The organism is Cognatundibacterium curvum (genome assembly GCF_014284235.1).
In the GTDB taxonomy this organism is placed as follows: domain Bacteria; phylum Pseudomonadota; class Gammaproteobacteria; order Burkholderiales; family Burkholderiaceae_D; genus Undibacterium; species Undibacterium curvum.
Window position 1 is genome coordinate 288,358 of the sequence record NZ_JACOGD010000005.1, and the last position, 57,671, is coordinate 346,028.

The window sequence follows — 57,671 nt, forward strand, 5'->3', positions numbered from 1 at the left end:
AAATACATGCTGGGCGAAGAGTTCTCTATGCTGGACGTGGCTGTTGCGCCTTTGTTGTGGCGTCTGGATCACTACGGTATTGAATTGTCCAAAACCGCTGCGCCTATCATGAAATATGCTGAACGTATTTTCTCGCGTCCGGCTTACATCGAAGCATTGACGCCATCTGAGAAAGTGATGCGCCGTTAATCAGGGCTGGTCAGGATGTGAAATATGTTAAGGCTGACTTTTTTCTAAAGTCAGCCTTAACTTTTTGTGTCAGACTTTCGATTCTCTATATATCAAATCAAGCAGGACTACAGATGCAGGAAACTTCAACCAAGCCTTATTTTATGCGGGCAATTTACGAATGGTGCACCGACAATGGCTATACGCCGTATATGGCGGTCAAAGTCGCAGCTGGTGTACAAGTGCCTATGGAGTTTGTGCGTAATGGCGAAATCGTGCTGAACATCAGCTTTGGCGCAACCAGTGGTTTGAAAATGGACAATGACGCGGTAAGCTTCAAAGCCCGCTTCGGCGGTGTCTCACGCGAGATTTATGTGCCGGTCGGAAACGTCATTGCAGTTTATGCCAGCGAAAACGGCCAGGGCATGGCATTCGAAGTCTCACTCGATGAAGTGCCTGAGGCCAGTGAGCCTGATGAGCCGGAACAACGGCCGCGTTCAGGACTTGGATTGGCTTCAGTCAATACCGGCGAAAATACGGATTCTGCTGCAGAAACAGAAAAAGAACAAAAAAAACCGGGAAAACCCTCGCTAAAAATCATAAAGTAGCCTATAATACGTGTCTTCGGAACTGCTGCAGTAAAATGTAGCAATAATCGAAACGATTTTCGCCGGCTTAGCTCACTTGGTAGAGCAGTTGACTTGTAATCATCAGGTAGCCAGTTCGATTCCGGCAGCCGGCACCAATAAAAACCCATCGTTAGCAATAACGGTGGGTTTTTTCTTTTGTTCTGCTGCTTTTTATGCCGCATCAAACCGCTGGAAATGGCTTGTCGTCCGGATCAGGGAACGATTATGCTCTGCACTGGTCATATCCGCCATTATCTGCGGGCAACTGCAGCTTAGTCTTTCACTCAACCGAGGTGTCAATTGAAAACAATATGGGCTTGGGCTTGCCTGCCTTTTGCTTGGACTGCTGCGATGAATGTCGCTGCGCAGGATGGAAAACTCAGTCTGGAGATGTTGTATCACCCGACGCAAAAAGTGAAGTTTGAGACCCGTCCGCTGACGCGCCTGTCCTGGGACGCGCAGAACCGGCTGATCGAGACCCAGATCAAAGACGGTGCGGTGCAGTTATTCGTGGTGAATCCGCAAACCTGGGAAAAACAGGCGCTCGCAGTCGATGGCAATATCGTGCAGATCTTGCGCCAGGCCGGCATAGAAGAAAAGCAGCAGGTGGCACTGGCTGAAAAGCTAGGTGCGCAGATCACGCCCGGGCAGACTGCTTATCTGTTCACCTATAAAAATGATTTATGGTTGCTGGATACCCAAAAATCCCAGGCACGCGAGTTGACGCATACCCCGGATCAGGTCGAAGACGAGGCGATTTTATCGCCGGATAATCAATCCGTTGCCTACCTTAAGGGCAATGACATGTATATCACCGATATCGCAAGCGCTAAAGAAACGCGGCTTACGCATGATGGCAGTGAAACCAATTTCAATGGACGGCTGGACTGGGTCTATATGGAAGAGATTTACGGCCGCGGCAAATTGCGTGCGTTCTGGTGGTCGCCGGATTCCAAGCGTCTGGCTTTCCTGAATTTCGATGAGAGTAAGGTGCCGGTGTACACCCTGAGTGGTGATCATGCGCAGCCCATCAAAACTGATCGCACCCGTTATCCCAAAGCAGGTGATCCGAATCCTACGGTGCGTTTAGGCGTGATCGATAAAGAAGGCAAAATCGCCTGGACAGAAAATCCTTATCCCGGCAAGGAAACCCTGATTGTGCAGGTAGGCTGGACACCGGATGGGCGCTTACTGGCTTCCTGGCAGGACAGGGTACAAACCTGGCTGGACTTGCGTTTGTATGATGCCAAGCGCAGTGCGAGTCAGGTCGTGGTGCATGAAAGCAGCCCGGCCTGGACTGAGCGTCTGCCTTTCCCGACTTTTCTGAAAGATGGTGGTTTCGTCTGGGAGTCAGATCGTACCGGTCACCGTCATGTGTATCGCTACGACCAGCAATTCCGCTTGAAGCATGCTGTCACCAAGGGCGACTGGGATGTGCGCACTGTGTATGGTGTGGATGAAGCAAATGGCCGCATACTGTTTTCTGCCAATGAACGTAATCCTATCGGTAATGATGTGTACAGCATAGGGCTGGATGGCAAAGCTCAGCAAAGGCTGACGCAGGATAGCGGCACCCATCAGGTGCGCTGGAACAAGACCTATAGCATGTTCCTTGATAGCTGGAGCAGTCTGAAACAAACCCCGAAACAGGCCTTGCTCAGTGATAGCGGTAAAACATTGCGCGCGATCGATGATGTCGGTATGCCTGAGACTATGAAGGGTGTGCAACTGGCTAAAGTCAGTCAGCAACAGATCAAGGCGCGCGATGGCTTTTTGTTAGAGAGCTTGCTGTATCTGCCACCGGATTTTAATCCTCAGAAAAAATACCCTGTGTATCAGCACTTGTACGCGGGCCCAATGGCACCGCAGGTGAATGATCGCTGGAGCAATGATCTCTACCATCACTTCCTCGCTCAGCAAGGTTACATTGTATGGGTGCTGGATAACCGCAGCGCCAGTAATAAAGGTGTGGCGAGCGCCTGGCCTATTCATAAAAAACTGGGCCAGCTTGAATTGCAGGATCAGCTTGATGGTCTGGAATGGCTGCGTCAGCAAGGATGGGCAGATATGGACCGCGTTGCGCTGAATGGCTGGAGCTATGGCGGTTATATGACCTCGTATGCCATGACGCATAGCAAGGCATGGAAGCTGGGCTTTGTCGGCGCGCCTGTGACTGACTGGCATCTGTACGACAGCGTCTATACCGAGCGCTATATGGGCCTGCCATCAGAGAATAAAGAAGGCTATGACAAGGGCAGTGTGCTCAAAGCCGCTAAAGATCTGCACGGTAAAATCCTGATTATGCATGGCACTATGGATGACAATGTCCATCCACAAAACGCCATCATGCTGATTGATGCGCTGATACAGAACGGCAAAGACTACAACCTGCAACTCTACCCAGGCCAGGGCCACGGCCCACGCGGCGACTGGACGGTCTGGTCTTTGCAAAAAGCGAAGTGGGAATTATTGAAGAATAATCTGTGATTCTTCAATAACCAGAACCTGGAAATGGAAGTAAAAGAAAGGGGTGCCGTGGCATCCCTTTTTCGTTTACTGTCATTCATCTGTCTGCAGCAACGCTGATGTTCCTAAAAAAGAAAACTTGCTGAAAATCAAACAAAATAATTGAATTTTTACAATCCTGGAATATATTGTATTGGCGATAATGCATACTCCTGGGGGGCGCTTTGCATAGCCTGACCGAGCAAGATATTCACCAGATATTTCCTGTTTTGATGGAAGTGCTTCCAATGGGGGTTGCTATTTTAGACAGAAATCTGTATCTGCAATACATTAACTCAAGGCATGCAGAGCTGAATCATTTAAAGCTTGAGCAGCAATTGGGTAAGCATGTGCGCGAATTTTTGCCGCATGCTGCAGACGTGGTTGAACCCAAATTACAGTTTGTGATTGATACCGGACGCCCGCTGATCAATCAGGAAATCCGGGGATCGCTACCCCGTGCTGATGGTAGCTATCTGTATCGACTGGCATCGTATTATCCGGTCATGGCGCAGCAAAAGGTCAGTCATGTGCTTGCGCTTATCCGTGATGCGGCTGTCGATGACTTTCAGTATCAGTTGCATGCTGAGAGTCAGCAACGCCTGTTACAGGTGCTGGATAATCTGTTTGCCTTCGTCGGTGTGCTTGATCTGGACGGTACCCTGATTAACGCCAACCGTGCCCCATTAGAGGCGGCTGGGATAAGTTTATCTGACGTGATCGGTAAAAAATTCTGGGATTGTTACTGGTGGTCTTATTGCCCAGAGACACAACAGCAACTGAAGGACGTGATAGCGGTCTGCCTGCAAGGCGGCATTTCCCGCTTTGATGTTCGCGTACGTATGCTCAATGGTGAGCTGGTCTGGATCGATTTCATGCTGGCCCCACTCAGAAATCAAGCCGGTGAAATTACGCATCTGATACCGTCCGGTATCGACATCATGAAGCGGCACCAAAGTGAAGCTGCGCTATATCAGTCAGAGGAAAGATGGCGCTCTGTGATTGAATCCTCAGACGATGCGATTATCACTAAGTCGCTTGATGGCCTGGTGACCAGCTGGAATCCGGCCGCTGAGCGTTTGCTAGGCTATTCCTGCTCAGAGATGGTCGGCCAGCCGATTACGACAATATTTCCACCCTCGAAAATCAGCGAAGAACAGCAAATAATGAAGCGCATAGCGAGTGGTGAGCGAGTCGCCTCATTTGAAACCGAACGGATTCATCGCAACGGACAAACCGTATATATCTCTATCACGATTTCGCCACTCAGAGACAGGGCAGGACACGTCATTGGTGCGTGTAAGCTGGCCAGGGACATTTCACCGCAAAAGCAGCAATTGCAGATGTTGGAGCGGGCGCTCGAGGAAAAAACGGTATTACTGCATGAAGTGCATCACCGTGTAAAAAATAATTTACAGATCGTCTCCAGCCTGCTTAACCTGCAAGCACGCAAAGCAAGCACAGAAGTTGCCTCGGCGCTCGCTGAAAGTCAGGGCAGGATAAAGGCGATGGCGCTGATCCATCAGTTATTGTACGAGTCCAGTGATATGTCGGAAGTCGGCTTGTCCGATTTTCTGAAAAGCCTGATCAGCTTATCTGTGTCTATGTATGGTATTGAGCGGAAGGGAATACAGCTCAGGCTGGAGGACCATTCGCAAGGTGTCAGTCTGGATATGCAGAGAATGATACCTTGCGGTTTAGCAGTCAATGAGTTGTTACTCAATGCAGTCAAACACGCGTTTTCCCAGACTGAGGAAGGGATCATCGTGATACGCGTCGTACTGGAGCATGACAGTATCTGCATTGTCGTACGTGACAATGGCTGCGGCTTGCCGCCTGGCTTTCAATGGAAGTCCAGCTACGGGCTAGGCAGTCAGCTGATTCCTATGTTTGTACACCAGTTACACGCGGAGTTGCTGACACAGAGCAGCTCACTGGGTACCACTATCTCAATCCGTATCCCGGCAATCGGGCAGGAGTACAACTATGCAGGCTGAATGTATCCTGATTGTGGAAGATGAACCAGTAGTCGCATTAGACTTGCAACAAAGTCTGATGGAAATGGGGCATCAGGTGCTGTCTATCGCGACTAGCTTTACCGAGGCGCTAAACGTGGTGCAACAGAATCAGCCCAGCCTGATTTTGATGGATATACACATCGATGGTGATACCGATGGGATAGACGCCTGCGAGATGATCTCCCGGCGTTGGAAGTTGCCGGTGATTTTTCTGACTGCCTACGCCGATGATCTGACTGTCAGCCGCGCTGCGAATGTTAAACCATTCGGCTATGTGATGAAGCCTTTTGAGTCCAAAGAGTTAATGGCGGTCATACAGGTTGCACGCTCTCGTCATAATGCTGAAGGCATGCTGGCGGCTTCAGAGCAGCGCCTGACGATGGCATTGGATGCAGCTCAATTAGGGAGCTGGCAATGGTCACGTCAGCATGACAAACTGGAAGGGGATGAGCGTTTTTTTGAGATCGTTGGTGGTGGCTTACGACCATTTCAAAGCAGCCTGACGGACCTGCTCCGTCTGGTGACTGAGCGGGACCGGGACAGGCTCAGCCACTGGTTTCAGCAGACAGATTTCTTCAGTGATACCTTTTGCATACCGCGTAGCGGACAGGAGCTCGCCTGGATAGAAATCTATGGAAAACTGACCTGTAATTTGAATGGTGAGCCGGTGTTAATTGGTGCGGTTCGCGACATCAGCTTACGTAAAACGATGGAAGACCAGTTACGCCAGGCCAGCGTTGTTTTCAGTGAGGCGGTCGAGGGTATGCTGATACTGGATGCTGATTGCCGGGTTGTGAGCGCTAATCCTGCATTTTTCCAGATGACCCGGTTTTCAGAGCAACAAATTATGGGCCTGCATCCCGATGATTTTTTGCTGGTCAGACGAGAAAGTGACCCGTCTTATTCTGCGATTGCAGTCAGTGAACCTGGTTTTTGGACCGGGGAGGCACGTTGCAAACGTCAGGATGGCAGTCAGATTTCTATCCTGCAGCACGTATGTGTGGTGCGTAATGAGCAGGGGCAGACGCAGCAGATCGTCGTGTCCATTTCTGATATCAGCTTTATCCGCGAAGCAGAGCGGCAATTGGAGCATCTGGCTTTTCATGATCCGCTGACAGGGATGGGAAACCGCTACCTGCTGGATCAGAGACTGGCGCAGGAAATGTCGCTCAGCCAGGTTAATGGTGGCAATGTGGCGATTATATTTATCGATCTTGATGGTTTTAAGGCGATAAATGACTCCATGGGGCACCACATCGGTGACCGTCTGCTACAGGAAGCCGCGCATCGTATCTCAGGCCAGATACGACGATATGATGAAGCGATACGGCTGGGTGGAGATGAGTTTGTCGTGATCGTCCCTAACCTGACTCAACAAAGCGATGGCAGGCTGGTTGCAGAGAAAATACTGCAAGCTTTATCAGTAACGATACGCATTGATGAACACCAGTTCCGTATCAGTGCCAGCATCGGTATCGCGACCTTTCCACAAGATGGGGCAGGATTAAGTGAAATCCTGAGTGCCGCTGACAGTGCGATGTATGAGGCCAAGCGCCAGGGCAAGGGCAGAATCTGCGTCTACACCAGCGATATGACCGACACGGTGCGGACCCGCCTGAATCTGGAGCAGGGTTTGCACCATGCATTGGAGCGACAGGAGCTGGAACTGTACTACCAACCTGTATTTAGCATGGCAAACGAACGTTTGTCCGGTTTTGAGGCCCTGATACGCTGGAATCATCCTGTATCCGGCGTATTACTGCCGGATCAGTTCATCCGCATCGCCGAAGAGAGTGGACAGATACAGAGCATAGGCAGCTGGGTATTGGATACTGCCCTGCAGCAGCTGAGTCAATGGACCGAGGCAACCGGAACTGCATTGGTGATGGCCGTGAATGTGTCACCAAAACAGTTTTTGCAGGACGATTTTCTGGCATCGGTGGAGCTTGCATTGCGCCGCTGGCAGGTGCCTGCACATCAGCTGGAAATCGAAATTACAGAATCCGTCTTGCAGGATTTTCAGCGCAGCCGTGGCATAGTCAGTGGTTTGCGTGAACTCGGGGTCAGCGTCGCTATCGATGATTTCGGTACCGGTTATTCATCGTTGGCCTTACTCAAGCATCTGCCTGTCTCACGCATCAAAATTGACCGCTCGTTTATCCTCGCCTTACCGGGTAATGCGCGTGATCATGGTCTGGTTAGCGTGATGCTGAAAATGGCTGGCAGCCTGGAATTGGAGGTAACCGCAGAAGGTGTGGAAACCTGGCAACAGGCTGCGGTCTTACAGCAGCTTGGCTGCTCTGCGGCGCAGGGCTTCTATTACGGCCAGCCAGCGCCGACAGCAACGGCATTGCACGATGCGATATGCCGCCACGACCGGGGCTGACGCTAAAAATAAAGTGAGCAGAATAGTTACCGCACCCAGTGTGATACAGGGCGCAATACCAGCGATTCCAAGCACATCCTATGACTGAGTGAATGGGAGCAACATGCATTCGCTGGCGTGTATCTATACAAGAATGCAGATGCATGAACACTGAGCTACCGTGCTGAGGAGTAAACTTAGCTCTTCAATCCTGCCCAGCGCGGTGTGAGTTGGTGGTCGACAGCGAACATATCGAGCACCCGGCCTACCGTATGGTCTACCATTTCTTCTATGCTTTGCGGGCGTTGGTAAAAACCGGGTAGCGGCGGGAAAATGACGCCGCCCATTTCTGTGACTGCGGTCATATTGCGCAGGTGTGCGAGATTAAACGGTGTTTCCCTGACCATCAGGACCAGGCGGCGGCGTTCTTTGAGTACCACATCGGCAGCGCGTGTGATGAGGTTATCCGATAAGCCGTGGGCGACCGCTGCCAGTGTTTTCATGGAGCACGGTGCGATGATCATGCCATCGGACAGGAAAGAGCCGCTGGCTATGCTGGCGCCGACATCGCGCACATTGTGCACCACATCGGCCAGCGCTTCGACATCTTTGCGCTTGAGGTCTAATTCCTGATGGATATTGAGCACACCGGCCTCGGACACCATGACATGGGTTTCGACTTCAGGCAGCGTGCGCAAAATTTGTAGCAGGCGCACGCCATACACCGCCCCTGTCGCGCCAGTGATGGCGATAATCAGACGTTTGCGGGGGATGGCGGCCGACATAGAATCAGTCTTTCAACAGGGATTGCAGTTCGCCGTTCTCGAACATTTCATTCATGATGTCAGAACCACCAATGAATTCACCCTTGATGTATAACTGAGGAATAGTTGGCCAGTTAGAAAAGTCTTTGATGCCCTGACGCACAGCTGCATCTTCCAGCACATTGACGGTTACCAGATTTTGCGCGCCACAGGCTTTCAACAATTGAACAGCACGGCCAGAAAAGCCGCATTGTGGGAACTGCGCAGTTCCCTTCATAAACAGCACAACAGGGTTTTGGGTTACGGTTTCTTTGATCCAGCTTTGTACGTCGCTCATGGCAGTTTCCTTTAAAAACGAATTTCCGCATTATCCCAGATTTTCACGCTGGCCGTCTTGCTGCTGATAAAGCATGGCAAAGACCGGAATACACAGCGGACATCGGAATTTGTGCGGCGCCACAAAGCTGCTTTTCTATGTGCTACGGTTTGGTGTTAGAGTCCCTGAATCAGAGTCCCTGCGTCTTGGTACGGATACGGGATCACCTTGAAAGAGGAGACAAACATGCAACAGCTTGGTGATACGCATGCAGCACGCGCCTGGGGCTTGATGCCGGGAGTGCACGTTCAGCAAGATATAGAACTGGCGCATCAGCGCTCCGCCGCTTTCGGGCTGGGGCGGCAGGATTCGCCGGATTATGCCTGCCTGGGTAAAGCTGATTTGCAACTGGTGCTGGAACAGAACCGCCTGTTGTTCCGTCATGCAGCACCAGTGATGGACTCCCTGTATGAACAGATCGTCAACACCCACCACATGGTGGTGCTGACCGATGCACGCGGCCTGATACTGCATACCCTGGGCGATGCAGATTTCCTGGAAAAAGCCGATCAGGTCGCACTGAACCCCGGTGTGGCCTGGTCTGAGCAGAGTAAGGGAACTAATGCGATAGGCACCGCTATCGCCGCACAGACGCCTACCGTGATTCATGCAGATCAGCATTATCTGTCTGCGAATCAGTTTCTGACCTGTTCTGCTTCGCCGATTTTTGACGCGCAGGGACAGGTAATCGGTGTGCTGGATGTGACTGGCGATCAGCATCACTTTCACCGGCATACCATGGCGCTGGTCAGAATGTCGGCGCAGATGATAGAAAATCAGATGTTCAGCGCGGCATTTCAGAATGCGGTCAAAATCCATTTTCACAGCCGCCCGGAATTTCTGGGGACGCTGATGGAGGGCATCGCCTGCTTTACGTCTGACGGGCGTTTTCAGGCCGCCAGCCGCAGTGCCTTATTCCAGCTGGGCTTGCCGGTCTCAGCCTTACAAACCCATACCTTCAGTTCTTTGTTTGGTATGCCGCTGTCTTCTTGTCTCGATTTGTGCCGGCGCAGTGGCAGTAGTTTGATTACGCTGGCTTTACCGAATGGGATGAAGGTATATGCGCAGTGTCGTGAGCATCCGGGGACGCTGCTGTCAGCCGGCGTCAATCTGGCAGCAGATCACACGGTGACAGAAAGAACTGAGCAGCCTGCCGCACAGGGACTGAGCCTGCAGCAACTGGCTGGCGGTGATGCGCTGGTCGCAGCGTTGATCAACGGTTTGCGTAAAGTGATAGACCGTGGCATCCCCTTGATGATTACCGGAGAAACCGGTACCGGCAAGGACTGGCTGGCGCAGGCCATACACCAGGCGTCCGCACGTCGTCATGGCCCGTTCGTGGCGGTGAATTGTGCTGCGATTCCCGAGTCTCTGATCGAATCAGAATTGTTTGGTTACGAGGAGGGTGCCTTTACCGGAGCCCGTAAAAAAGGTAGTCGCGGCAAGCTGTTGCAGGCCAATGGCGGCACCCTGTTTTTAGATGAGATAGGGGACATGCCTTTGCATTTGCAGGCGCGCCTGTTGCGTGTGTTGCAGGAGCGCAGTGTGACGCCGCTGGGTGGCGCTGGCAGCACGAAAGTCGATATCGACATTATTTGTGCAACCAACCAGCCCCTGAAGCAAATGATCGCAACTAAGCAGTTCCGTGAAGATTTGTATTATCGTCTGAACGGCTATGTGCTGAAGTTGCCAGCACTGCGCGACCGCAGCGATCTGACGCAGATGGTGTCACGCATACTGCAACAGGAGGATGCAGCGCATATGCACATACATCCGGCACTGATGCAGGTATTTGAGCGACATCCCTGGCCCGGCAATATCCGTCAATTAAGTAATTTACTGCGCACGGCCTTGCGACTGGCGGAAGGAGAATCCGAGATTGGTCTGCAACACTGCCCTCAGGATTTTCTGGAAGATGTCGTGCCCACATCCATCGAGCCGGTCGCGCAAGCAGACTTAACACCGCCATTGCCAGCATCTGCGTCAGATACGGGCCTGGCAGCTCAGGAGCTGGGATTGATACAGCAGGCCTTGGCTCAATGTCAGGGCAATGTGACGGCCGCCGCCAGGATGCTGGGTATTTCGCGTAATACGATTTATCGTAAGTTAGGGCGTGGCTGAACTGCGCAGAAATCCATTATTCAATTTCGATCAGAGTGCAGGACGCGCTGGCAGAATCAGTTGTCCGAACTCTTCATCACTGAATAAGCGCGAGCGGGTCAGGAAGCGTTTACCGGTTCCATTATCCAGAGAAAACATCCCACCCATGCCTTCGACTACATCGATGATCAGCTGGGTGTGCTCCCAATAAGCAAATTGTTCCTGCCCCATAAAAAAAGGAACATCGCCTATGCTGCCCAGATAGACATCGCTGTCACTGATTTGAAATTCATTACGTGGATAACACAGCGGTGAGCTGCCATCGCAACATCCGCCTGACTGGAAAAACAGTAACTCTCCATAGCGCAGACGCAGCTGGTGTATCAATTCCAGCGTGGCGGCGGTGGCCACGACGCGTTTCGGACTGGCAGACATAATCAGCTCCTCAGTGCAGCGCAGTACGGACCCGGATGCTTAGCAAGTCCGCTGCAGGAAAATGAAAACCGTAGCTGCTGTAAAGAGCGCAGCTACGGCGTATTTCAATATCTCAGCGCTACTATGCTGAGATACTTAACTCAGCTCAGAAAAATCCCAGCGCATTCGGGTTGTAGCTGACCAGCAGATTTTTAGTTTGCTGATAGTGATCCAGCATCATCTTGTGATTTTCACGACCGATACCGGATTGCTTGTAGCCGCCAAACGCTGCATGGGCCGGATACAGATGGTAGCAGTTGGTCCAGACCCGGCCTGCCTGTATGCCACGTCCCACGCGGAAGGCGCGGCTGCCATCGCGGGTCCAGACACCGGCACCCAGACCATACAGCGTGTCATTGGCTATCGCCAACGCTTCTTCTTCATCTTTGAAGGTAGTCACCGAGACCACCGGTCCAAAGATTTCTTCCTGGAAGATACGCATCTTGTTATGACCTTTAAAAATGGTCGGCTGCACATAGTAGCCACCTGCCAGATCACCATCCAGTTGTTGACGTGCGCCGCCAGCCAGCACCGTTGCGCCTTCCTGTTTGCCGATATCCAGATAGGACAGGATTTTTTCCAGCTGCTCTTGCGAAGCCTGCGCACCTATCATCGTGCTGGCATCCAGCGGGCTGCCCTGTTTGATCGCCGCTACCCGTGCCACCGCGCGTGCGATGAAACGCTCGTAGATGGATTCCTGTATCAGCACGCGTGATGGGCAGGTGCAGACTTCACCCTGGTTCAGCGCAAACATCGCAAAGCCTTCCAGACATTTATCAAAGAAGGCATCATCCTGATCCATCACATCGGCAAAGAAAATATTGGGCGATTTTCCGCCCAATTCCAGCGTGACCGGAATCAGATTCTGTGCCGCATATTGCATGATCAGACGACCGGTACCGGTTTCGCCGGTGAACGCAATTTTGGCGATGCGTTTGCTGGAAGCCAGTGGCTTACCGGCTTCCAGACCAAAGCCATTGACCACATTCACCACGCCCGCTGGCAGCAAATCCTGGATCAGTTCCATCAGCACTAAGATTGAGGACGGTGTTTGCTCCGCTGGTTTCAGCACCACGCAATTGCCTGCTGCCAGCGCCGGAGCCAGCTTCCAGACCGCCATCAGGATAGGGAAATTCCAGGGAATAATCTGACCCACCACACCCAATGGTTCATGGAAGTGATACGCATAGGTTTCTGCATCGATCTGGCAGACTGAGCCTTCTTGCGCACGGATGCAACCGGCGAAATAGCGGAAATGATCAATCGCCAGCGGAATATCCGCGGCCATGGTTTCGCGTATTGGTTTGCCGTTGTCTATGGTTTCTGCGGTAGCCAGCACGCTCAGGTTGGCTTCCATGCGGTCCGCGATTTTATTGAGTATCTGCGCACGTTCAGCCGGTGAGGTTTTGCCCCACGCAGTTTTTGCGGCATGGGCGGCATCCAGTGCCAGTTCTACATCCGCTGCGGTGGAGCGCGCTACTTCGCAAAAGGCCTTGCCGATAATCGGGCTGATGTTTTCAAAATATTCGCCACTGACGGGTGGCACAAAGCGGCCACCGATGAAGTTGTCGTAACGTGTTTTAAACGGATTCTTGATACCCAGTTTGCTCAGGTCTGCCATTGTCATGTTATGTCTCCTTTATTGTGAATTGCCACCATTCACCGGCTAGCTTTGGCTAAGCTAACTTGTGAAGCAGTGTGGTCCTGGAATTTGTGCAAGCACGCATGACTTAGTGCAAAGCCTGTGCCAGTCAGGCTTATTCTTGCAAAGCCAATACAGATAAGGGTTTCAAGGCGATCTGCCTGGCGTATTGGGGCGCTGTGATGCGCTGCGACTGTCACATAATGGAACACTGTCCCAGGTGACACTGTGTCAGCGCTGAGCAGAGTTGACACAGTGTAGGAGGGTGAGGAAAGGGAGAGTCACAGCAGCGCCGGGACTGAAAGAAAAAAGCGACAGACTGCAGGGCAATCTGTCGCTTAGCTTGTTACTTTGTGCTCAGGCATGTGCGCTTCATCTGCGCAACTGGAACCAGTCTGCCGATATTCGCTCTGTATTAGCCGCGTAATTTAGCAAACGCTGCCGCCATCGCATTGTTGGCCGGTGCGGCCGCCTGATTGCGTGACTGATGCTGATTCAAACGCTTCGCATCTTGCCGGTCACCACGCTGTTCCGGTTTGCTGCCGGCTTGCGGTGCGCTGTCAGACAGGCGCATGGTGAGGGCGATACGCTGACGTTTAACATCCACTTCCAGTACTTTCACTTTAACTACCTGACCCGCCTTGACCACGGTGTGCGGGTCTTTGACGAAGGTCGACGACAGCGCAGAAATATGGACCAGTCCATCCTGATGCACACCGATATCGACGAAGGCGCCGAAGGCTGCAACGTTGGTGACCACGCCTTCCAGTATCATGTCCGGGCGCAAATCCTTGATGTCTTCCACGCCATCCTTGAAGGTCGCGGTGGTGAATTCAGGACGCGGATCACGGCCTGGTTTTTCCAGCTCTTTCAGGATGTCGGTGACAGTCGGTACACCGAATTTTTCATCGGCATAGCGCGTAGGATTCAGGCTCTTCAACAGACTGCTGTCACCGATGACGGCCTTCACATCCTTCTGTATATCAGCCAGGATTTTTTCTACCAGCGGATAGGATTCCGGATGGACGGCAGAGGCATCGAGCGGATTGCTGCCATTCATCACGCGCAAGAAACCAGCGGCTTGTTCGAAGGTCTTGTCACCCAGGCGTGGCACGGCGCGCAAATCGGCGCGTGCGCTGAACATGCCTTTGGCATCGCGGTAATTGACTATGCTTTGTGCGACGCTCGCGGACAGGCCGGAAACCCGCGCCAATAAAGGCGCAGAGGCGGTATTGACATCGACACCGACCGCATTCACGCAGTCTTCCACCACTGCATCGAGCGAGCGAGCCAGCTGAGTCTGACTGACGTCATGCTGATACTGACCGACGCCGATGGATTTCGGATCAATCTTAACCAGCTCCGCCAGCGGGTCTTGCAGGCGACGTGCAATCGATACCGCACCACGGATGGATACATCCAGATCCGGCAATTCTTTAGACGCGAATTCCGAAGCGGAATAGACCGACGCACCCGCTTCAGATACCACGATTTTAGTCAGCTTCAGTTCAGGCTTGAGCTTGATCAGATCCTGCGCCAGTTTGTCGGTTTCGCGTGAGGCCGTGCCATTCCCGATAGAGATCAGCGATACCTGATATTTTTCTGCCAGTTTTGCCAGCGTATGTAGCGAGCCATCCCAGTCATTGCGTGGCTGATGCGGGTAAATCGTGGCATGTTCCATCACCTTACCTGTCGCATCGACGATGGCTACTTTGACGCCGGTACGCAAGCCAGGATCCAGACCCATGGTGGCGCGTGGTCCAGCTGGCGCTGCCAATAATAAGTCTTTCAGATTACGGGCAAAAACATTGATCGCTTCGATTTCTGCCTGTTCACGCAGCTTGCCCATGAGCTCGGTTTCCAGATGCATGAACACCTTAACGCGCCAGGCCCAGCGTACGGTATCGGCCAGCCATTTATCCGCCGGGCGGTCTTTCTGGCTGATGCCAAAGCGTGCAGCGATGCGACCTTCGCAAGGATTCAGTGGCGCATCCCATTTTGGTTTTTCTTCTTCACTGTCAAGGCGCAATGTGACCGTCAGCATTTCTTCACGACGACCACGGAACAAGGCCAGCGCACGGTGCGAAGGAATAGTGCCCAGCGTTTCTGAGTAATCGAAATAATCGGCAAACTTTTCGCCTGCATCCTGCTTACCTTCCACCACTTTGGATTCCACGATGCCGTGTTCATTCAGATATTCACGCAGGGTTTGCAGCAGAGTCGCATCTTCGGCAAAACGCTCCATCAGGATCTGACGTGCACCATCCAGCGCTGCTTTGGCATCGGCCACACCGGGATTGTCACCATTGGCGGTGGTGAAGGCGGGCTTCAGATAAGCGGCTGCTTCGGTTTCCGGTTGCAAGCTCGGGTTGGCGAGCAAGGCGTCGGCCAGCGGTTGCAAACCGGCTTCCACCGCGATCTGTGCTTTAGTGCGGCGCTTAGGTTTGTAAGGCAGGTAGAGATCTTCCAGCCGGGTTTTATCTTCCGCCAGGCTGACTGCAGCCAGCAGTTCCGGTGTCATTTTGCCCTGTTCATCAATCGAGGCGATGATGGCTGCACGGCGGTCTTCCAGTTCGCGCAGATAACGCAGGCGTTCTTCCAGCAAACGTAACTGGGTATCGTCCAGGCCACCGGTGACTTCTTTACGGTAACGCGCGATGAACGGCACGGTTGCACCTTCATCCAGCAGGGCGACAGCGGCTGCTACCTGTACTGGTTTGGCAACGAGTTCTACGGCAAGTCTTTGTTCAATTGAAGGCAACATAAATCCAGCATCCAGACATAAAAAAGCAATGAAGGCGCTGATGATACGCAATTTGCGGCTTTGCGCCAGTCTTGACAGCCAGACTGGCAGGGGGTAGAACTCGCTGCGCCGTATGGTGTCGGGCTGCGGTAAAGCACTATGTGCATACCTGCTGCCGAGTTCGCCAGCGATGCTGCGTGCTCATCGCCTGCCTTGCTGGAATTGGAAACACTTGCAAAATACAAACAGGAGAGATCCGCTTTGCACCCTCAGCTTTTCATTTATCTCGCACGTTGCCTGCAAGCTGCTCTGACATGCTGCTGCTTCTTGCTGCTGCCAGCGCAGGCACAGGCAGCAAGCACGGTGCAGAGCTTATCGTTCCGGTTTGCGGATGGCGCTTATGCGAGTTATTTTTATCTGGATAAGGGTGAACACTCGCAGAACAGCTTTGTGCAGGCCGCGGATGCCAGCTTTGAAAACTGGATCTTCGTCGTTGGCGGTTCTGGCTGTGCGAGTATGGGGCGCTATTTACCCGGCTATTTCCGTGGACTGGAAGGCGAGTCTGGCGTCAGCCGTCTCTGGTTATTACAGAAGCGCCATGTCGGCGCGCAGGATGATGGCAGTGATTGCAGCAGTGCGTTTGTACAAGACGATCATTTCAGCCGCTGGCACGCGGATCAGCTGGAGTTCATCCGTTTTCAGCTGGCACAAGCACCGTCCAATAAAACCATACGCGTGGTAATGATGGGTATTTCTGAGGGCGCAGAGCTGGCCCCGGTGCTGGCGCTGGCGCTGCCCGCCGCTACCCACCTGGTGTTGCTGGCGCATAGTGGGGATGGTGCGATGGGCACCTATCAGACGCTGGCCCGTGCTTACGCCCATATGCACTCAGGATGGAAGCAATTGCAGGCAGCGTTGAGTAGCACGCCATCCGATCCGGATCGCAGTCTGATCCATGGCCGCAGCTGGCGCTATTGGTCGGAAATTCGTGCGGTCGATCACCTCAGCAATCTGCGTGCATGGAAGGGGCCAGTGTTATGGGCCTACGGGGACGCGGATGCACTGATTCCAAAAGATGCCCAGGCTAAATTGCAACAAATAGTTAAGCCTGTGCCCGCACAGTGGCGAACCTGTGTCTTTCCAGGTGCAGATCATGGCTTGCGCAGCCCAGATCATGCTTATCTGCCGGATCTGATGTGGCAGCTGGATCGCTGGCTGGCAGCAGCTCCGCCTCTGGACCCATGCCAGGACTAAATGCCATTTTCTGTGACGGGTGTCTGGGCTTAGTTCAAGGGGAAATAAGTAGTGGGTTTGAGGATGGAATTGAGTTGGCTTAAATTTTTTACAAATAATTACAATTCTACGTAATTAATTAGTATCTTGATAATGTAAAAAAACTTGTTTTACATATAATCCTATGCTCATGTGAAATTGTTGTATTTTGACAATCTTGCCTCTCTCAATTGTTTCTCTTTATTTCCCTTTCCTTCCAGAAAACTATGCGCATTTCTAATTTTGCAGTGACTCCGCTGGTAGCGGCACTCGTACTCACGGGTTGCGTGACCACTCCTACCCACGATAGCAAAGTAGCTGCTTCTCTGGCGGTTGCTAAAACCGGTCAGATTGAAGATGCGATTAAGCAGGTTGAGGCGCAGACGCAGGGCAAGAATGAAAATGACTTGCTGCTGAATCTGGAAAAAGGCGAGTTAATGCGCATAGGCAAGCGCTATCAGGACAGCCTGAATGCCCTGAATGTGGCGGATGCCAAGGTTAAAGAGTGGGAAGAGAATGCCAAGAGTAATCCGCAAAAACTGATGGCGCAGATAGGCGCGACCCTGATGGGAGATGCCAGCCGCGATTATGAAGGTCAGGATTACGAAAAAGTGATGTTGACTATCCGTATGGCGATGAACCGTATCAATCTGGGTGACCTGGATACAGCGCGGGTAGACATCAAACGCACGCATGAACGTGAAGCGGTGATTGCAGAATTCCGCTCCAAAGAAACTGTGGCGGCGGAAGAAGAAGCCAAATCCAAAGGCGTCAGCACAGGCAATAAAGAATTGAATGGCTATCCGGTCGAAACCCTGAATGATCCGGAAGTCCTGAAGCTGAAAAACGGTTACCAGAATGCGCTCAGCCATTATCTGTCCGGCTTTGTGTATGAGGCGCTCAACGAGCCTGGCCTGGCTGCTCCCGGTTATCGTAAAGCGATTGAATTGCGTCCGGAATTGCCGGTGCTGGAAGAGGGCTTGAAGGGGCTGGATCAGCGTACCAGTTTCCGTCGCAAGAAAGGTGTGACCGATGTGTTGTTCGTGGTCGAAGCCGGTAATTCACCTGCGCGTCAATCGAAAAAACTGACTTTGCCTATTCCTACCGGACGTGGGCTGATTACGATGTCGCTGGCTTTCCCGGTGATTTATCCAGACAAGGATGCACCGCAGATCAATACCATCCAGGTGGGCAATCAGAATCTGCCGACTGCTTTGATTACTGATTTTAATGTGATGGCACGCCGTGCCTTGAAAGATGAACTGCCAGGCATTTATACCCGCGCTGCGATCCGCGCAGCGGTGAAAGGTGTGGCGCAGGATCAGATCAATAAAAACTTTGGTGCCTTAGCCGGATTGGCTGCCAACATCGCAGTGGCGGCAACCGAGAGCAATGCCGATGACCGCCTGTGGCGCAGTCTGCCTGAGCGCGTCTTCGTGGCGCGCGCCTTTTTGCCACCTGGTGATTACGACGTAAACTTCACCGGTCGTCCCGGCGAAACCAGTAAAATCTCGGTCGATGGTCGCTATATGGTGGTGCCGGTCCGTTTGTATCAAAACAAAACCTATCTGGGTGACTTAGCCAAATTTGGCACGATAACACCAGTCGCTCAGGTCGAAGACAAACCTGCCACTACCGCACAAGATGCGAAACCGGCAGCAAAGAAAAACGTCGTTAAACCTAAACCAGCACAAGGCACCACGAATACTGGCGCAACTGCTGTAAAAACCAATTAATTGTCGTCGCAAAGGATAAGACATGTTGAAAAATGCCCGTTTAATCGCAATCAGCGCTGTACTCGCTGCGTGCTGGATGGCTCCGGTTCAGGCCGCTAATGATATTCCGAATGCCTCTTCGGCTGGTATCGCTGCCAAGCTGATGGTACGTGGCACACTGGAAGGGGTGCAGGTCGTGGATCTGCGCTCGCAGCGTCGTAATGATGTGATGGTGGTACAGGCTGAGATGCTGAATCTGACCGACAAAGATGTGCGTGTGTACTACCGCTTCCGCTGGACCGATGCAGCGGGTATGCAGGTTGGTGATGGTGAAGTCTGGAAACCGCTGACCATACTCGGCCGTCAGAGCCAGCTGATCAAGGGCACAGCCTACGGTCCACAGGCAAGTGACTTCAAAATTGAAATGAGTGCTGAGCCACGCTGAGTTCAGAGCCAGAAATTAATCTAAGGAATATATCCATGAAACAGTTCGTAAAATTGTCCAAAATGATTTGTCTGCTGGCGCTGGCTGGCGTTTCGCTGACTGCGTGCCAGACCAAGTTGTCGCAACCGACGGTCAGCCTTGCGCGTCAGGTTAGCTATGGCGATAACAAAGCGGTAGAAACGGTCACCAATGAATTCGGTTCTACCGACCTGCAAATGATTGCAGAAAAAATGGTGGGCTCTTTGCTGGAAGATCCGGTACTCGCCAATCGTCCAACTTTGACACTGGCCGGCGTGCGTAACAAGACCAGCGAATACATCGATACCAAGTCGATCATGAACAGTATTCAGACTGCACTGGTGAAAAGTAAGAAAGTGAAATTCACCCGCAGTGCCGACGAAATGCAGCAAGGTGTGGATGAGCTGCAGCGCCAGAATCAGAGTGGTCTGTACAAAGCGCAGGGTAAGGCAAAAATCGGCAATATGACTGCAGCGAAATACTCACTGGAAGGTGAAATCGTTTCCATCGTTAAGCAGAACGCGACGACTAAAGATGTGTTCTACAAAATGACTCTGAAACTGTACGACATCGAAGAAGGTTCGATCGAGTGGCAGGATGAAAAAGAAATCCGCAAGACATCCAAAAAATAATTTTCCGGTAAAGGAAGCACGATGTTGAATCTAAAAAAAATGATCGCTGCGCTGGCCTGTGGCCTGGCCAGCATCAGCGCTTATGCCGCTGAGCCTAAGATTGCAGTAACCGATCTGACCTATGAAGAAAAAGTCAGCGAGTATTTCCGCGTAGTGTCAGCCTCCAGCAAAAGTAGCGTCAAAGGCAGCTACAGCGAGCGTGAAACTGACCGCAGCTATTCCCAGCGTGGTCATGTAGACGCTAAAAGCGAAAGCAATTATTTTGAAGCGGAAGGCTATTACACCTATATCGATCGCGGTGAGTTGAAAACCTACACAGCTGATCTGAAAGGTGCCTTACTCAAAGGCGGCGCTGTACATCTGATTCAGGCCCGCCCTTATGTGGGTAAGCCGATGGAGAAAATTTTCGACATCATCGGTCGCATCAAACAGGGTATGTATCCGGGTGCGGATTATGTGCTGTTCGGTACCGTCAGCAATATCCAGTTCCGTCAGGAGAGCAATCAGCTGCAATACGGGAATTCCATGACAGCCAGCCTGTCGTTGGATCTGGTGGCGGATTTCAGCCTGATCAACACCAAGACCTATGAAGTGAAAGCAGCTTTCAGCGCCAGTGGTTCTGGTGTGGATACCAAGATCATCAGCCGTGCCGGTGATCGTGTGGTTTTCAACCGTGGCAAAGTCATGCAGGAAACTTCGCGCAGTCTGGCAGAAGCCGCCTATGGTGAACTGATGGTGCAGTTTGGTCTGCCACGCGGCGCCAACCGCCCGGCCAACGCAGGCACTGCCGCCCAGCCTGTTGTCACACCGGCACCGGAACCAGTGACTGTGTATCGATAAGCTACAACAGAACTTGTTTGTACCTGCGAATAAAAAAGCCAGCTGACGCTGGCTTTTTTTGTGCCTGGACTTATTTGTTTAGTCTGAGTGATTGTGCCATGCTGCGCTTTCTATCCAGACGATCTCTGTCAAAACGCTGTGACTCATCCAGATTTTGATTGAGTTGCGCGACCAGTTGGTTGTAGTTCGACAAGGCCGCCTCGTCAGAAAAAATCAGTTTCTGATTTTCGAATTTGATTTTACCCAGGTTTTCCTGGCAGAGATTCAAAAGCTGTTTACGTAGCTCTATCGACTTTCCAGTCAATTCCATCAATTTCATGGAATTTTCCATGCTCAGCATGGCCTCACGTTCATTTTGTGCACGCATGAGCTGCTTCTCATTGGCAGGCATGGGGATATTATTCAAATCTTCAAAATAATTTTTCAGTAATTTTTCGATGAGCGGAGCACGCTGATCGATAATGCTTTCCGCTGTCAGCAGATTCAGTTGTGCTTGCTCCAGTGCTGTTCGTGATACCAGATTTTGCGGATCGAGGATTTTGCTGAACTCGGTACGATTGAATTCCTGAGAAAACTTAGATTCAATCTGGTTCATTTTTTTGTAAAAATCCAGTGTCAGTGCCATCTCTGTATCTATGGAGCGAATCCCCGTTTTGGGAATCGTGGCAGGCAGAAGTTGCGAGGAGTAAGTATCACCTTCCTGATCTGCCTGTATGCTTTTTTCCAGCACTGCTGCCATGCTTTGACGGGCTTTTTGTATTCTTGCCTGTGACAGTGATGCAGCCCATGCTCTGAGGTCAGTTTGAATTTCAGGTTGCGGATGGAGGATAGCGTTCAGCAGAAGCCGATAGCCATTCCCATTACGGAAATCATTGGTGGCTTTTTTTTCTGCTGCCGACAGTTTATTGAAGGCCGCTGCCGCGGCATTTTTTCCTTGCTCTGTGAACATGCGGTCAAGATACAGCACATTTTTTCCAGCTGGTGTTTCTAAATCCTTCAGTAATTTTTTTGCGTACTCCTTCGGGATTACATTGGCTAAGTGTGGTGCCAGTCGGTCGCTAATCGCATTCAGGGTAAGCGGATTCATGGTTGTTTCAATATCAACATATAGTTCAGGATGAAGACGGTTATTCTGCTCAATGTCTGCCCTGATTACGTTCTGGATAGATTTATCGATCTGAAATATCTGCATCAAGGACTTTACATCTTGCACATCTGCCGGATTAGAGACGTTTGCTGCATAGGTATACGTGGTTAGCAGCGTGCAGACGATCAAAACAGGTATGAACCGTAGTCGGTAGAAATTCATGGTTGTGCTTTCTTTTAGTGTTGAATCAGCGTTTGAATCGATCCAGCTCAATTTGTATGACTGGTCGCAGTAACTGGTCAGGCGCCGCTTTATCGAGTGCTCTTTGCAGATAGACCTTGGCTTTGAGTTTATTATTTTGTGCTGTCTGTAATTGTGCAAAAACGAAGTAAGCTTCAGGCAGAGCAATATCAAGCTCATCGCCAGTCAGCTTATAAAGCTGCTTACTCATTTGTTCTTCTGATTTGCTACCCGTGATGACATCCAGTAAGCCCGAGCGCCAGTCATCAGGATTGCCGGACAATGTGGTGCTTAGTTGAGCGGATTGTGCCGGTATTTGTCTGAGTGATAAAAGTCTCAGCATTTCTGCACGTAGTTTCTCAGTTTGATTTTCACTGACGTTGAGCGCTTTGCTAAACTGTGCTGCGGCTTCCGCCCATTTTGCAGACGAGAAAGCGGCCAATCCTCGCATCGTGAGCAGGGCAGGATTGTCGCTGTCCTTGCTGCCCGCACGCATCCAGTCCGCTTCCGCATTTTTCATGTCCATGCTGTCAAAATAAGCCTGTGCACGGCATAGAAGGATGCCCGGTTCCTGAATTTTCATTTTTTGCAGTACCTGTAAATCGGACTGGGCTAAATTGAACTGACGCTGTCGCGCATACAACGATGCACGCTGGCACAGTAATTCCGGATCGGGATTGCTATTGTCTATACGCTGGTTTAAGGAATTTAAATCCCGGGTCAGCTTATCGCTGATTCTTTGCTTGTACGGTGCATCCAGCAACAGGGCTAATGAGTTTTCCTTGATATCCGTTTTTCGTATCTTTAAGGTATTGTCGATGACCTGAGAGGTTTTTCTGACATAAGCCATAAAATCCGCCACCTGCATAGTGGGAATCTGCTCTTTCAATATGCCCAGCCCCAGTCGCGCAGTGAGGTCTTTGCCTTTAAAGCTGATATTTTCAGTCAGGGTGAATCCGGGGCTGTTGAGTGCCTCGCTACTCGGCCGGTAGTTGGCATCAAACCCCTCAGGTAACTCGACCTCGAATTGATAAGTAAAGCGGTTGGGGTCGGACGGCAGCATCAGGGGGGTGGTGCGTCGAGGATTTTCAGGCAGATAGAAAATGTCCCGGAAATTGCTTGCCTGGTAGCTTACGTACCAGAACTGAGCATCTGATTTAAAGAATTCGGGAATGGCAAAACGCATTTCCAGTGTAAGTTGATTGGATTGCGTATCGTCTTTGAAAACTGGCCCTGATTTCAGTTCAGCCAAGGGGTAGCGCTTCAGTATATTCCCCTGAAATTGCTTTCCAATTTGCTCTTTAGTCTGACGCGCAAAATAGGAGCGCGCGTATTCTGCTTCCAGTCCGGAATAGGTCTGTTTCAGAATAAACTCAACCGGTCGGTTCCACTGCTTAGCGAGGACTTTCTCCATGCGGGAGTTTTCACTTCGCGCGTTTGATTTTCCTATGATGCTCAGATCGCGAGACTCCGGCGAAACAACCAGCACTTCGGCCTCTGCATGGCTTTGCCCCATATTGTCCAGACTCCCGCTTTGCCCATTGCGGGTGGGGTCCAGGAAATAAGTTTTTCCATCGACGATGACACGTACGATCGCATGGTCGAATATTGCCGGGCTGGGGAGCAGCTGGGAAATTCCCTTCTTACGGTAAGTCGCAACTAAGACCGGATGCGCTTCTATACCCATACGGCGTAGTAGCGTTGTCAATAGCAGAGATTTGTCTTTACAGTCACCATAGCGCTTCTCTATGACTTGATCCGGAGCGGCTGGTTTATGCGAACTTTCACCTATAGATACGGACAGATAACGGATTTCATTCTGAGTGTATTCGAGTGCTTTTTGCACTTTCAATTGGGGTGTACTTAATTTGTCGAAGTTGTTGACCAGTTCATTGAGTGCAGGTGAACTACCCTTATAGTCAAAAAGTTGGCTGGCCCAGCGCGCAACTTCGTTCCAACTCTGCATTTGCGAGAATTGAATTTGTTTGAACTGATTTGTTTCCGGCGGCGCATACGGTTCATAATCGACTGCTTTGAGCATATCTTCAGAATAGTGCTCAATCCGGCGCTCTCCAACCCGCTCTTCCGTACTTTGTATGGTGTGTGTTCTGGGACCAGACAGTTTGTGGCTGATTTTTTTATCTGCGGGATAATTCAGGCTGATATGTTTGCGTAGTACAGGGGTGGTGCTGTCCCAGCTGGAAGTATTGAAATAGTTACCTTCAAAAACAGGATTTTGTCCCTGTATGGTGTATGACAAATCCACGGAATCACCCACGCGCAGATCATCGATGACGATAGAGGCGGTTACTGAACCGGTGAGTATGCCTGCTTCCAGATCTTTTTCTTGCTGCAACAAGCGAACTTCCATGCTGGCTGTTTTGTCGATTTTCTGATTTCCGCGCAAAATATGCAGCGCGTGGATTTGCAAGGTCTGAAAAGTGGACAGATAAGGAATTTCTATCTGGGCGATATTGCTTAACAGGGAGGATTCATTGACTTGCATAACTCTGCGTACATATACCGCTGAATTTCGGTCCGCATAAAGCTGCACGTCAGACAGGCGTACCACCACTGGATAGGCCGACGTGGCATCCGGTAATTTGATGAGGTCCGGTTTAACCCATGCAGCTACCGGAGCTGCCCGCATTAAAGTTGCTTCCAGATTGCTAAGCCGTTTAGCATTTCCTTGTTGAACGGGACTGGACTCGGTGAGCGTCTGTGCAATCCCGGTGCCGGATAAGTTGAGTGCCAGTATAGAGGCAAGGCAGTAAGGACGCAGACTGCGCTTCAGGAAATAGTGAAGGCCAGATGTGGCAATGAAATGGGTAAGTTGTAGGTGAGTTTTATCAAGAAATAGTTTCATGCGACGCGCTTTTTATTTATTTATTTTTTCTATACCTGTGATTCTTTCACCAGCTTAACTGGAAGTGACAGTCGGTTCCAGCTGGCTGATCAGCTAATCAAAGATGATTATTTGTATATTTTTTTTGCTGTCTTTCTAATTATTATTTTTAGAATTGTTGAAAAAAGCATCAAATTGACGCAGTCTTGATACTGGAACCTGATACTGTGTTTTTAAGTTTTACATTCCTGAAGCGGGTTTTTTTTACAGATCGTTTCAATACGTCTGGCTACTTTCTGGTTACCATTTTTGAGTGCCTGTTGGTACCAGTTTAAGGCTAGCGCCAGATCTTTGGTATGCCCCAGGCGGCCATGCTCGTAGGCGAGACCCAGCTGTTCCTGACTGAGGGGATGATGCTGGTAGCGCAGGAACCAGTAATTAGCTTTGTCATTGTCACGCTTCAGATTCCACCAGCCCTCCTGAAAGCCCAAACCCAAATAGCTTCCTGCATTGGCATTGCCCTGTTGCGCTGACAGCTCCAGCAGCTCGGTGATGCGCTGATTATCTTTCTTAACCAGCATATTGCTGGCTATCAAAATAGCAAGTCGAAACTGCCCATCGCGATCACCTGCGTTGGCGGCTTTCTCATACCAGTCATACGCAGCCTGCAAATTGGTATTAGTACCTTCACCAAATTGAAAATTCTCACCGACCGTCACCATCGCCGCAATTTTCTTATTTTCTGCAGCTTGCAGCATCCAATAATGGGACTTGGTTTTGTCGACAGGAATTTTTAATCCATCTTTGTAAAATTTGGCCAGCGCATATTGCGCATCAACGGAGCCCATGCGTGCAGATGCTTCCCAGTTTCTGATGGTCATTGCCGTGTCTATGGGCTTGCCATCACGACCAAACAGATAATCTTCGCCCAAATAAAATAATTCGGTCTTGGTGTCTTTGAGCGGACTGACTTTGCTCAGCGCAGACTGAGGTGTCGATGTATTTGATGGTCTTGCAGCTTCATCCGGGGGGGCACTTAACATCCGGAAAATAAAGACAAACAGCATGACCAGCAATGCCGTAGAGAATGAAAAGTGATTTTTCTTCTCGCCACGATTTTGCTCGCGCACATCATGCAGAGATTTTTCTTTTTCTTCGTAAGCACTGTCTATCCATTGGCGTATCAGCGCCATATCGCAGCTCATTGCCGTGACATGGGGGTAGGCTTCGTTTAGTCTGGCTAACAGTTGCAGATTGACTTTCAGGTAGTTCAGGCCGGGTTGCTCCTGATTGCGGCTCTTGCGCATAATTTCCTGATATTTGTGGCGTATCGCCTCCGGACGTTTTGATATTTCATCCAGTTCAATCATGGCTTGCTCAAGGGCGTAGGCATGTGGCCCCAGGTAGCTCAGCCGTGTTTTTGCCTCTCGCCAGCGAAACGCTGTGACCGCGGCATGGAATAATAAATCTTTACCGGATTGCCAGCCCTGCACCAGATAACTGGCGATATACCATTCGAATGCTTGCCTGGTCTCGAGGAACAACATCGTGTCACTATCGAGTATATTTTCCAAAATCGTAGTGACTTGATCCTGTTCGGGCTGTTCCTGGTGTATGTGATTCAGCAAGCTTTGCAAGATATCTGCAGCTTCTTGCGCAGGATCCCTGGCCTGGGGTGGGCTGGCTTCGGAAGCGGCCGCTTCAGTTTCATCAGTGACATCCTGCACGGCCACCTGTGAATGACCAGACATAGGTGCGGGCTGTGCTGCGGTCAGCTGTTCCTGATCTGTTGCTGGCTCACCAGTTGTTTCATCTTCCCGCTCTTGCGCAGTGTCACGCCACGCTATCCAATGCAACGCTTCTTCATAGGATTCCCGTAATGCCTGAAACTCATGTAACTGTGTTTCCTGATCTATGGTCTTCAGTTTTTTTGCATACGCACGTTTCAGACTACGTTCATCTGCATCTGGTGTTAACTGATGCTCTTCTATAAAAGCGGGAAGATAAGACATGTTATTCAGGTTGTGATGTGTCAGTATGCAAGCGGTTATCGTTTTCGATCGCGTCCAGGATATCAATGAATTTACGCTTGGCCTGCGCTATCAGCTTGGTATCTTGTGTTTCCAGCGCTGTTTCAAACTCCGTCGTTTGCAAACCCAGCCATTGACGCACGTCACCGCGTAACTGCTGGAAGATGCGGTCAGCCCTGGCGAGCAGCGTCCGGTTTTCCAAGGCATCACGAGGATGCATCTTTATTTTTTCCAATTCATGAAAGCGTTCTTGTATTTGCTTATCGCTCATGAGTCCGGGATTGCCCTGTATCACCAGTTTGTCCAGTTTTTGTGTCGCGACGTGGGTAGCCTGAACTTCAAGCAAACCGTTCACATCATAGGTAAAACGTACATCGACGCCATTTTCTTCGGTTTTGGCGACGGGCAGACGCATACCTAGTGTGCCAAGGTGAATATTATCTTTGACCAGGCGCGATTCACCCTGATAGACCTCGATGACTAACTCAGTTTGTCCATCTGCGACTGGATAATAGCGCCGGACACGGCTGACCGGAACCGGACTGTTGCGCTCGATAATAGGAGAAAAGTGACCGTTAGCATGCTGATTTTCCGAAATCCGGACAGAGACATCAATCCCCAAAGAGTAGGGCGCGACATCGGTCATGACTACCTCGTCCAATGCAGAGTCTTTCATCTTGAGACCGGCCTGCACGGCGGCGCCGAGTGCGACGACTTCATCCGGGTTGATGTCGCTGGCAGGGAAACGGCCAAACATCAGTGTTACCAGTTTTTTGACCAGGGGCATACGGGTGGCACCGCCAGCCAGCACGATGCTGTCAAGCTGGTTAGTCCGCAGATTGGTATCCCGCAGAGCGCGTTCAACCGGATCCCGCATGCGTTTTAGCAATGGGGCACAGATTTTTTCCAGCGTTGCTTCGTTCAAACTAAGCTGTAAAGTATTTTCGTTTAAAACAATTTCAATTTGTGCATCTTTTCCAGCTGTCAACGCGCGTTTCGCCTGTTCTGCCGAAGCAGCAAGACGTTGCATCAGTCTGGCGTCGTTGCGCAAACCGGATGAGAGCTGATGATGTTCAAAGAATAAATCGACAATGGCATTGGTAATATCTTCGCCACCCAGAAAATTGTCACCGGCAGAGGCTCTGACCTCCATGACGCCTTCAAACAATTCTAAAATAGAAACGTCAAATGTACCTCCACCCAGGTCAAAGACCAAAAAGCGTGATTCATTACCTGTTTCATGTATGCCATAGGCGAGTGCTGCTGCGGTGGGCTCATTGAGCAGCCGGTCAACCCGTAAGCCCGCCAACTGGCCTGCGGCTTTAGTTGCTTTTCTTTGTGCATCGGAAAAGTAAGCTGGAACGGTGATCACCGCTTCATCTACGGCTTCTCCTAAATATGCCTCGGCATCCGCTTTCAGGGACTTCAGTACGAAAGCAGATAATTCTTCTGCGCGGAATTCTTTTTTGCCAAGGCGAACCTTTTTATCACTGCCCATATAGCGTTTGAATACAGAAACACTGGCTTCCGGGTGGGTTTGTAGCCGTTCTTTTGCTGCTTGCCCTACCAGCATAGTGCCGTCCGCATCTAAGCTGACGCAGGATGGAGTCAGGTTACTGCCCAGGCTGTTTGGAATTAATTCTGCTTTGCCATTGCGCCAGACTGCAGTCAGGCTATTGGTTGTTCCGAGGTCTATGCCGATAATCATAAAAAAATCTCGTCGAATCTTGTTTAGCTAATTATATTTATATTTAGCTATTCGTTCTGCAATTCAGTCAGTAATCGGACTAGAAATTTTTATTTTTTGCACATAAAACTGAATGCGGCGACTGGCAAGAACTTGCTATGCAGTGTTTTTAGCCGGCTCGATCGAATGAACGGTATGATTTATCGCCAGGGTCACAGGTATGTTTACTCTTTTGCCATGCAGTGCAAGGCAACGGGGGGAATTTTTATATGAAATCCTGATCAGAGCGAGAAAGGGGAGCAGGCTCCCCTTTTCTGAACAAGTTTATGCCTAAGAAACAGGCGAAGCGCAGCACTAATTTTTTATTTCCAAAGCCCGGTTCAAATGCAATGCGGCGAGTGAGCAGGCCGCGCCTGACAGCAGGTAGAGGCTGACGTAGGCCAGGCCGAAGTTAGCGGACAAACCCAATGCAATCAGTGGTGCGAAGCCAGCGCCGACCAGCCAGGACAGATCCGAAGTCAGTGCAGCACCGGTGTAGCGATACTTGGCGGGGAAGTTAGCGGTTACTGCGCCAGCCGCCTGACCATAAGACAAACCGAGCAAGATAAAGCCGAATAACAGGAAAATGTTTTCGCCACTTTCGCCTGCCTTCATCAGCGTAGGTATGAAGGCACTGAGCGCCGCGATCAGAATAGCGAGTGTTCCCAGCGTATTGCGACGGCCGATTTTATCGGCAATGAGGCCAGAAACAACCACAGATATCGCCATCAGGAAGGCACCGGCGACCTGCAGGTAAAGGAAGTCACTGAGGCTGCGGCCAGAATACAAGGTAATCCAGGATAGAGGAAATACCGTCACCAGGTGGAACAGCGCATAGCTGGCCAGCGCAGCGAGCGCGCCTATCAATACGTTGCGGCCCTGAGAGCTCAGCAATTCTATGATGCCTACCGGCTGTAATTCACGTTCTTCCAGCAAATGGGTGTATTCATCGGTGGCGACCAGACGCAGACGCGCGAACAGGGCGACCACGTTGATGGCAAACGCAACATAGAAAGGATAACGCCAGCCCCATTCAAGAAAATCTTCCGGTGACAGATTAGATAGCATATAGGCAAACATACTGGCCGCGAGGATAAAGCCGGTAGGCGCGCCCAGTTGTCCCAGCATCGCGTACCAGCCACGCTTGTCTTCCGGCGCATTCAATGCCAGCAGGGAAGGCAGGCCATCCCAGGAACCGCCGAGTGCGATGCCCTGACCTATCCGCAGTACCGACAGCATCACAATGGCGGTGACGCCTATGCTGGCATAGGTAGGCAGAAAGGCAATGCCAGCAGTGGAAAATCCAAGCAGCACTAAGGCTATGGTCAGTTTTGCTTCACGTCCTAAATGTTGCTGTACCGCCATAAAAATCATGGTGCCTATCGGGCGTGCTAAAAAAGCAAAGGAAAAGATGACGAAGGCGTACAGTGTTCCTTCCAGTCGATCTTCAAATGGGAAAAATACCGAAGGGAATACCAGTACCGAGGCAATGGCATAGACGAAAAAGTCGAAATACTCGGAAGTGCGTCCTATAATGACCCCGATCGCGATTTCGCCGGGATCGACAGACGTATCTGCATGATCACCACGTTTAGGGGTACTGCCGTTGGCAGAAGGCTGGTTGGCGTACAGTGCGCCATTGTGGCTGCTGATGTTAGGCATAGTCGTCTCCGTCATCGTTGTTATGTCGATGGACGCAGTCGGCAGCTTTTCCCATGCAGGCAGAAAGGGTAGGACAAAACGTCCAATCGCTAATGCTTATCAGTGAGAGTACATTACCACATATTTACGTTCAGACTGGAATTTTCCTGTATGTTTTCTCAATTAGCTCGTCGCGGAATACTGCTGTTGCCCGCAATAATGATGGCTGGATGCAACACAATTGTGATGAATCCATCCGGAGATATTGCCGCTCAACAGAGTAAGCTCATTGTCATTTCGACACTGTTGATGTTATTGATCATCGTACCGGTGATTGCACTGACCTTCTTTTTTGCCTGGCGTTATCGTCAAAGCAACACCGAAGCACAGTACGAACCGGATTGGGATCATTCTACGAAACTCGAACTGGTGATCTGGGGTGCTCCTCTGTTAATCATCATTGCTTTGGGTATGTTGACATGGATTACCACGCATACTCTTGATCCATATCGAAAGTTGTCGCGTTTGGATGAGACACGTGCGATTCCTGCCAATGTCAAACCAATCACGGTTGAAGTCGTTGCGCTGGACTGGAAATGGTTGTTTATTTACCCAGAGCAAGGTATTGCAACTGTGAATGAACTGGCTGCGCCGGTTGATGTGCCGATTCATTTCAAAATTACTGCGTCGACAGTGATGAATTCCTTCTATATCCCGGCACTGGCTGGCCAGATCTATGCGATGCCTGGCATGCAGACAGAACTGAATGCTGTCATCAATAAAGCGGGTGATTACGAAGGCTTCTCTGCGAACTACAGTGGCGCCGGTTTCTCGGATATGCGTTTCAAATTCCGTGGCCTGAGCAATGAAGACTTCGCACAGTGGGTACAGACAGTAAAAACTAATCAGCCTGCGCTCAAGCGTGCTGAATATCTGGAACTGGAAAAGCCGAGTATCAAAGATCCGGTTCGCCGCTACGCAACCGTTGAGGCTGACCTCTATCATGCCATTCTGAATCGCTGCGTCGTTGATGGTCAGGTTTGTATCGACAAGTTGATGAGCACTGATCTGAATGTGAAGAGTGCAGCGAATGGTAAGTTCTCCAATTTACTGGCGCAAAACCAGCAGGCCGGCCGTGGTCCGCTCGCTGAAATCTGCACGACGCCAACCACAACCACCGGAAAATAAAGATGTTAGACCAAATTGATTTGACAAAGCTGGTGCTTGGCCGCCTCAGCTGGGAAGCGATTCCCTTCCATGAGCCAATTCTGATTGCGACATTTATCGGTGTCCTGTTTGGCGGTGCCGCCGTATTGGGTGGTCTGACCTACTTCCGTTTATGGGGTTACCTGTGGCGTGAGTGGATCACCTCTATCGATCACAAACGTATCGGTATCATGTACATGATCTTGGGTCTGGTCATGCTGTTGCGTGGCTTTGCGGATGCGCTGATGATGCGTGCCCAGCAGGCAATGGCATTCGGCGACTCAGCCGGTTTCCTGCCGCCGCATCACTATGATCAGGTATTCACGGCGCATGGCGTGATCATGATTTTCTTCGTTGCGATGCCACTGGTAACAGGTTTGATGAACTACATCGTACCTTTGCAAATCGGTGCACGTGACGTGGCTTTCCCTTTCCTGAATAACTTCAGTTTCTGGATGACTGCATTCGGTGCCGTGTTGGTGATGGTATCGCTGTTCGTGGGTGAATTTGCGCGTACCGGCTGGCTCGCGTATCCGCCGTTGTCTGGCATTCTGGGTAGCCCGGATGTGGGGGTGGATTACTATATCTGGTCCTTGCAAATTGCCGGTGTCGGTACCTTATTGTCCGGCGTTAACCTGATTGTGACTATTATCAAGATGCGTGCGCCTGGCATGAATCTGATGAAGATGCCGGTATTCACCTGGACTGCACTGTGTACTAACGTACTGATCGTTGCTGCTTTCCCGGTACTGACCGCCGTACTCGCGATGTTGTCGCTGGATCGCACGTTTGGCACCAACTTCTTCACAAACGACATGGGCGGCAATGCCATGATGTATGTGAATCTGATCTGGATCTGGGGTCACCCAGAGGTATATATCCTGATCCTGCCTTGCTTCGGTGTGTACTCTGAAATCGTGTCGACTTTCTGCAGCAAGCGTCTGTTCGGTTACACCTCGATGGTGTACGCGACGGTGGTGATTACTATCCTGTCTTACCTGGTATGGCTGCATCACTTCTTCACCATGGGTTCCGGTGCGAGTGTTAACTCCTTCTTCGGTATTACCACCATGATTATCTCGATCCCAACCGGCGCGAAGATATTCAACTGGTTGTTCACGATGTACCGTGGCCGTATCCGTTTTGAAGTGCCTATGCTGTGGACGATAGGCTTTATGGTGACTTTCGTTATCGGCGGTATGACCGGTGTCTTGCTGGCTGTCCCACCTGCTGACTTTGTCTTGCATAACAGTCTGTTCCTGATCGCTCACTTCCACAATGTGATTATCGGTGGTGTAGTGTTTGGTGCGATGGCTGCGATCAACTTCTGGTTCCCGAAAGCCTTCGGTTATAAGCTCGACAGCTTCTGGGGTAAATGCTCGTTCTGGTTCTGGTGTATCGGCTTCTACTTTGCGTTCATGCCGCTTTATGTGCTGGGCCTGATGGGTGTGACACGTCGTCTGAGTCACTTCGATGATCCGTCGCTGCAGATCTGGTTCCAGATCGCTGCTTTCGGTGCGGTACTGATCGCGCTGGGTATCGGTTCCTTCCTGGTACAGCTGGTCGTCAGTTACCTGCGTCGTCATGAAAACCGTGATGTATCCGGTGATCCATGGGGTGGCCGTACGCTGGAGTGGTCGACTTCCTCGCCACCACCAGCTTACAACTTCCCATTCACACCACGCGTGCATGATAACGACGCATGGGATGACATGAAGAAGAATGGCTATCAGCGTCCGACTAAAGGCTTTGTGGATATCCATATGCCTAAGAACACCGGTGCCGGTTTTGTGATCGCTGCGCTCAGCGGTGCATGCGGCTTCGCACTGATCTGGCAAATGTGGATTCCTGCTGTGGCAGCCTTCCTGGTGATGCTGACCGCAATCATAGTTCACACATTTAATTACAACCGCGACTATTACATTCCTGCTGATGAAGTGATCCGCACGGAAGATGAGCGCACACGTTTGTTAGCGAGCCAGGCCTGATATGTCTACAACTACACATAATGCTTTGAACGGAGACGCGGGTTCCCGCTTCTTCGTCCGGGAACATCATCCGGAAAATGGTACTTTGCTGGGTTTCTGGCTGTACCTGATGAGTGACTGTCTGATTTTTGCGTGCCTGTTTGCTTCATATGCAGTACTGGGCCGTAACTATGCAGGCGGTCCGACCGGCGCAGAATTATTTGATCTGCCGCTGGTGGCTTTGAATACTTCTATGCTGTTGCTGTCATCCATCACATATGGCTTTGCGATGCTGGAGTCCCAGAAAAACCGTCTGGGTACCACCATGGTGTGGCTGGCGATTACTGGCCTCTTTGGCGTGGCATTTATCAGCCTGGAATTATATGAATTCATCCACCTGATCCATGAAGGTGCAGGTCCGCAACGCAGTGGTTTCCTGACTTCCTTCTTTGCTCTGGTTGCGACCCACGGTCTGCACGTGACTTTCGGTATCGTCTGGCTGGTGACTTTGCTGTTCCAGCTCAAGCGTCACGGCCTCACGCCTGAAAATCGCCGCCGTCTGATGTGTCTGTCTATGTTCTGGCACTTTTTGGACGTGGTCTGGATCGGTGTATTTACCTTTGTTTATCTGATGGGAGTCTTGCCATGAGCGCACATCACACACATTCCGCACACGGTGATGACCACGCTCACGGTCATCATGGACACGAGGATCACGGCAGCCATGGCAGCCTGAAAGACTACACCCTGGGTTTCATCCTGTCGGTAATACTGACAGCGATCCCTTTCTGGCTGGTGATGGCGAAGGTGATCCCTGATTCAAAAACCATGGGCATCGTATTGCTGGTATTCGCAGCGATACAAATCGTCGTACACATGATTTACTTCCTGCACATGAACTTCAAGTCAGAAGGTGGCTGGTCTATGCTGGCACTGATCTTCACGACCTTGCTGGTGGTAATTATGCTGGCAGGTTCGCTGTGGGTTATGCATCATATGAACCACAACATGATGCCTGGCATGAATCATGAGACCAAGCCAGAGTCTATTAATCTGGCACCAGCGAAGGATGGACAGAACTCACGCAATCTGCCATGAGTCTGTCTCCTGTTGAGACCCCGGCCGGAACTGCGGTTCCGGTTGATCAGGACAACCACCCGCGTTCACCTTTAGCGAGAAACTTACTCGCTATCAGTGCGCTGGTGGTTTTTCTTTGTCTGTGCGCGCTGGGTAGCTGGCAAGTTTATCGTTTGCAGTGGAAGCTGGATCTGATCGCCCGTGTCGAACAGCGCATACACGCTCAGCCGGAAGCTGCGCCGGGCCGTAGCGACTGGTCGCAAGTCAGCGTGGCCAGAGATGAATACCGCCACGTCAAAGTCAGCGGTGTGTTTTTGCATGCACAGTCGAGTATGGTGCAGGCCGTGACGGAACTGGGTAGCGGCTATTGGTTGTTGACTCCTTTGCGTCAGAACGATGGCAGTCTGGTGTTCATCAATCGCGGTTTCTTGCCGTCTGCGGAGCGTGTCAAACAAGAGCTGGCACGTGCGTCGTCCTCTGAAACGCTGACCCTGACTGGCTTATTGCGTATCACCGAACCGGGTGGCGGCTTCCTGCGTCACAATGATGCAGCTGCCGGACGCTGGTTTTCGCGCGATGTGGCAGCAATGGCCGCCGCACATCAGCTCACTGATGTGGCACCGTATTTTATCGATGCAGACGCAGCCAGCCAGACTGATGCCGCCGGGCCGGTAGCTGGGTTGACGGTAGTCCGTTTTCAGAACAATCATGCAGTCTATGCGCTGACTTGGTATGCTCTCGCTTTGATGGTCGGATTGGCGTACTGGTATGTACGCCGTACTGACCGGCGTCGCTGAACAAGGTTGCAGCGTTCAGCGCGCATCCACCGAAAGTGAGCCAGATGCGCGATACAGAAAACCATTCCACCTTCGTGATTTTGCCTGAATCAGGCGTCAAGGAACTGCAGCACTCAGCCGGGCATAAAAATATGCTGCAGCTGATCCATTTGCGCTGGCTGGCGGTATTCGGCCAGATCTCTACCATCGCCTTGGTCACACTGGGTTTCGGTATCCATTTGCCGATACTGCCTATGCTGTATGTGCTGGCAGGTCTGATCGCGTTTAACATCGGCAGCCATTTGCGCTGGCATGAAGAGGTTCGTGTTTCAAACCGTGAGCTATTTCTGGCTTTACTGGTCGATGTGGCGACACTGACTGCGCAATTGTATCTGAGTGGTGGTACCGGCAATCCGTTTGCCTTTTTGTTTTTGCTGCAGGTGATACTTAGCGCGGTGCTGCTGGAAGCCTGGTCGACCTGGCTGATCGTAGCGCTGAGCACGGCTTGTCTGATGGGCTTGTCGCGTTTTTCTCTGCCGCTGAAACTGCCGCCGGACTCAGTCAACAGCCTGTTCAGTCTGTACCGCGACGGTATGCTGATCTGCTTTTTGCTGAATGCGGCCCTGCTGGTGTTTTTCCTGACCCGGATTAATTCCAATCTCAAAGAAAGGGATGCGCAGTTGGCCGATCTGCAAAAACGTGCGGCAGAAGAAGAACATATCGTGAAGATGGGTTTGCTGGCGTCCGGTGCTGCGCATGAACTAGGAACGCCGCTGGCTACCTTGTCGGTGATTTTGGGCGACTGGCGCCGCATGCCGCAATTCACTCAGGATGCCGAGTTAACTGAAGAGCTGACGGAAATGCAGCGCCAGTTACAGCGTTGTAAGAGCATCGTCAGCAGTATCCTGTTGTCGGCTGGTGAGGCCAGGGGCGAGTCCTCGGTCAAAACCACCATCAATACGTTTCTGAATGATCTGGCTGAAGACTTCCGCGCCACCCGCATTTTGCAGGATTTTGAGTACCGAAACAGCAATCCACATGACATTCCGGTGGTGTTTGATGTGGCACTCAAGCAGATGATATGCAATGTGTTAGATAATGCGCTTGAAGCATCACCACATTGGCTGGCACTCGATGTGCAGCGTCAGGAAGAAGTGCTCACCTTGCTGGTTACAGATCGCGGGCCGGGCTTCCAGTCGCATATTCTGGACAAGCTGGGGCAGCCCTATCAATCGACCAAGGGTCGCGCCGGCAGCGGACTGGGTCTGTTCTTTGTGGTGAATGTTGTTCGTAAGCTGGGTGGGACGGTATCAGCCAGAAACCGTCCCGAAGGTGGTGCTGCTGTTGAAGTCACACTGCCCATTTCTGCACTGAAGCTTTAAGAGGTAATCACCTATGTCAGAAAATCGTCTGTTGCTGATCGTGGAAGACGATACTGCATTTGCGCGCACGCTGGTGCGCTCGTTTGAACGGCGCGGCTATACCGTTTTACATGCGGACAGTCTGGAGCAGGTGTCTGTCCTGCTGACTCAGCATAGTCCGCGCTATGCGGTGGTGGACTTAAAGCTCAATGGCAATGCCTCTGGTCTGGCCTGCGTACAGATGCTGCATAAGCATGATGATGCCATGCTGATCGTCGTGCTGACTGGCTTTGCGAGTATCGCGACTGCGGTTGAAGCCGTGAAGCTGGGGGCATGTCAGTATCTGGCCAAGCCTTCCAATACCGATGATATAGAAGCGGCCTTTGGTCATGTGGCGGGTGTGGCTGAACCAGAGTTAAGTAATCGCTCAACTTCGATTAAAACCCTGGAATGGGAGCGCATCCACGAGGTGTTGGTGGAAGCCGAGTTCAATATTTCTGAAGCCGCACGCCGTCTTGGTATGCATCGCCGAACGCTGGCGCGCAAACTCAATAAACAACAGGTGAAATAAGGCCAGATTTGGCCGTGCGCCAGCAGAATCGCTCAGGGCTGGTAGAGCGCAGGGCGATGGATTTCCATATAGGTCTCAGGTTTGCCTAATGCCTGAAAGCCGAATTGCTGATACAGGCCGCGTGCATTGCTGCTGACCAGAACAAAGCGCCGTAAGCCTTGCAGCGCCGGATGGCGCAAGACAAATTCCAGCAATTGTTTGCTGTAACCATGGCCTTGAAATTCAGGCAGTACAAACACATCCAGCAGATACGCGAAACTCGCTTGGTCGCTAATCACGCGTGCAAACGCGATTTGCCGTCCATCTGACCAGCCGCCAAAGCATAGCGAATGTTCCATGCCACGTTTAAGCGTCTCCAGCGGAATGCCCTTAGCCCAGCTCGATTCCTCAGACAAAAAACGATGGATCATGTCGATATCCATGCGTTGCAGATCATCTGAGCATTCCATCTTTATGCCTCTGTCTGAAGTTTGCCGCCACTGACCCGCTCTATGCCTGCCAGATCGCGCCAGCTTTGTACTTCTGTGTATTGATGCTGAAGCAGCAGCGCGCGTACTGCGTCTGCCTGATCATAGCCATGCTCCATCAGCAGCCAGCCATTTGCTGACAAATGCAGCCTGGCTGTACTGATGATATGGCGGTAAGCACTAAGTCCATCCGCATGATCCGTCAGCGCTGACAGAGGCTCAAAACGCAGATCGCCTTGCGATAAATGTGGATCGTGCTGCTCGATGTAAGGCGGATTGCTGACAATGGTATTGAATCGGTGTTGCCCCAGCGCTGAGAACCAGTCACTCTGCATTAGCTCAAAACGCTGCAGCCTGTCAGCAGGTAATAAACGCGCTGCATTTTGAGTGGCGATTGCGAGCGCGTCAGCACTAATGTCGAGTGCACTGACGGCCAGATCATCCCGTTCATGTGCGATGCTGATTGCAATCGCACCCGAACCGGTACCCATATCCAGTAAGCGGCTGTTGGGCGGTGCATGCTGCAAGGCCAGTTCTACCAGCAGCTCGGTATCGGCACGTGGTATCAGTACGGCGGGTGAAGTTAAAAAAGAGAGACCGAAGAATTCACGTTCACCGAGTATGTAAGCGACAGGCTCACCCGCCAGACGGCGGCTGATCAGACTCAGCAAATGCGCTCTGACTGCAGTTGTCAGAGACTGATCGGAATGGGTGATCAGCTGGATACGGCTCTTGCCTGTCGCATGCATCAGCAGCATACGTAATTCCAGCTTATCCAGCGGTACTAAGCGCTCATAATCAGCGAGGCTCAGGCCATCTTGCTGCCATGCCTGCATCAGCGCCGGTCTCCGAAAATACTGGTACGTTTGCGTTGTAGCATAACGCTCGCAGTGGCGATGGCGCAGATCAGGAACCAGACCATAGCCCAGCCCGGAATAGACAGACCCAGTATCGGTTCATACGGGGTATCACATAAGCCATCGGCACGGAAGAAGTCCGGCCACCAGACCGATAAGAAAATTTTATTCAAGCCGGTTTCCAGCGGATCGATGCCGCAGGACAGTTGAGGATTGGACAGAACATACAAATGCTTGCCTGCGACGCCTATACCTGTCAATGCAGAAGCAAACGATAAGCCGGCCGCTACCCTGCGGTTTTGCTCAGGCATGACTGCAGCCACCAGTGCAAACAGTCCTATGCCCAGAAAAGCATAGCGTTGCAGCACACACAGAGGACAGGGCAACATGTTTTTGACCAGCTGCAAATACATCGCCGCTGCCAGAACAGCCAGGCAGCTTGCCGCCACAGCCAGTAATACGAATTTGCTAGAACGCATGAAAATCATCCGGAAAATGAAAGCGGATGCCAGCTTACACGTTTTTTCTGTCAGCGTGATAAAGCGATGTAAGTTGGCATGAGTAGTGTCTGTGCTACAGATCGTGACTACCTGTAGCGCCAGTCATTAGTTGGACTGATTTAATCGTCACCTAGTTCCGCCAGCATTTCGGCCTGATGTTCTGCGATCAGCGCATTACTGAGTTCTTCCAGATCACCATCCATGATGAAATCCAGTTTATACAAGGTCAGGTTGATGCGGTGGTCCGTCATGCGGCCTTGCGGATAGTTGTAAGTGCGGATGCGTTCGCTGCGGTCACCGGAACCAATCAGGCTCTTACGGGTTGCCGCCTCTTTCGCTTGTTTTTCACGCAGCTGGATATCCATGATGCGGGTGGCAAGCACACGCATGGCCTGGGCCTTATTCTGATGCTGACTGCGGCCGTCCTGGCACTCCACCACGATCCCGGTTGGTAAGTGAGTCAGACGCACGGCAGAATCCGTTTTATTAATATGCTGACCACCGGCACCGCTGGCGCGGAAGGTGTCGATACGCAAGTCGGCATTATTGATGACCACATCGGCCACTTCATCCGCTTCCGGCATCACGGCGACGGTACAGGCCGAGGTATGTATCCGTCCCTGGGTTTCGGTCGCCGGCACCCTTTGTACGCGGTGGCCGCCAGACTCGAATTTCAGTCTGGAGTATGCGCCGAAGCCGGCGATACGCACAATCACTTCTTTATACCCACCGAGTTCAGATGCCGACTCCGACATCATCTCTACCTGCCAACGATTACGTTCAGCAAAGCGGGTGTACATGCGCAGCAGATCACCGGCAAATAAGGCGGCTTCGTCACCGCCGGTACCGGCGCGAATTTCCAGCAGGATGTTGCGCTCATCATTCGGATCTTTAGGCAGCAGCATCTTTTGCAGATCATCTTCCAGCGTCAGCATGGTCTGCTTTGCGCTTTCGATTTCTTCCTGCGCAAACGCCTTCATGTCCGGATCATTCAGCATGTCCTGTGCTTCCAGGATGTCGGATTGCGCTTGCTGATAGTTTTTGTACAAAGCAACCAGCGGATCCAGTTCCGCATGCTCACGATTGAGCTTGCGATAATTGTCCATATCATTGGTTGCGCCTTCCTGCATCAGCAGGTGTCCGACTTCATCGAGGCGTTCAGCCAGCTGATCCAGCTTGGCGAGCATAGAGGGTTTCATAGGCAGGGCAGATAAAAAAACAGAGACGTGGCCAGTTTGGCCTGAGAGTAGTCAGCACTCAGCGGCTGACCAGAGGGAGGTGCACTAACGCTTAGTACGGAATAACTGAGGCAGCAAACTGGCCAGGCGCGCGCGTTCGTCGCCGCTGGCCTGATGCAGCGCCTGTTGCGGGCCATGCAGGAATTTGGCGGTGAGGCCTTTGGATAAGGCTTCCAGCACCAGATCGATATCTTCACCACGCGCCAGCATTTTACGCGCACGCTCCAGCTCTGCGAGGCGCAATTGTTCGCTGCTTTCATGCAGGTCCTGAATCACAGGCACCACGGCGCGGCCATCTATCCAGTGCATAAATGATTGCACACGGGTTTCGATGATGGCTTCCGCCTGCGCGACAGCAGCCTGGCGGTTTTCTATGCCGCTTTGGACTACGCTGCCGAGGTCATCGACGGTATATAAAAACACATCGTCGAGCTGGGCGACTTCAGGCTCAATATCGCGTGGTACCGCCAGATCGACCATAAACACCGGGCGGTGCTTACGCGCTTTGACCACGCGCTCGACCAGCCCCAGACCGATGATCGGTAAGGAGGAGGCCGTGCACGAGACGATGATGTCGAATTGCGCTAATTGCTGCGGTAAATCGGCCAGGCGAATTGCCTTGCCATTGAAACGGTGGGCCAGTGCCTCGCCGCGTTCCAGCGTGCGGTTGGCAATGGTCAGCGATTTAGGATTTTGCGCCGCGAAATGGGTCGTGCACAGCTCTATCATTTCACCGGCACCGATGAACAGCACGTGCTGATCCGAAATCTTATCGAAAATTCTTTGTGACAGCCTGACTGCTGCGGCCGCCATCGATACGCTGTGCGCACCAATTTCTGTCGTGCTGCGCACTTCCTTGGCAACCGCGAAAGTGCGCTGAAACATCTGGTGCAGATAGGTACCGAGGCCGCCAGCCGCTTCGGCCTGACGCACTGCATCTTTCATTTGCCCCAGGATCTGCGGTTCGCCCAGCACCATAGAATCGAGTCCGGAAGCGACGCGGAAAGCGTGCCGGACGGCATTGTCTTGCGGAAGGGTGTACAGATGCGGACGCAAATCCGCATACGGTAAATGGTGGAAGTCAGCCAGGAAGCGCGCCGTGACGTCGACCGGATTGTCGAGGCCGGCACAGGCTGCGTACAGCTCGGTACGGTTACAGGTGGATAAAATAGCCGCTTCGGTTGCGCCGCTTGTCTGCACCTGTCTGGCTCCAAACCATGCGCGTGCAGCCACCACTGCCTGAGCAATCTGATCAGGAGCAAAGGCGACTTTTTCGCGCAGTGACAGGGGCGCAGTCGTGTGATTGAGGCCGACGGCTGAAAGGTGCATGCGTATTTTTCCAGGATAAGTTGGCATTATAGCGCTTAGTCCCGGTGTTTTCCGGTTTTGCTGCAGTTGATCTGCCTCAAACTATGAGTCCAGGCAGCCTGATGTGGAAGGTAGTTCCCTCATTCGGTGCACTGACAAAATCGATACTGGCATAGTGTCTGTCTAGCACTGCTTTGACAAAGACCATGCCCAGACCCACACCATCATTCTTAGGTTGCTCATTTGTTTTGAAGCGTTGGAAGCGTTGAAACAGTTTGCTTTGTTCCGCACGCGCAATGCCATAGCCCTGATCCTGTATGCTGCAAACGACAGTTACGTCTGCCAGATTGCGTTCCAGCTTCAGGCTACAGGTGATACTGGTATCACGCGGACTATACTTGATAGCATTGGAAATCAGGTTGGTCAGCACGCGTGTCATCAGCGAGCGGTCTATCCTGACCAGATATTCCTGATCATGGATTTGCATTTTGAAACGGATGTTTTTACTGTGTGCCAGTGACCACATTTCTTCTGTCGCATCAAGCAATACATCCTGAAAATCGACTTCTTCGTAGCGATAATCCTGGGACTCTGCACGGGCCAGTTGGACAAAATTATCGGCCAGACCCAGCGTGATTCTGGATGCCTTTTCTATGCGTGACATGAATTCTTCAGTCGGTAAGGCCGTTTGCGGCTCTTTTTGCATTTCAAGTAAGGCCAATATGGAGGCTTGCGGTGAGCGCATATCGTGCGAGATGAAGTGCAGAGTTTCGTCACGGCTGCGTTCAGCGGCGCGGATCGCGGTGATATTCACCATACTGACGATCCAGCCCACCAATTGCTTGTCTGCGTTATAGGCAGGCGCACTCTTGATCAGCAAATCTTGTCCGCGCGGGTCACGCACTTCAAAACCCTGGGACATAGCCTTCGTCAGTTTGATATCCAGGATATCCCACCAGCTGAAGTTGCGCCCATCCGTATGATCAAAATTGGCCGGTGCTGACATATTGGCAAACAGATAGGGCACCAGAGAATCATTTACTTTAGGCTGACCGATGCCCGCAAAATAAGCACGTGCCGCCTGATTGGATAACAGCACATTACCATCGGTCGTGGTAACCAGGGTCGCATCCGGCAGGCTGGCCAGACTGTCGCTGATGAACTGACGCAGATCGCGTACCCGGTTCGCTGCGAGATGCACATCCTGTATGCTTTTTTCCAGCGTGTCTGTCAGCTCGATAGTGGCTTTCTCTTCATCATCCGTGAATTCCGGTAGCAGATGCGGTTCTTGCTCCAGCAAACTAAATTCCGCTGCCAGATACTTAATCGCGGCTTCCAGCCTGCGCCAGCTCCAGAGTGGGTAAGCCAGCAACAGCGCAATCACGGCTGGAGACATCGGCACCCAGTAAGCCAGCCAGCGCATCAATGCCAGACTACTCGCCAGACTCAGCAATATCATTGATAAGGTTGCAATCAATGCTTTGCGTGGCGACAGGAACTGATAGGCAATGAGCGTCAGCATCAGTAACAGCATATTCCAAATGAGTATTTGCCACTGATGTGCAAACTGTATCGCTTTTTCATTGAGCAAACCGGCAAGTACATTGGCATTGATTTCGACGCCTGAGATCACACCTTCACTGCCTGTTACGGGGGTTGGATAAGAGTCTGCCATGCCGAGCGCTGTCGGGCCGACGATGATGTATTTTCCCTGTAATAAGCTGACTGGGACTTCTCCACGCATTACCGAAACATAGGGTACGGATTGGAAATGACCGCTACTGCCAGCGAATGGAACATGCATCTGGAAATCACGCTGCCAGCTGTTTTCCGATTGTCCTGCATTTCTGACTGATGCTGACAGCCGTGCGCCGGGTAAATACTTTTCAGTACCGGGGGCGGTGTTTTGTCCCACATCTTTCATTGCAAGCGCAAAGTGCGGCCACCATTCGCCCTGCATGCCCTCACGCAGGAATACACTGCGTGCAATGCCATCTTTATCCAGCTCCAGATGAATATGGCTGAGCTGACGTGCTGCATTGGTCAGGATAGATACAGGCTTGACCGTGCTCAGGCCTTTACCGGCGCTTTCAGACACCAGCGGCAATACCACCTTATTGCTCTGTTGAAGCGCTTCAGCCAGTTGTTGGTCACCACTTTCTTGCTGGTTCTCGGTGACAGCTTCCGCTTCGGTAAATAAGATATCCAGTCCTACCGCTGCCGGTTTTGCCGCATTGATCTGGTTCAGTAATTGGGCATGGTAGGCCCGCGGCCACGGCCAGCGCCCCAGCTCAGCCAGGCTGTAGTCGTCAATCGCTACAATCAGAATATCGTCGCGTGCTGGCTGGGTATTGATCTGCATGATGCGGTCATACAGCACCAGATCCAGGCGTTCAGTGAGCCGTAGCAGGCTAAGCACGGCCGTCAGTGCGAGCAGCAGGATACTGAGTATCAGCCACTCACGGAATGCAATTTTTTTTATCTGCAATTTTTTATACTCATTGCTGATCAATATCCGGTTTTGACGATACCCGAAGCGCTACGCAGAGCTTCACCATCAGAGGTGGTCCAACGTGCGCTGATATTAATTTTCTGGGTTCCGGAAAAATTCCCTACGTAGCCATCGGGGTCGGTTGCTTTGACACGGATGAAGTAATCGCCGGGCGCAGGTCTTGGCAGTTTCAGTTCCGCCTGTGTCAGTTCTTTCGACAACAACAGTCGTGTGAAATCCTTGTCAGCCGCCATCTGAATCAGGAAAGTCTGTCCTGGTTCCGCTGGCCAGCTTAGCGTAATGTCCTTACCTTCTGAATCGGCAAAGCTGGCTGCACCTTGCGGTGGCAACTTCTGGAATTTCTGCGCATCACTGAATGGGCCCTGGTCTGGTTTTCCATTTTTTTGTGCAACTGTCGCAATACGCCAGTAGTAATCACCATCAGCTAATTTATCGTGGGTCCAAACTACGTTACGGATGCCTGCTTCATCTTGCACCAGGGTTTTGAATTCGCTGTCTTTGGCGATCTGTACGCGATAATTGTCGGCATTGGCTGCTTCTGTCCAGCTGAAGTCGACTTTATCTGCGCGGATTTTATTCTTCGGCTGTGAGGTAAACGGCGGTTCAGGTCTGGCTTTTAGCGTGAAGCTCTGTATCAGCGGAATGCCTTCGAGTCCGTGCTGATCAATTGCCGCGACACGCAAGAAATAATCACCGTCATCCAGGCCATCAAACTTAAAGCGCCGGTCTGTAAACTGGTTTTCCATCACCACGTCCAGTGCCTGAGCGTCTTTGCTGACCTGTACCCGCCAGGCATGTGCTGCGGGCATCGTTTGTGCAAGAAATTGCATGGTCGGACGTATCTGCAAGCGGCCGCCATTGTCCAGTACCGGAGCTGGCAGCAGATCAACCGGCTTGCCAACACCGCTGGCATTGACGATGTTTCCTTTGCCCGCACCCAATGTCAGCTTAGCGGCTTTTTTGGCTTTGGCCTGATCGACCGCTACGCCACCTTCCAGGACTTCGTTGGCGGTACCAAAGTCATTGACGCCAACCCGGAAATGGGTGCCACGCACACCGGCAATCGCCAGCGGTGAACGCACTTCAAAGCGGCCTTTGTTTGCGCTCAGTGAACTCACGCGTGACTCGACCTTGCCTTCCAGGAGTGACAACTCAGTGCGCGGACTGGATGTGTACTGGGTTTTACGTAACTTACTGAGTGCGACCTGACTATTGGATGGAATGGAAATTCTGGATTCGTCCGGCAGCGCCAGTGTGACGAAGCCGTTTTTACCTGTCAGGATCTGTGCACCTTCTTTTAATACGATGCCGACTGTGAGATTCGCTTCGTTGCCGTTGGGTAAGCGGTAAACAGGATTGCCTGCCAGTGCAACGACTTTGGCCTCACTGTCGATTTCGGGCAATAAATCAAGCGGGATGCGGATTGCCGTACCGATAGGGATGGTTCTGTCATCAATAATCTGATTTTTCTTGCTCAATACAGTCCAGTTTTGAGACTGGTTGGTAAAACGCTTGGCAATACCCAGCAAGGTGTCACCTTGCAGTGCGTAGTAAGTCATATCAGGAGGTGTTGCGATCACGGTGCCAGGTTCACCGCGCGGCTGAGCGGCCGCTGCGACTGAGCTGAGTGTCAGCGTCATCGTGAACAGAATGCTGGCTTGAAGCTGACGCAAGAGGGGGAGAGAAGGGCTCATGCGAATTTCCTAATTTTGAAATGCAATCCGGGTCAGACTGCGCTGACCCGGATTTGTTATTCTGCTGTAACTTGTTCTAATCGGTAGCCATAACTATACACAGGTGCGAGCCGGTAACCATTTTCCGGACGTAATTCCAGTTTGCTGCGTACCCGTGAAATATGGGTGTCCATGGTTCTTGACGGAATATCGACATCACGTGACCAGACGGCTTCCAAAATATAAGCACGCGATAAAGGACGACCAAGATTGCGGAACAGTAACAATGCCAGATCGAATTCTTTCTGTGTCATTTCTACCGGTTCGTCATTAATGGTTACGCGACCAGCCCGGGTTTCGAATTTGTAGGCGCCGAATTGCAAATGTTCTGACGCGGTTTGGGTTGGATAGGCGCGACGCAACAAAGCTTGCACACGCGCTACCAGCTCACTGCGACGGATAGGCTTGATCATATAGTCGTCAGCACCAGCTGCCAGGCCTGCCACGATATCATCCTCACCGGAACGGCTGGTCATGAATAAAACAGGCAGGGTAGGAGACAGTTTTTCTCTGACCCAGTGCAGGATTTCTGTGCCGTTCAGATCCGGGACTTGCCAGTCCAGTATCAGCATGTCGTAACTTTCACGACGCAGCTGATGCAGCATTTCTTTACCACTTAAAAATGGATGACAGGTATGACCGGCTGCATTCAGGATGGTGCAGACCAGTTCCAGCAAATTATTGTCGTCGTCGAGTACAGCGATTCTCATGGGTAATTACCGTTAAAGTCCGGCTTGAATTGGCCAATACATATCATTATAACGAATGCAATTGCAAAATATGAAAATTGTGGACTTCTGCAGTTCTCATCCAAATTGCAGTATTTGCCATAATTTTATTCGATGATCATTGCAATTGCTGAATTGTTACGCAACAGCATACGTTGTGGTTTGGGAATTTGCAATCTTTACCGTCGCAGAATCCGAACAGTATTGCAACAGGGTATGAAATAGTCGTGGGCGTGAAACAATTGTTTGCAGGCAGCGTTGATCCGCCTGCAAAAGTATGGGCAATATGATCAGTTGCGTACTTCCAGCTCCGGTAATACTACGTTGACGTCCAGTACTTCCAAATTACCCTGTTTGTCCAGGGAAACTTTGATGTCCTCCGGGCTAACTTTCGTATATTTAGAAATGACTGCAATCAACTCTTCGCGCAATGCCGGTAAGAAATCATAACCATCACGCTCCGTGCGTTCACGCGCGATGATGATTTGCAGACGTTCTTTCGCCATATTGGCGGTTTTAGGTTTGCTGTTAAATAAAAAAGAAAGCAGAGCCACTTTATTTACCTCCGAAAATGCGCTGCAGTAAGCCCGGTTTTTCATAGGTGATGAAACGTAACGGTGTTTCCTGACCCAGGAAGCGGGAAACCACATCTTCATACGCATCGGATACATCACTGCCCTTCATGTGAATAGCAGGGTTACCTTGATTGGAAGCATGCAGCACTGCTTCTGATTCAGGAATTACACCGATGAGCGGAATGCGCAGGATCTCCTGCACGTCGGTGTACGACAGCATTTCGCCAGCTTCAACACGCTTTGGTGAATAGCGCGTAATTAATAAATGTTCTTTGACCGGTTCGCCGCCTGCCTGAGCGCGTTTAGACTTGGCTTGTATGATGCCCAGGATGCGGTCAGAGTCACGCACTGAGGATACTTCAGGATTCGTCACGACGATTGCTTCATCCGCAAAAGTCAGTGCCATCACGGCACCGCGCTCTATCCCTGCCGGCGAATCGCAAACGATGTATTCAAAGTCCATTTTGATCAGGTCATTCAAAACCTTCTCCACGCCTTCTTCAGTCAGCGCGTCTTTATCGCGGGTCTGAGAGGCAGGCAAAATGAACAGGTTATCGCAATGTTTATCTTTGATTAAAGCCTGATTCAGGCTGGCTTCGCCGCTGATAACATTCACCAGATCGTACACCACGCGACGTTCACAGCCCATGATCAGATCCAGATTGCGCAGGCCAACGTCAAAGTCCAGGACGGCGGTCTTGTGGCCCCGCATTGCCAGCCCAGACGCAAAACTAGCACTCGATGTGGTCTTGCCCACACCGCCCTTGCCGGATGTTACAACGATGATTCTTGCCACAAATAGCTCCTTTTATTTATCCGATATGTCTGATAGCAGGGCATCAGCCAGTTGATTTTACTGACGAAACTTCAATACTGTCACCATTTAACCTGACTTGTACAGGGTGATTTGCAGCTAAATCCGGAAAACCATTCTCAAAAGTCCGGTAAATGCCTGCAATCGATACCAATTCCGGCTCCATCGTCAGCGCAAATATCCTCGCTTCGGTATTGCCGGTAGCACCTGCCAATGCGCGTCCTCGTAAGGGGGCATAGATATGTATGCTGCCATCCGCAATCACCTCCGCGCCAGGATTGACCACTGCGGTAATGATCAGATCCGCACCTTTGGCATAGATCCTTTGCCCGCCACGCACCGGCGTATCGATCACTAATGCGGGATTATTTCTGATAATGATTTGCGGTTCAGGTGCTGGAGCTGGCTCTTGTTCTGGTTCGGGCTTCGATGCAGCTGCTTCAGCAACAGCAGGAACAGATGGGGGAGTTTCGACCTCGCTGCGTGGTTTATTCACGACGTCTATACTCAATCCGTGACTGCGCAAAGCCGCATGATCCTGCTCATTGGCATGTCTGACCGCAACAGGATTCAAGCCATTTGCCTTGAATAAAGGGATCAATGCATCCCAATCCAGCGAGAGATCCGCGATCGCTTCCACATCGATCACCGCGAACTCATCATCGAAGAAATCCGGCGAACCTGCCGTCATCTCCTCTAAAGCTGCCGTCAACACCGGGATTGAAGCCTCATGCAATGAAATTGCTACGGCAACAACAGTTGAGATTTTAATTTCTATAGGCTTGCGGGTCAGACTATTTTGCATAGGTCCAGGATCCTAAAGTTCACAGCCAGGCTTGACGCCACGATCCACCAGTCTGGTGCCCGTTCGCTGATAAAGGACTAATCCTACCAATTGATGAGCAGGATTGCAAAATTATGCTGCTTGCAAACGGATTTATCAGTTTGCGTGTGTTGGTAACATATATGTCATTTTGTTGAAGCGTTTATTGTATAAAATTTTGAATTCCAAGAAAAAGCTAAGCTGAACACGTTTTGCTACAGAAACATGTTTATTGCTAATAAAATGTTAAAATGCAGGCAATATGAATTGTTGTTGTTTTTTTATATCGCTGGCTAAGCTTTTATAGTTGAATGATTAAGTCAAAAAAAACAAATCAGTATGAAAATTGCATAGTAAGTTTTATTCAGAATATAATTGTTCAAAGTTGTACAAATTTTGGATTTTTTATAGGTTTTCGCGCACGCAGAACGGCACACATTACAACGTCGGCGTGTACTTAAACATTTAAGTACTGTTGGTTCAATTTCATAATCCCGTCAAACTATGGCTAGTCGCCAATCAAAACTGCAAGAAGATACTTATTTTCGAGTGATGCGGATTTTGCAAGAAAATCCAGATCTCACGCAGCGCGAATTGGCTCAGATGTTGGGAATCAGCGTTGGTGGACTGAACTATTGTCTTAAAGCCCTGATAGAAAAGGGGCTGGTTAAGATGAGAAACTTTGCTAACTCCAAGAGTAAGTTCGGCTATGTCTATGTGCTTACTCCGAGTGGGGCTGTTGAGAAAGCTGCAATTACACAGCGTTTTTTGCAACGGAAGATGGAAGAGTACGAAATGCTTAAAGTGGAGATTGAGGAGCTTAGGCAGGAAATTGAAAGTACTCTGGATACAAACACAGGAAAAGCGTAATAGAAAATGAAAACTGTTTTAGTTACCGGCGCTGACGGATTCATCGGCTCTCACCTCACCGAACTTCTCGTTCGCGAGGGTTATAAGGTAAAGGCTCTGTCTCAATATAACTCCTTTAATTATTGGGGATGGTTAGAAGACGTTGAATGCCGGAATGAGATTGAAGTCCTAAATGGTGATGTGCGTGACCCGCATTACTGCAAGCACATCACCAAAGATGTGGATACTGTATTTCACTTGGCTGCGCTGATTGCGATTCCCTACTCCTACGTAGCACCGGACAGTTATGTGGACACTAACGTTAAAGGCACGCTCAATATTTGCCAGGCTGCGCTGGATAACGGCGTGAAGCGCGTTATTCATACATCCACCAGTGAGGTGTATGGTACGGCTCAGTATGTCCCAATCGATGAAAAACATCCACTTCAGCCGCAGTCGCCCTATAGCGCCTCAAAGATCGGTGCCGATGCCATGGCGATGAGTTTCTTCAACGCTTTCGATTTGCCACTGACTATTGCCCGTCCGTTTAATACCTATGGTCCGCGCCAATCTGCACGTGCCGTTATTCCGACCATCATAAGTCAGATCGCGAGCGGAAAGAAGCAAATCAAACTCGGTGACGTGACGCCAACGCGCGACTTCAATTACGTTGCTGACACTTGCCGCGGTTTCCTTGAGCTGGCTCGTTGCGATAAAGCGATTGGCGAAACGGTCAATATTGGGTCCAATTTTGAAATTTCTGTGGGTGATACCCTCAATTTGATCCGTGAACTGATGAACAGTGACGTGGAATTCCTCGCAGACGAACAGCGTTTGCGCCCTGGTAAATCAGAGGTTTTCCGTCTTTGGGGTGATAATACGAAAATCCGTGAACTTACCGGATTTGAGCCGAAGTACGATATCCGCGCTGGCCTACAGGCAACCATAGACTGGTTTACTCGCCCAGAAAATCTGGCTAAATACAAAACTGAAATTTACAACGTTTAAGCCTATGCTTGATTCCCTTATCCGTTTTGTTCGCGACCAATATCGCACCGATGAATTCATTCCGCTGCATGCACCTGTCTTTGCAGGGCAGGAGCGAAATTATGTCTCTGATACGATCGATTCAACCTTCGTCTCCAGCGTGGGTGCTTACGTGGATCGATTTGAGCGTGATATGGGGACGTACACTGGCAGTCCCCGGGCAGTTGCCACGGTCAATGGAACAGCAGCGCTGCATATAGCATTACAATTGGTTGGGGTTAAATCGGGTGATCTGGTCATCACGCAACCGCTGACTTTTGTGGCCACATGCAATGCCATTGCCTACTGTGGTGCAGAGCCCGTTTTTGTTGACGTGGATCGTCATACTTTGGGGTTGTCGCCTGCTGCGCTAGAAGTCTGGCTCGACGATAACGCACGAATAGACGATGAGGGTGTGTGCCGCACGCGTGACACTAATCAAGTTGTTCGCGCTTGCTTGCCTATGCATACTTTTGGCCATCCAGCCGATCTGGATGGATTGCTGGAAGTTTGCTCCCGGTGGAAGCTTGCTCTCGTCGAAGATGCGGCCGAATCGCTTGGTAGCTTCTACAAAGGCCGGCATACCGGCACCTTAGGCGTTGTCGGTACATTAAGTTTTAATGGCAATAAGATCATCACCACTGGCGGTGGCGGTATGATTCTGGCAGGTGAGGCTCTGGGAATTCGTGCGAAGCACATAACGACGACCGCTAAGCAACCTCATCCCTACGAATATGTACATGATGAGCTTGGCTACAACTATCGTCTGCCCAACCTCAATGCCGCACTCGGTTGTGCCCAGCTTGAACAGCTGGAAGCCTTCATCGCCAACAAGCGTACTCTGGCCGCGCGCTATGCAGATCACTTCAGTGGTAGCGACTTCCAATTCGTGACAGAGCCAGCCGACTGTCGCTCGAATTATTGGCTTAACGCGGTCATTTGCGACAGTCGTGAGCAGCGCGATACCTTGCTCAAAGCCACCAATGAGAAGGGCGTGATGACTCGTCCGATTTGGGCTCTGATGAATCACTTGCCGATTTACGCCCACTGCCGCAAAGGTGATCTGACCCAAGCTGAATGGCTTGAGGCGCGTGTCGTCAACTTGCCGAGCAGTGTTTTGCCATTGGACAACGTTAGATGAAGCAGATCGGTATTTTTGGTACGTCGGGCATGGCCAGGGAAGCTGGCGATATCGCTTGGGCGCTTGGGTATGAGCCGGTCTATGTGGCAAGAGACCAAGCCGAATTGGATGCATACTCATTCTCTGGTCAGGTAATGCTCGAATGCGATATCGATACTTATCTGGATCTGGGCTACGTGATTGGCATCGGGGATAGTAGTATCCGCCAACGCATTGCGCAGCGCTATGCCGAGCGCTTGAATTTTGTCAATCTTATCCACCCGAGTGCCTCCTTTGGGAGGGGGCAGCGCGAACTGATCGAATCCAGACGGGGAGTTATCGTTTGTGCCGGGGTGCGCTTCACCAATAATATTCAGGTAGGAGATTTTTGCATCTTCAATCTGAATTCAACTATCAGTCACGACGTTGTGATCGATGACTGTGTTTATGTGGCGCCTGGTGCACACGTCACTGGCAATGTTCATATTGGAACCCGTTCCTGGATCGGGACTGGTGTTGCGATAAATCAGGGGAATGAAAGTATGAAGCGTCAGATCGGTGCAGATACGGTCATTGGCTCTGGTGCTGTTGTCGTGAAGGATTGTGAACCGAATGCGGTATATATCGGCGTCCCCGCCAGGAGAATCAAATGAGCACATTGATCATTGCTGAGGCAGGTGTAAACCATAACGGCGACATGGAACTTGCAAAAAAATTAATTGTTGCTGCTGCCGCCGCCGGGGCTGATCTTGTCAAGTTTCAAACCTTTAAAGCATCAAATCTTGTTTCCGCATCAGCCCCAAAAGCTGAATATCAGAAGAAGACGACAGCGAGTAGCGAGAGTCAGCTTGAGATGATTCAAAAGCTTGAGCTGTCGAGAGAAGACCATGCTGTTCTGATTGAAGAGTGCCGTGCGCACGGAATTGGCTTCTTTTCGACCGCCTTTGATTTCCAGAGCTTTGATTTGCTCATGGAACTTGGGTGTCTTGAGCAAATAAAAATACCATCCGGAGAACTGACAAATCTACCATTGCTGCGCTATATGTCCCGCGTCGGCAAGCCTCTGATGTTGTCAACTGGGATGGCAAATCTTGGCGAAATCGAAGCCGCGATTGAGGCTGTAGTGGAGGCCGGCACGCCCCGGCACTTGATTACGGTCCTCCACTGCACGACGGAATATCCGACCCCAATGGAAGATGTGAACCTGCGTGCGATGGTTTCAATGAAGCAGGCGTTTGGGGTGAATACAGGTTACTCGGATCATACTCCAGGCATTGAAATTCCAATTGCTGCTGTTGCGTTGGGTGCAACCGTCATCGAAAAGCACTTCACGTTAGATCGTAATTTGCCTGGTCCTGACCACAAGGCCAGCCTGGAGCCGCATGAACTCAAGGCGATGGTCGACGGCATTCGTAATATTGAGAGAGCGCTTGGCGATGGTGTCAAACGTCCCAGCGTCAGTGAGCTGAAAAACAAGCCTATCGCGCGCAAGTCGCTGGTCGCAATTCGTCCGATTCGTGCAGGGGATACTTTTAGCTCGGACAACATGGGCGCTAAACGTCCGGGTACGGGTTTGTCTCCAATGCGCTGGGATGAGGTGATTGGCCGTACTGCGATCAAAGATTTCGCCGTTGACGAGTTAATTACGCTATGAGCCGAAAAATCTGTGTCATCACCGGTACACGGGCAGAATTCGGCTTGTTGCGCTGGCTTATGCAAGAAGTACAAAACGATCCAGTTTTAGAGCTGCAGGTGATTGCTACTGGCATGCACCTCTCGCCTGAATTCGGTCTGACTTATCGTGAGGTCGAGCAGGCTGGGTTCTCGATTGATGCCAAGGTAGAGATGCTGCTGAGTGCGGATACTGCTACCGCTGTGACCAAATCCATGGGTCTTGGTTTGATTGGTTTTGCCGATGCCTATGCGCGCTTGGCGCCAGACCTGATTGTCGTGTTGGGCGACCGATTCGAAATTCTTGCTGCCGCTTCCGCGGCTTTGATTGCTGGTATTCCGGTAGCACATTTGCACGGTGGAGAAACAACTGAAGGAGCTTTTGATGAAGCCATTCGCCACTCCATCACGAAGATGTCGCACCTCCATTTCGTTGCTGCGGATGAATATCGGAGGCGGGTGATACAGCTCGGTGAGCAGCCCGAACGTGTATTTTTGGTCGGTGGGCTGGGAATTGATGCGATCAAGCGCACTACTCTGCTCGAACGCGAAGCATTGGAGGCTTCGCTGGACTTCAAGCTGGGCAGTAAAAACCTGCTCATTACCTTTCATCCGGTTACCTTGGAAGGAGCCAGCTCGCAACAGCAGATGGCCGAGCTTCTTACTGCCTTGGGCAATTTGACTGAAACCAATCTAATTTTTACTATGCCGAATGCCGATACTGGCGGCAGAGAATTGGCAGCGATGGTGGATGCCTTTGTTGCATCTCACAGCAATGCGCGTGTGTACGCCTCGCTTGGTCAGTTGCGCTACCTGTCATGCATGCAGTATGTGGATGGCGTAGTTGGAAATTCGTCGAGTGGACTGGCCGAGGCACCTAGCATGGGCGTTGGTACTATCAATATTGGTGATCGGCAAAAAGGGAGACTGGCTGCCAGCAGCGTTATAGACTGTGCTCCAAGCGCCGACAGCATAAGTGAAGCACTTGCGAAGTTGTACGATCCTGAGTTTCGATCGATGTTGGGGCAAACTGTCAACCCTTACGGTAATGGAGGCGCTAGCAAGAAAATCGTCAAGGTCTTGAGCACGTGTCCCATCGATAATCTGTTAAAAAAGTCGTTTTACGACATCCCGAATGACACCAGAAATTGGAATTAAAAAATGATTTGCATCTGCAACTGGAGAAAGTTTTGATGGAATTAGAGAATAAAAAAATTGCTGTGGTCGGTCTTGGTTATGTTGGTCTGCCACTGGCTGTTGAATTCGGAAAAATAAAGCCAGTTTTAGGCTTCGATATCAATGATGCCCGTATTGCGGAATTACGTTCTGGCAAAGATAGTACGCTGGAAGTGACCCCGCAAGAGCTGCTGTCTGCAAATCGTTTGGAGTTTAGCAGCGACCGTAGCAAGCTTGCTGATTGTGGCGTTTTTATTGTTACCGTGCCGACTCCGATTGATACTGCCAATCGCCCTGATTTGACGCCGATTATCAAGGCTAGCGAAACAGTCGGCAAAGCAATGAAGGCGGGCGCTATCGTCATTTACGAATCGACAGTTTACCCTGGTTGTACCGAGGAGGTCTGCGTGCCCATCCTGGAAAAAGAATCAGGCCTGAAATTCAACGAAGGCTTCTTCTGCGGTTATAGCCCCGAGCGTATCAACCCGGGCGATAAGGTTAACACTCTGACTACTATCAGGAAGGTCACTAGCGGCAGTACGCCCGAAGTGGCTGAGGCTGTCGACGCGCTGTATCGGGACATCATCAAGGCGGGCACATGGAAGGCCAGCAGTCTGAAGGTGGCTGAAGCTGCAAAAGTGATTGAGAATAGCCAGCGCGACTTGAACATCGCTTTTGTTAATGAGTTGTCCGTTATCTTCGACCGCTTAGGCATCGACACCACGGAGGTACTCGAGGCAGCTGGTACAAAATGGAATTTCTTGCCATTCCGTCCGGGGATGGTAGGTGGACACTGCATTGGGGTAGATCCTTATTACCTGACACACAAGGCAGAGCAGGCAGGTTATCTTCCTCAGGTCATTCTGGCAGGACGACGTATTAATGACAATATGGCACGCTATGCAGCTCGAAATATCATCAGGTTGATGTTGAAGAATGGTATCGACGTTGCTAACAGCACTGTCGGCGTGATGGGCATTACTTTTAAGGAAAACTGTCCGGATATACGTAACAGCAAGATCGCTGACTTAGTCAAAGAACTCTCTCATTGGGGCGTAAAGGTCGTGGTGACAGACCCTTGGGCCAATGCCGATGAGGTGGAGCATGAATATGGCATCAAGCTTGGCACGATTGACGATCAAGACAAGGTGGATTCGTTAATTGTAGCAGTGGGGCATGAAGAATTTAAGGCCATGCAGCCTGAGGTATTGCGTTCGTTTTGCAAATCAGAAAAGCAACCGATCTTAGGTGACCTCAAGAGTCTGTTTGATCGTGAAGCATGCGCCAAGGCTGGCTTTAAAGTCTTCCGTTTTTAACATGAAGAATTGGCAAAATACACTTATAGCACCGTCACTCTCATTGCGGGAAGCGCTGCAGACAATTAACGACGTCGGCTGCCAAATGGCACTGGTAGTGGATGGCGAGCGTCGCTTGTTGGGCACGCTGAGTGACGGCGATGCCCGCCGCGCTTTGTTACGTGGGGTAACGCTCGACACGCCAGTATCGGAAGCTATGCACGTGACGCCGACGGTGGTACGCAACCACGAAGATCGGGAGACGCGTTTAGGTCTGATGAAGCTTCATGGCTTTCACCAGTTGCCTATCGTTGATAGCGATGGGCACATCGTCGGGCTGGAGACGGTTGATGACTACCTGAATGTGCCTACCCGTGAAGAGTCTGTGGTCATCATGGCTGGCGGCTTGGGTAGCCGGCTGAAGGAATTGACGCGGGAAACACCCAAGCCAATGCTGAACGTTGGCTCTCGCCCGATTCTGGAGACTATCGTCCGTTCATTCTCCGAACAAGGTTTCCGCCGCTTTTACCTTGCAGTGAACTATAAAGCAGAACAAATCGAAGCGCACTTCGGTGACGGTTCCAGATTCGGAATCGAAGTGCATTATCTGCGTGAGCAACAGCGTATGGGCACAGCTGGTGCATTGAGTTTGCTTCCGGCAGAGATCGATCATCCAATTGTGGTGACCAATGCAGATTTGTTAACTAAAGCGAACTATGCTGCGATGATTGAGGATCATCTGGCAACCCGTGCTGATGCAACGATGGGTGTACGTAAATACGAGATGCAGGTGCCCTTTGGTGTAGTTCAGGAAAAAGAGGGGCGTATTTCCAGTGTTATTGAGAAACCCGTTCACCAGTTTATGGTGAGTGCTGGCATGTACGTGTTGTCGCCATCAGCGCTAAAGTTGGTTCCACGGGATCAGTTTTTCGATATGCCGACACTCTTCGATGCGATTACGGAGAAGGGCCTTTATGCCCGCTCCCATCATGTGGATGGCTACTGGCTCGATATTGGTCAACCGTCGGATTTTGAACGAGCAAATCATGACTTCCACGAGGTGTTCAGATGATTGGTACGCGCAAAGTACTTGCGTTAATCCCTGCACGCGGTGGATCAAAAGGCATACCAGGGAAGAATATCGTAGACTTAGCGGGAAAGCCGTTAATCTCCTGGACTATAGAGGCTGCTAAAGCGTGCCCTCGCATTGACACTATTGTACTATCTAGTGACGATCCGACCATTGCAGAAGTGGCTGCGCGTTTCGGATGTACCGTTCCATTTACAAGACCACAGGAGCTAGCAACAGATGAGTCGTCAAGCATGGATGTTGTGTATCATGCTTTGGAGCAGTTGCCAGATTTTGATGTTGTTGTACTGCTTCAGCCGACATCACCATTGCGGACTGCTGCTGACATTGAAGCATGTCTGAATCTTATGCAAAGTGCACCAGCAGTTGTAAGTGTTCGGCCCTCAGAAGACCATCCATACTTGACTTTCGAGATTAACGATGAAGGTACCCTTGCTCCATATGCAAAACCATCGGCTGATCAGTCTCTGAGACGTCAGGATCTTCCCGGTGCTTGGTGCTTGAATGGCGCGATTTATGCCGCAGACACCAAGTGGCTTAGGGAACAACGAAGCTTCATTTCTCCAGGAACTGTCGCTTACCAGATGCCATCTGAGCGTTCTATTGATATTGATACTCCGGCAGATCTTCGCCTCGCCGGTCAGTTGTTGCAACTT

At 51.1% G+C, this 57,671-nt stretch carries 48 protein-coding genes and 1 tRNA gene (2 of these 49 only partly in view); 28 read left to right on the top strand and 21 right to left on the bottom strand.

Annotated elements, in window-relative coordinates:
• From H8K43_RS11500 to H8K43_RS11525, 6 genes are all read left to right on the top strand, one after another.
• On the top strand, positions 1-189 hold the final stretch of the coding sequence (locus tag H8K43_RS11500; protein WP_162018945.1) for a glutathione S-transferase N-terminal domain-containing protein. 423 nt of this gene lie to the left of the window's left edge; the window shows 189 of its 612 coding nt (coding positions 424-612); the start codon falls outside the window, past its left edge; the stop codon is at positions 187-189.
• Between the two features lie 113 nt (positions 190-302).
• Positions 303-776, top strand: a complete 474-nt coding sequence (locus H8K43_RS11505; protein WP_186903954.1) for a ClpXP protease specificity-enhancing factor — start codon at positions 303-305, stop codon at positions 774-776.
• A 61-nt stretch (positions 777-837) separates the two neighbouring features.
• Positions 838-913: transfer RNA gene (locus tag H8K43_RS11510), tRNA-Thr, on the top strand.
• Between the two features lie 235 nt (positions 914-1,148).
• On the top strand, positions 1,149-3,284 hold the full coding sequence (locus tag H8K43_RS11515; protein ID WP_186903955.1) for a S9 family peptidase: 2,136 nt from the start codon (positions 1,149-1,151) through the stop codon (positions 3,282-3,284).
• A 266-nt stretch (positions 3,285-3,550) separates the two neighbouring features.
• Positions 3,551-5,299: a PAS domain S-box protein gene (locus tag H8K43_RS11520; protein ID WP_186903956.1), complete on the top strand. Its 1,749-nt coding sequence runs from the start codon at positions 3,551-3,553 to the stop codon at positions 5,297-5,299.
• A complete protein-coding gene (locus H8K43_RS11525; protein ID WP_186903957.1) occupies positions 5,289-7,706 on the top strand; it encodes a two-component system response regulator in 2,418 nt (805 codons plus the stop codon). Before H8K43_RS11520 ends, H8K43_RS11525 begins: the two co-directional genes overlap by 11 nt.
• A 176-nt stretch (positions 7,707-7,882) precedes the next feature.
• Here the strand turns inward: H8K43_RS11525 and H8K43_RS11530 are convergent, their stop codons facing one another.
• Both H8K43_RS11530 and grxD read right to left on the bottom strand, forming a co-directional pair.
• The gene (locus H8K43_RS11530; protein ID WP_186903958.1) at positions 7,883-8,470 is read right to left on the bottom strand and encodes a UbiX family flavin prenyltransferase; all 588 of its coding nucleotides are present in this window, start codon (positions 8,468-8,470) and stop codon (positions 7,883-7,885) included.
• A 4-nt stretch (positions 8,471-8,474) separates the two neighbouring features.
• A complete protein-coding gene (gene grxD / locus H8K43_RS11535; protein WP_186903959.1) occupies positions 8,475-8,786 on the bottom strand; it encodes a Grx4 family monothiol glutaredoxin in 312 nt (103 codons plus the stop codon).
• A gap of 225 nt (positions 8,787-9,011) precedes the next feature.
• Here grxD and H8K43_RS11540 point away from each other — a divergent pair, with 225 nt between their 5' ends.
• Positions 9,012-10,946, top strand: coding sequence for a sigma-54-dependent Fis family transcriptional regulator (locus H8K43_RS11540; protein WP_230403877.1), 1,935 nt, complete (start codon positions 9,012-9,014; stop codon positions 10,944-10,946).
• Between the two features lie 30 nt (positions 10,947-10,976).
• Here H8K43_RS11540 and H8K43_RS11545 read toward each other — a convergent pair whose 3' ends face one another.
• The 3 genes from H8K43_RS11545 to H8K43_RS11555 form a co-directional block, all read right to left on the bottom strand.
• The gene (locus tag H8K43_RS11545) at positions 10,977-11,360 is read right to left on the bottom strand and encodes a DUF779 domain-containing protein (RefSeq protein ID WP_186903960.1); all 384 of its coding nucleotides are present in this window, start codon (positions 11,358-11,360) and stop codon (positions 10,977-10,979) included.
• 145 nt (positions 11,361-11,505) lie between these two features.
• Positions 11,506-13,026: an aldehyde dehydrogenase gene (gene adh, locus H8K43_RS11550; RefSeq protein ID WP_186903961.1), complete on the bottom strand. Its 1,521-nt coding sequence runs from the start codon at positions 13,024-13,026 to the stop codon at positions 11,506-11,508.
• 430 nt (positions 13,027-13,456) lie between these two features.
• Positions 13,457-15,805, bottom strand: a complete 2,349-nt coding sequence (locus tag H8K43_RS11555; RefSeq protein WP_186903962.1) for a Tex family protein — start codon at positions 15,803-15,805, stop codon at positions 13,457-13,459.
• Positions 15,806-16,147: 342 nt separating this feature from the next.
• On the opposite strand from H8K43_RS11555, the gene H8K43_RS11560 reads away from it, so the two are divergent.
• From H8K43_RS11560 to H8K43_RS11580, 5 genes are all read left to right on the top strand, one after another.
• A complete protein-coding gene (locus tag H8K43_RS11560; protein ID WP_186903963.1) occupies positions 16,148-17,038 on the top strand; it encodes an alpha/beta hydrolase in 891 nt (296 codons plus the stop codon).
• A gap of 245 nt (positions 17,039-17,283) precedes the next feature.
• Positions 17,284-18,792 (top strand): COG3014 family protein, encoded by a 1,509-nt coding sequence (locus H8K43_RS11565; RefSeq protein ID WP_186903964.1) that lies wholly within the window; start codon positions 17,284-17,286, stop codon positions 18,790-18,792.
• Positions 18,793-18,814: 22 nt separating this feature from the next.
• The gene (locus H8K43_RS11570; protein ID WP_186903965.1) at positions 18,815-19,216 is read left to right on the top strand and encodes a YcfL family putative periplasmic lipoprotein; all 402 of its coding nucleotides are present in this window, start codon (positions 18,815-18,817) and stop codon (positions 19,214-19,216) included.
• A gap of 35 nt (positions 19,217-19,251) precedes the next feature.
• Positions 19,252-19,866: a penicillin-binding protein activator LpoB gene (gene lpoB / locus H8K43_RS11575; protein ID WP_222611015.1), complete on the top strand. Its 615-nt coding sequence runs from the start codon at positions 19,252-19,254 to the stop codon at positions 19,864-19,866.
• A gap of 21 nt (positions 19,867-19,887) precedes the next feature.
• Positions 19,888-20,706, top strand: coding sequence for a penicillin-binding protein activator LpoB (locus tag H8K43_RS11580; protein ID WP_186903966.1), 819 nt, complete (start codon positions 19,888-19,890; stop codon positions 20,704-20,706).
• A gap of 70 nt (positions 20,707-20,776) precedes the next feature.
• Here H8K43_RS11580 and H8K43_RS11585 read toward each other — a convergent pair whose 3' ends face one another.
• From H8K43_RS11585 to H8K43_RS11605, 5 genes are all read right to left on the bottom strand, one after another.
• Entirely contained in the window at positions 20,777-22,066 is a 1,290-nt protein-coding gene (locus tag H8K43_RS11585; protein WP_186903967.1) for a hypothetical protein, read from the bottom strand.
• Entirely contained in the window at positions 22,041-24,899 is a 2,859-nt protein-coding gene (locus H8K43_RS11590; protein WP_186903968.1) for a DUF3857 domain-containing protein, read from the bottom strand. Before H8K43_RS11590 ends, H8K43_RS11585 begins: the two co-directional genes overlap by 26 nt.
• Positions 24,900-25,111: 212 nt before the next feature.
• The gene (locus H8K43_RS11595; protein WP_186903969.1) at positions 25,112-26,890 is read right to left on the bottom strand and encodes a tetratricopeptide repeat protein; all 1,779 of its coding nucleotides are present in this window, start codon (positions 26,888-26,890) and stop codon (positions 25,112-25,114) included.
• Between the two features lies 1 nt (position 26,891).
• Complete coding sequence (locus tag H8K43_RS11600) at positions 26,892-28,616, bottom strand: Hsp70 family protein (protein WP_186903970.1); 1,725 nt, start codon at positions 28,614-28,616, stop codon at positions 26,892-26,894.
• Between the two features lie 333 nt (positions 28,617-28,949).
• A complete protein-coding gene (locus H8K43_RS11605; RefSeq protein WP_186903971.1) occupies positions 28,950-30,296 on the bottom strand; it encodes an MFS transporter in 1,347 nt (448 codons plus the stop codon).
• A gap of 150 nt (positions 30,297-30,446) precedes the next feature.
• On the opposite strand from H8K43_RS11605, the gene cyoA reads away from it, so the two are divergent.
• Genes cyoA through H8K43_RS11640 form a run of 7 tightly spaced genes read left to right on the top strand, consistent with a single transcriptional unit; the run spans position 30,447 to position 37,233 of the window.
• Positions 30,447-31,463, top strand: coding sequence for a ubiquinol oxidase subunit II (gene cyoA, locus H8K43_RS11610; RefSeq protein WP_186903972.1), 1,017 nt, complete (start codon positions 30,447-30,449; stop codon positions 31,461-31,463).
• Positions 31,464-31,465: 2 nt separating this feature from the next.
• A complete protein-coding gene (cyoB, locus tag H8K43_RS11615; protein ID WP_186903973.1) occupies positions 31,466-33,469 on the top strand; it encodes a cytochrome o ubiquinol oxidase subunit I in 2,004 nt (667 codons plus the stop codon).
• A 1-nt stretch (position 33,470) separates the two neighbouring features.
• Positions 33,471-34,097, top strand: coding sequence for a cytochrome o ubiquinol oxidase subunit III (cyoC, locus tag H8K43_RS11620; protein WP_186903974.1), 627 nt, complete (start codon positions 33,471-33,473; stop codon positions 34,095-34,097).
• A complete protein-coding gene (cyoD, locus tag H8K43_RS11625) occupies positions 34,094-34,546 on the top strand; it encodes a cytochrome o ubiquinol oxidase subunit IV (RefSeq protein WP_186881933.1) in 453 nt (150 codons plus the stop codon). Before cyoC ends, cyoD begins: the two co-directional genes overlap by 4 nt.
• Positions 34,543-35,322 (top strand): SURF1 family protein, encoded by a 780-nt coding sequence (locus tag H8K43_RS11630; protein WP_186903975.1) that lies wholly within the window; start codon positions 34,543-34,545, stop codon positions 35,320-35,322. Before cyoD ends, H8K43_RS11630 begins: the two co-directional genes overlap by 4 nt.
• Before the next feature lie 44 nt (positions 35,323-35,366).
• Positions 35,367-36,683 (top strand): ATP-binding protein, encoded by a 1,317-nt coding sequence (locus H8K43_RS11635; RefSeq protein ID WP_186903976.1) that lies wholly within the window; start codon positions 35,367-35,369, stop codon positions 36,681-36,683.
• Between the two features lie 13 nt (positions 36,684-36,696).
• Entirely contained in the window at positions 36,697-37,233 is a 537-nt protein-coding gene (locus H8K43_RS11640) for a response regulator transcription factor (RefSeq protein ID WP_186903977.1), read from the top strand.
• Between the two features lie 32 nt (positions 37,234-37,265).
• Here the strand turns inward: H8K43_RS11640 and H8K43_RS11645 are convergent, their stop codons facing one another.
• The 11 genes from H8K43_RS11645 to minC form a co-directional block, all read right to left on the bottom strand.
• Positions 37,266-37,682, bottom strand: coding sequence for a GNAT family N-acetyltransferase (locus tag H8K43_RS11645; RefSeq protein ID WP_186903978.1), 417 nt, complete (start codon positions 37,680-37,682; stop codon positions 37,266-37,268).
• 2 nt (positions 37,683-37,684) lie between these two features.
• Positions 37,685-38,536, bottom strand: a complete 852-nt coding sequence (gene prmC / locus H8K43_RS11650) for a peptide chain release factor N(5)-glutamine methyltransferase (RefSeq protein WP_186903979.1) — start codon at positions 38,534-38,536, stop codon at positions 37,685-37,687.
• Positions 38,536-39,036 (bottom strand): disulfide bond formation protein B, encoded by a 501-nt coding sequence (locus H8K43_RS11655; protein ID WP_186903980.1) that lies wholly within the window; start codon positions 39,034-39,036, stop codon positions 38,536-38,538. Before H8K43_RS11655 ends, prmC begins: the two co-directional genes overlap by 1 nt.
• A 140-nt stretch (positions 39,037-39,176) precedes the next feature.
• Positions 39,177-40,256, bottom strand: a complete 1,080-nt coding sequence (prfA, locus tag H8K43_RS11660) for a peptide chain release factor 1 (RefSeq protein ID WP_186903981.1) — start codon at positions 40,254-40,256, stop codon at positions 39,177-39,179.
• Positions 40,257-40,340: 84 nt separating this feature from the next.
• Complete coding sequence (gene hemA, locus H8K43_RS11665; protein WP_186881925.1) at positions 40,341-41,624, bottom strand: glutamyl-tRNA reductase; 1,284 nt, start codon at positions 41,622-41,624, stop codon at positions 40,341-40,343.
• A gap of 76 nt (positions 41,625-41,700) precedes the next feature.
• A complete protein-coding gene (locus tag H8K43_RS11670) occupies positions 41,701-44,091 on the bottom strand; it encodes a CHASE2 and HATPase_c domain-containing protein (protein WP_230403879.1) in 2,391 nt (796 codons plus the stop codon).
• Between the two features lie 20 nt (positions 44,092-44,111).
• Entirely contained in the window at positions 44,112-45,809 is a 1,698-nt protein-coding gene (locus tag H8K43_RS11675; RefSeq protein WP_186903982.1) for a FecR domain-containing protein, read from the bottom strand.
• A gap of 56 nt (positions 45,810-45,865) precedes the next feature.
• Positions 45,866-46,558, bottom strand: a complete 693-nt coding sequence (locus H8K43_RS11680) for a response regulator transcription factor (protein WP_186881922.1) — start codon at positions 46,556-46,558, stop codon at positions 45,866-45,868.
• A 308-nt stretch (positions 46,559-46,866) separates the two neighbouring features.
• Positions 46,867-47,130, bottom strand: coding sequence for a cell division topological specificity factor MinE (minE, locus tag H8K43_RS11685; protein WP_186881921.1), 264 nt, complete (start codon positions 47,128-47,130; stop codon positions 46,867-46,869).
• A 1-nt stretch (position 47,131) separates the two neighbouring features.
• Positions 47,132-47,947 carry a septum site-determining protein MinD gene (minD, locus tag H8K43_RS11690; RefSeq protein WP_186903983.1) on the bottom strand — a complete coding sequence of 272 codons (816 nt, stop codon included), beginning with the start codon at positions 47,945-47,947 and terminating at the stop codon, positions 47,132-47,134.
• A gap of 43 nt (positions 47,948-47,990) precedes the next feature.
• The gene (gene minC / locus H8K43_RS11695; protein WP_186903984.1) at positions 47,991-48,770 is read right to left on the bottom strand and encodes a septum site-determining protein MinC; all 780 of its coding nucleotides are present in this window, start codon (positions 48,768-48,770) and stop codon (positions 47,991-47,993) included.
• Between the two features lie 522 nt (positions 48,771-49,292).
• On the opposite strand from minC, the gene H8K43_RS11700 reads away from it, so the two are divergent.
• The 9 genes in view from H8K43_RS11700 to H8K43_RS11740 are tightly spaced (at most 35 nt apart) and all read left to right on the top strand, a layout consistent with a single transcriptional unit that may run on beyond the window.
• On the top strand, positions 49,293-49,658 hold the full coding sequence (locus tag H8K43_RS11700; protein WP_186903985.1) for a MarR family EPS-associated transcriptional regulator: 366 nt from the start codon (positions 49,293-49,295) through the stop codon (positions 49,656-49,658).
• A gap of 6 nt (positions 49,659-49,664) precedes the next feature.
• Positions 49,665-50,645: an NAD-dependent 4,6-dehydratase LegB gene (locus H8K43_RS11705; protein WP_186881917.1), complete on the top strand. Its 981-nt coding sequence runs from the start codon at positions 49,665-49,667 to the stop codon at positions 50,643-50,645.
• Positions 50,646-50,649: 4 nt separating this feature from the next.
• Positions 50,650-51,804, top strand: coding sequence for a LegC family aminotransferase (locus tag H8K43_RS11710; RefSeq protein ID WP_186903986.1), 1,155 nt, complete (start codon positions 50,650-50,652; stop codon positions 51,802-51,804).
• Positions 51,801-52,436, top strand: coding sequence for a PglD-related sugar-binding protein (locus H8K43_RS11715; RefSeq protein ID WP_186903987.1), 636 nt, complete (start codon positions 51,801-51,803; stop codon positions 52,434-52,436). Before H8K43_RS11710 ends, H8K43_RS11715 begins: the two co-directional genes overlap by 4 nt.
• Complete coding sequence (gene neuB / locus H8K43_RS11720; RefSeq protein ID WP_186903988.1) at positions 52,433-53,437, top strand: N-acetylneuraminate synthase; 1,005 nt, start codon at positions 52,433-52,435, stop codon at positions 53,435-53,437. Before H8K43_RS11715 ends, neuB begins: the two co-directional genes overlap by 4 nt.
• Positions 53,434-54,612, top strand: coding sequence for a UDP-N-acetylglucosamine 2-epimerase (gene neuC / locus H8K43_RS11725; RefSeq protein ID WP_186903989.1), 1,179 nt, complete (start codon positions 53,434-53,436; stop codon positions 54,610-54,612). The genes neuB and neuC overlap by 4 nt, the downstream gene beginning before the upstream one ends.
• A 35-nt stretch (positions 54,613-54,647) precedes the next feature.
• A complete protein-coding gene (locus tag H8K43_RS11730) occupies positions 54,648-55,946 on the top strand; it encodes a nucleotide sugar dehydrogenase (RefSeq protein ID WP_186904048.1) in 1,299 nt (432 codons plus the stop codon).
• Between the two features lies 1 nt (position 55,947).
• A complete protein-coding gene (locus H8K43_RS11735) occupies positions 55,948-56,997 on the top strand; it encodes a nucleotidyltransferase family protein (RefSeq protein ID WP_186903990.1) in 1,050 nt (349 codons plus the stop codon).
• Positions 56,994-57,671, top strand: the 5' portion of a protein-coding gene (locus H8K43_RS11740) for an acylneuraminate cytidylyltransferase family protein (RefSeq protein ID WP_186903991.1). The gene runs 15 nt beyond the window's last position; 678 of the gene's 693 nt are visible here — the first part of the coding sequence; its start codon is at positions 56,994-56,996; the stop codon falls past the right edge of the window. Before H8K43_RS11735 ends, H8K43_RS11740 begins: the two co-directional genes overlap by 4 nt.

Bases quoted from the DNA above. Each gene is read 5' to 3' on its own strand.
- H8K43_RS11505 (WP_186903954.1), top strand. From the start codon at position 303: ATGCAGGAAACTTCAACCAAGCCTTATTTTATGCGGGCAATTTACGAA.
- H8K43_RS11515 (WP_186903955.1), top strand. From the start codon at position 1,149: ATGAATGTCGCTGCGCAGGATGGAAAACTCAGTCTGGAGATGTTGTAT.
- H8K43_RS11520 (WP_186903956.1), top strand. From the start codon at position 3,551: ATGGGGGTTGCTATTTTAGACAGAAATCTGTATCTGCAATACATTAAC.
- H8K43_RS11525 (WP_186903957.1), top strand. From the start codon at position 5,289: ATGCAGGCTGAATGTATCCTGATTGTGGAAGATGAACCAGTAGTCGCA.
- H8K43_RS11530 (WP_186903958.1), bottom strand. From the start codon at position 8,470: ATGTCGGCCGCCATCCCCCGCAAACGTCTGATTATCGCCATCACTGGC.
- grxD (WP_186903959.1), bottom strand. From the start codon at position 8,786: ATGAGCGACGTACAAAGCTGGATCAAAGAAACCGTAACCCAAAACCCT.
- H8K43_RS11540 (WP_230403877.1), top strand. From the start codon at position 9,012: ATGCAACAGCTTGGTGATACGCATGCAGCACGCGCCTGGGGCTTGATG.
- H8K43_RS11545 (WP_186903960.1), bottom strand. From the start codon at position 11,360: ATGTCTGCCAGTCCGAAACGCGTCGTGGCCACCGCCGCCACGCTGGAA.
- adh (WP_186903961.1), bottom strand. From the start codon at position 13,026: ATGACAATGGCAGACCTGAGCAAACTGGGTATCAAGAATCCGTTTAAA.
- H8K43_RS11555 (WP_186903962.1), bottom strand. From the start codon at position 15,805: ATGTTGCCTTCAATTGAACAAAGACTTGCCGTAGAACTCGTTGCCAAA.
- H8K43_RS11565 (WP_186903964.1), top strand. From the start codon at position 17,284: ATGCGCATTTCTAATTTTGCAGTGACTCCGCTGGTAGCGGCACTCGTA.
- H8K43_RS11570 (WP_186903965.1), top strand. From the start codon at position 18,815: ATGTTGAAAAATGCCCGTTTAATCGCAATCAGCGCTGTACTCGCTGCG.
- lpoB (WP_222611015.1), top strand. From the start codon at position 19,252: ATGAAACAGTTCGTAAAATTGTCCAAAATGATTTGTCTGCTGGCGCTG.
- H8K43_RS11580 (WP_186903966.1), top strand. From the start codon at position 19,888: ATGTTGAATCTAAAAAAAATGATCGCTGCGCTGGCCTGTGGCCTGGCC.
- H8K43_RS11590 (WP_186903968.1), bottom strand. From the start codon at position 24,899: ATGAAACTATTTCTTGATAAAACTCACCTACAACTTACCCATTTCATT.
- H8K43_RS11595 (WP_186903969.1), bottom strand. From the start codon at position 26,890: ATGTCTTATCTTCCCGCTTTTATAGAAGAGCATCAGTTAACACCAGAT.
- H8K43_RS11600 (WP_186903970.1), bottom strand. From the start codon at position 28,616: ATGATTATCGGCATAGACCTCGGAACAACCAATAGCCTGACTGCAGTC.
- H8K43_RS11605 (WP_186903971.1), bottom strand. From the start codon at position 30,296: ATGCCTAACATCAGCAGCCACAATGGCGCACTGTACGCCAACCAGCCT.
- cyoA (WP_186903972.1), top strand. From the start codon at position 30,447: ATGTTTTCTCAATTAGCTCGTCGCGGAATACTGCTGTTGCCCGCAATA.
- cyoB (WP_186903973.1), top strand. From the start codon at position 31,466: ATGTTAGACCAAATTGATTTGACAAAGCTGGTGCTTGGCCGCCTCAGC.
- cyoC (WP_186903974.1), top strand. From the start codon at position 33,471: ATGTCTACAACTACACATAATGCTTTGAACGGAGACGCGGGTTCCCGC.
- cyoD (WP_186881933.1), top strand. From the start codon at position 34,094: ATGAGCGCACATCACACACATTCCGCACACGGTGATGACCACGCTCAC.
- H8K43_RS11630 (WP_186903975.1), top strand. From the start codon at position 34,543: ATGAGTCTGTCTCCTGTTGAGACCCCGGCCGGAACTGCGGTTCCGGTT.
- H8K43_RS11635 (WP_186903976.1), top strand. From the start codon at position 35,367: ATGCGCGATACAGAAAACCATTCCACCTTCGTGATTTTGCCTGAATCA.
- H8K43_RS11640 (WP_186903977.1), top strand. From the start codon at position 36,697: ATGTCAGAAAATCGTCTGTTGCTGATCGTGGAAGACGATACTGCATTT.
- H8K43_RS11645 (WP_186903978.1), bottom strand. From the start codon at position 37,682: ATGGAATGCTCAGATGATCTGCAACGCATGGATATCGACATGATCCAT.
- prmC (WP_186903979.1), bottom strand. From the start codon at position 38,536: ATGCAGGCATGGCAGCAAGATGGCCTGAGCCTCGCTGATTATGAGCGC.
- H8K43_RS11655 (WP_186903980.1), bottom strand. From the start codon at position 39,036: ATGCGTTCTAGCAAATTCGTATTACTGGCTGTGGCGGCAAGCTGCCTG.
- prfA (WP_186903981.1), bottom strand. From the start codon at position 40,256: ATGAAACCCTCTATGCTCGCCAAGCTGGATCAGCTGGCTGAACGCCTC.
- hemA (WP_186881925.1), bottom strand. From the start codon at position 41,624: ATGCACCTTTCAGCCGTCGGCCTCAATCACACGACTGCGCCCCTGTCA.
- H8K43_RS11675 (WP_186903982.1), bottom strand. From the start codon at position 45,809: ATGAGCCCTTCTCTCCCCCTCTTGCGTCAGCTTCAAGCCAGCATTCTG.
- H8K43_RS11680 (WP_186881922.1), bottom strand. From the start codon at position 46,558: ATGAGAATCGCTGTACTCGACGACGACAATAATTTGCTGGAACTGGTC.
- minC (WP_186903984.1), bottom strand. From the start codon at position 48,770: ATGCAAAATAGTCTGACCCGCAAGCCTATAGAAATTAAAATCTCAACT.
- H8K43_RS11700 (WP_186903985.1), top strand. From the start codon at position 49,293: ATGGCTAGTCGCCAATCAAAACTGCAAGAAGATACTTATTTTCGAGTG.
- H8K43_RS11705 (WP_186881917.1), top strand. From the start codon at position 49,665: ATGAAAACTGTTTTAGTTACCGGCGCTGACGGATTCATCGGCTCTCAC.
- H8K43_RS11710 (WP_186903986.1), top strand. From the start codon at position 50,650: ATGCTTGATTCCCTTATCCGTTTTGTTCGCGACCAATATCGCACCGAT.
- H8K43_RS11715 (WP_186903987.1), top strand. From the start codon at position 51,801: ATGAAGCAGATCGGTATTTTTGGTACGTCGGGCATGGCCAGGGAAGCT.
- neuB (WP_186903988.1), top strand. From the start codon at position 52,433: ATGAGCACATTGATCATTGCTGAGGCAGGTGTAAACCATAACGGCGAC.
- neuC (WP_186903989.1), top strand. From the start codon at position 53,434: ATGAGCCGAAAAATCTGTGTCATCACCGGTACACGGGCAGAATTCGGC.
- H8K43_RS11730 (WP_186904048.1), top strand. From the start codon at position 54,648: ATGGAATTAGAGAATAAAAAAATTGCTGTGGTCGGTCTTGGTTATGTT.
- H8K43_RS11735 (WP_186903990.1), top strand. From the start codon at position 55,948: ATGAAGAATTGGCAAAATACACTTATAGCACCGTCACTCTCATTGCGG.